Source organism: Streptomyces sp. NBC_00080, from assembly GCF_045041255.1.
Taxonomy (GTDB): domain Bacteria; phylum Actinomycetota; class Actinomycetes; order Streptomycetales; family Streptomycetaceae; genus Streptomyces; species Streptomyces coriariae.
In genome coordinates this window covers 6,977,571-7,034,628 of record NZ_CP108235.1, presented here as the reverse complement: position 1 = coordinate 7,034,628, position 57,058 = coordinate 6,977,571, and the positions used below count along the sequence as shown (strand labels likewise).

The window sequence follows — 57,058 nt, the reverse complement described above, 5'->3', positions numbered from 1 at the left end:
GGCGTACGCGGGCAGCGCGATGCCCCGGCGACGGCAGCCGATCCACGCGCCCACCGCGCCGAGCGCGATCGCGCCCCAGATACCGAGGCCGCCCTCCCAGACCTTGAAGGCGTCCACCCAGTCGCGGCCCTCGCTGAAGTACAGCTCGTAGTCCGTGATCACGTGGTAGAGCCGGCCGCCGACCAGTCCGAAGGGCACCGCCCAGACGGAGATGTCGGCCACCGTGCCGGTCTGTCCGCCGCGGGCGACCCAGCGCCTGTTGCCGAGCCAGACCGCGACGAAGACGCCGATGATGATGCAGAACGCGTAGCCGCGCAGCGGAACGGGGCCGAGATACAGCACCCCGTGCGACGGGCTGGGAATGTAGGCAAGTTCCATGGCAGGGTCGACGCTACCGTGCCGGACCGGGCCGACGACGGGCAGCCCGGCTACGGCTCCATAACGGGCGGGTGTGCAGGCGCCTCACCCCTGGTCACCCTTTGTCGGCTTCCTCCACCATCTGCTTCAGCTTGGCCGGTGTCATCGACTGGTCGGCGTAGATGTTCTTGCCGTTGAACAGCACGGTCGGCGTGCCGCCGAAGTGGCCGTTCTGGAAGGCCTGGTTGGACTTCTCGACCCAGCTGTTGTGCGTGCCGTCCTCGACGCAGGTACGGAACGCGGGCGTGTCGAGGCCGTCGACCTTGGCCGCGAGCCCGATGAGCTTGCTGTTGTCGGCGAAGGCGTCGTCCGTCTCCTCCGGCTGGTTCTCGTACAGCACGTCGTGGTACGCGGGGAACTTCCCGGCGTCCTGCGCGCACGCCGCCGCGTTGGCCGCGTTACGGGAGCCGCTGCCGCCCATGTTGCCGTCGATGAGCGTGGCCAGGTGGTACTCGACCCTGAGCTTCCCGGCGTCCGTCAGCTCGTGGATCGTGGGGCGGTACGCCGTCTCGAAGGCCTTGCAGGCCGGGCAGCGGAAGTCCTCCCACACGGTGAGCGTGGACTTGGCACCGTCCTTGCCGACGGGGATCGCGAGCGCGTCCTCGCCCTGCGCTCCCGAGGGGGCCACGACCGGCCCCGCCTTGTCGCTGCTGTCGTCCTTGCCGGAGTTCGCCGCGACGACCCCGATCACCGCCGCCAGACCCAGGACGCAGACGACGCTCGACGCGACGATCAACGTCCGCCGTCGCCGCTCCGCGGCCTTCTGTTTCTCTCGCTCGTCCGCCAGCCGCTCCCTGGCGGTGCGCTTTCCCGCACGATTCTTCTCGCTCACACCCCCAGAACGAACCGGGGAGGCGCATTGCGCCTCCCCGACCCCAGGTCCACCCGTTCGAGTGACCCGGAGAAATATCCCGCTCTGTTACGTCTGTCCCCGCCTACGCCTGTCGGCGGACGCCCTTCGCCAGCTCGCCCGCGAGCTCGCGGACCGCCTCGACACCGGCCGCGTCGTCCGGCGCGTCCAGCATCCGCTTGACGAAGGCCGAGCCCACGATCACACCGTCGGCGAAGCCGGCGACCTCGGCGGCCTGCTTGGCGTCGGAGACGCCGAGGCCGACGCAGACGGGCAGGCCGGTGCCGGTGGCCCTGGTCCGCTCGACCAGGTCCTGGGCCTGCGCGCCCACCGACTCACGGGTGCCGGTGACCCCCATCAGCGAAGCGGCGTAGACGAATCCGCTGCCCGCCTCGGTGATCTGCGCGAGCCGCGCGGCCTTGCTGCTGGGCGCCACGACGAAGACCGTCGCGAGGCCGTGCTTGTGGGCGTGTTCCCTCCACGGCGCCGACTCCTGGACCGGCAGGTCGGGCAGGATGCAGCCCGCGCCGCCCGCCTCGGCCAGCTCGGCGGTGAAGCGCTCGACGCCGTAGCGGTCGATCGGGTTCCAGTAGGTCATCACGAGGATCGGCTTCCCGGTGGCCTCGAAGGCCTCCCGGACCGTCCGCATCACGTCCGCGATCCGCACCCCGCCGCGCAGGGCGATGTCGTCGGCGGTCTGGATGACCGGGCCGTCGAGGACCGGGTCGCTGTGCGGCAGACCGACCTCGACGATGTCCGCGCCACCGTCGATGACGGCCTTGATCGCCTCGATGCCGCCGTCCACGGTCGGGAACCCGGCCGGGAGGTAGGCGATGAGCGCGGCGCGGCCCTCCGCCTTGGCGTCGGCGAGGGTGTCCGACAGCAGCCCGCTGTTCCCACCGGTGAATTCGGCCCCGCTCACTTGGCGTCCCCCTCGATCTCGGCGGTGTCGGCCGCGTTGGCGGCGACCTCGGCGTCGGTGTCGTACAGGCCGAAGTAACGGGCGGCCGTGTCCATGTCCTTGTCGCCGCGGCCGGACAGGTTGACGACGATCAGCCCGTCCTTGCCGAGCTCCTTGCCGACCTCCAGGGCCCCGGCCAGCGCGTGCGCGCTCTCGATGGCCGGGATGATGCCCTCGGTGCGCGACAGCAGGCGCAGCGCCTGCATGGCCGCGTCGTCGGTGACCGCGCGGTACTCGCCGCGGCCGCTGTCCTTGAGGTAGGAGTGCTCGGGGCCGATGCCCGGGTAGTCCAGGCCCGCCGAGATGGAGTACGGCTCGGTGATCTGGCCCTCGTCGTCCTGCAGGACGTAGGAGCGCGAGCCGTGCAGGATGCCGGGCTCGCCCGCGGTGAGGGTGGCCGCGTGCTCCCCGGTGTCGATGCCGTGGCCGGCCGGCTCGCAGCCGATCAGCCGGACGTCGGCGTCCGGGATGAAGGCGTGGAAGAGGCCGATGGCGTTGGAGCCGCCGCCGACGCAGGCGACCGCCGCGTCGGGGAGGCGTCCGGCGCGCTCCAGGATCTGGCGGCGGGCCTCGACGCCGATGACGCGGTGGAAGTCGCGCACCATCGCCGGGAAGGGGTGCGGTCCGGCGACCGTGCCGAACAGGTAGTGGGTGCGGTCGACGTTGGCGACCCAGTCGCGGAAGGCCTCGTTGATGGCGTCCTTCAGCGTGCGGCTGCCGGACTTCACGGCCACGACCTCGGCGCCCAGCATGCGCATGCGCGCCACGTTGAGGGCCTGGCGCCGGGTGTCGATCTCGCCCATGTAGATGGTGCACTCAAGGCCGAAGAGGGCGCAGGCGGTGGCCGTCGCCACGCCGTGCTGGCCGGCGCCGGTCTCGGCGATCACGCGCGTCTTGCCCATGCGCCGGGTGAGCAGCGCCTGCCCCAGCACGTTGTTGATCTTGTGGGAGCCGGTGTGGTTGAGGTCCTCGCGCTTGAGGAACACCCGGGCGCCGCCGGCGTGTTCGGCGAACCTCGGCACCTCGGTGAGGGAGCTGGGCCGGCCGGTGTAGTGCATGAGCAGGTCGTCGAGCTCGCGGGCGAACTCGGGGTCGTGCTTGGCCTTGTCGTACTCGACGGCGACCTCGTCCACGGCGGCGACGAGGGCCTCCGGGATGAACTTGCCGCCGAACGCGCCGAAGTAGCCCTCGGCGCTGGGGACCTGACCCTCGGGGTCGGGAATGAAGAACTCGCTGGGCATGCGGAAACCTCACGGTGAGTGTGTGGTGGGCACTGTCGCCGTGGGGGGCAGGGATGGTCAGTCGGCTGCGGGACCGTTGTGGCTGGTCGCGCCCGCGCGGCGGTGGCCGCACATCCGAAAGAGCCCCGCGCCCCTGACGGGGCGCTGCCATCGCATGCCGTTCACCTGGCCGGGCTCGTCTCCGATGACGTACCGCACGCGCCGGCCGTGCACCCGCCGGGCGGGCGCGCGGCAGCCACGGGGGCGGCATCCGCGCGCGAGGCGGGCGTACCTGTCCATGGCCGTCGTCGTGGGTGTCATCGGGGCCGATCCTATCGGGAGATCAGCCGCGGCCGTGCCGGAGTGCGGGGTGCTCGCCCGCCGCCACCAGGTCGGCCACCGCCGTCTTCGGGTCGCGGCCCGTCACCAGGGACTCGCCGACCAGGACCGCGTCGGCGCCGGCGTTGGCGTACGCGATGAGGTCGTGCGGGCCCCGGACGCCGGACTCGGCGACGCTGACGACGTGGGCCGGGATCTCGGGCGCGACGCGCTCGAAGGTGCCCCGGTCGACCTCGAGGGTCTTCAGGTTGCGCGCGTTGACGCCGATCACCTTGGCGCCCGCGTCGACCGCGCGCTCCACCTCGTCCTCGTCGTGGACCTCGACGAGCGGGGTGAGGCCGATGGACACGGCGCGCTCGATCAGCGACTCGAGGGCGGGCTGTTCGAGGGCGGCCACGATCAGCAGCGCGAGGTCGGCGCCGTACGCGCGGGCCTCCCACAGCTGGTACGAGGTGACGATGAAGTCCTTGCGCAGTACGGGAATGTCGACCCGCGCGCGGACCGCCTCGAGGTCGGCGAGGGAGCCGCCGAAGCGGCGCTGTTCGGTGAGGACGGAGATGACGGCCGCACCGCCCGCCTCGTAGTCCGCGGCCAGCCCGGCCGGGTCGGCGATCGCGGCCAGCGCGCCCTTGGACGGGCTGGAGCGCTTGACCTCGCAGATCACCTTGACGCCGTCGCCCCGGAGCGCGGCCACCCCGTCCTTGGCGGCGGGGGCCTTCGCCGCGCGCTCCTTGAGCTCGTCGAGGCTGACGCGCGCCTGCCGCTCCGCGAGGTCGGCACGGACTCCGTCGATGATCTCGTCGAGCACACTCACGCGAGCGGCCCCCTTCCAGCGGTTGAGAGACGGTTGACAGTTCCAGCGACCAGTAGAAAAGAGGTGGTCACTGCGATGGTATCCGGAGGAAGGCGAAGGCCTCACATCCGGTTGACGCCGGTCCCACTACCTGGACGTTCGCCGGTTGATCAAGGATGCAGCCAGCCACCGAACGGCAGGTTCCGGACAACCGTGAAGACCAGCACGAACGCGCCCAGCGTCCACAGCAGCACCGAGGTCGGTTCCACGCGCGCGGGGCGTCCGCGCACCGCGCGGACCACCCAGACGGTCCACACCACCGCGAAACCCAGATAGCCGACGACGGCCAGTGCGTTGTCGTGCAGGGCGGCGGCGAGGTCCCCGTGCACGAAGGCGTGCGCGCTGCGCAGTCCGCCGCAGCCCGGGCAGTACAGGCCCGTGACGCGCAGGAGCGGGCAGACCGGGTAGTGGCCGGGCTCGTTGGGGTCGACGGTCCCGACGTACGCGAAGGCCGCGACGACGGCCGCGAGGGTCCCGGCGGGCACCACGAGTCGTCCGAGCAGGGTTGCCTGGGGCGTCGGGGGCGGCCGGGGTGTCACCCGCCGGCTGTCGGCGTTCACGCCTCGTATTGTGCCCCGGCGGGGCAGCACGCGCGCGTGAGGGGCGGCCGGTTGCACCGGCCGCCCCTCACGAGGTCCTGCGGAAGCCCTGCCGAGGTAGTCGGGACTCAGGCCTCGGCGGCCGCCGGCTCGCGGGTGGCCGTGACCTGGTGCACCGGGTGGGCCTCCTTCGGCATGCCGAGGCCCATCGAGCGCATGATGCCGCCGACCACACCGCCGAGGGCCACGATCGCCATGCCGGCCCAGAAGCCGAGCGGCTCGGCCATCACCATGAACGCGCCCGCGACGGTGAACCCGATGAAGACGATGGTGACGCCGGTCCAGGCGGCCGGGGTGTGTCCGTGGCTGCTGCCCGCCATGACTTGCTCCTCATTGCTGTCTCTGTGTCCGTCCGAGCCGGACGCTCGTCGTCCATTGTCCCGTACCGGCGCGCGTCGCGGACGCGGGGGGTGGCCTCCGATCGCGTCTGATTCACCACATCGGGAACCGCGCGACCGGACGTCGACCGGGCTCCTCGCGCGGTCGGGTTCAGGCGGGATCCGCGCCCGTCGGGTCCTCGCCCCGGTCCAGCGCCTTCCACATGTCCTCGGGCCGGTCCGGGTCGACGGGCTTGGCCGCGCGCCGGGGGCGCGGGGTGCCGTCGCGTTCGTAGCGGCCGGACATCGCGGGCCACAGGCGGCCGTAGCGCAGGGCGAGCAGGCCGGCCAGCAGGATCAGGGCGCCGCCCGCGGCCGCGGCGTAGGGCCACGCGGTGTGACTGAAGGAGGCGACGGTCGCCGAGGTGTCGCCGGAGGCGCGGGCGGCCTGCTCGTCGAGCGAGGAGCCGTCGGAGGCGCCGAGCAGGGCGGCGGTCATGATGCCGGCGCCGGAGAGCGCGAGCAGCGCGGAGACCGCGAAGCGGCCGGTCCTGCGGACGGCGAAGACGGCGACGAGCGCGGCGAGGGCCGCTATGGCGAGCGCCGCGGGCACGCCCGTCACGTCGCTGCCCCTGGCGGTCAGCGGGAAGGCACCGCCGGCCACCGTGGCCGTGCCCTCCGACCAGCGCTGCCGGGTGGACAGCAGGGTCACGGCCGAGCCCAGCGCCCCGAACAGCAGGGCGAGCGCGAGGCTTCGGCGGCCGGACCCGGCGGGGGCGGCGGCTTCGGATCGGGGGTGCGGAACAGCAGTCACGTACTCCACTATCGCCTGAACCCCGGGCGAACCGTCACCCGGGGTTCACGTGAGACGCGTCCTATCTTCGAAAGGTGCCCCGGCCGTCTGTCCGGAAGCGCCCTATTTCGCCAGTCGGTTGGCGGTGTGGACGGCGCGCAGGACCGCCGCCGCCTTGTTGCGGCACTCCTGGTCCTCGGCGACCGGGTCGGAGTCGGCGACGATGCCCGCGCCGGCCTGGACGTAGGCCGTGCCGTCGCGCAGGAGGGCCGTACGGATGGCGATGGCGGTGTCGGAGTGGCCGGCGAAGTCCAGGTAGCCGACGCAGCCGCCGTACAGGCCGCGCCGGGACGGCTCCAGTTCGTCGATGATCTGCATGGCGCGCGGCTTGGGGGCGCCGGAGAGGGTGCCGGCGGGGAAGCAGGCGGTGAGGACGTCGAAGGCGGTGCGGCCCGCCGCGACCTTCCCGGTGACGGTCGAGACGATGTGCATCACGTGCGAGTAGCGCTCGACGGACATGAAGTCGACGACCTCGACCGAGCCCGGTTCGCAGACCCGGCCCAGGTCGTTGCGGCCGAGGTCGACGAGCATGAGGTGCTCGGCGCGCTCCTTGGGGTCGGCGAGCAGTTCGTCGGCGAGGGCCTGGTCCTCCTGCGGGGTCGCCCCGCGGTGCCGGGTGCCGGCGATGGGGTGGACCATGGCGTGCCCGTCCTCGACCTTGACGAGGGCTTCCGGGGAGGAGCCCACGACGTCGAAACCGTCGAAACGGAACAGGTACATGTACGGGGACGGGTTCGTCGCCCGCAGCACCCGGTAGACGTCCAGCGCGCTCGCCGTGCACGGCGTCTCGAAGCGCTGGGAGGGGACGACCTGGAAGGCCTCGCCCGCGCGGATGCGCTCCTTGATGTCCTCGACGGCCGCCTGGAAGTCGGGGCCGCCCCACAGGGCGCTGTACTCGGGGAGTTCGGAGGGCGGGAGGACGGCCGGGGGCTGGGCGACCGGGCGGGAGAGGTCGGCCTCCATGGCGTCCAGCCGGGCGACCGCGTCCGTGTAGGCCTCGTCGACGCCCGTGTCGAGGTCGTTGTGGTTGATCGCGTTGGCGATCAGCAGGACCGAGCCCTCCCAGTGGTCCATGACGGCGAGGTCGCTGGTCAGGAGCATGGTCAGCTCGGGCAGCCGCAGGTCGTCGCGGTCGCCGGGGCCGATCTTCTCCAGGCGGCGCACGATGTCGTAGCCGAGGTAGCCGACCATGCCGCCGGTGAAGGGCGGCAGGCCCTCCTCGTGGGGGGTGTGGAGGGTCTCGATGGTGGCGCGCAGGGCGGCGAGCGGGTCGCCGTCCACCGGGACGCCGACGGGCGGGGTGCCGAGCCAGTGGGCCCGGCCGTCGCGCGCGGTGAGCGTCGCGGCGCTGCGGACGCCGACGAAGGAGTACCGGGACCACGAGCGGCCGTTCTCCGCGGACTCCAGGAGGAAGGTTCCGGTGCGCTCGGCGGCGAGCTTGCGGTAGAGCGCGACCGGGGTGTCGCCGTCGGCGAGGAGCTTGCGGGTGACCGGAATGACGCGGCGGTCGGTGGCCAGCTTGCGGAACGTCTCGAGGTCCATGGCGGCTGACCTTACTGATCCGTGGCGGGTACGCCGGAATCGGCGTTCTCGACCAGCACGTCGGCGTCGAAGCAGGTGCGCGCCCCGGTGTGGCAGGCGGCGCCGACCTGGTCGACCTTGACGAGCACCGTGTCGGCGTCGCAGTCGAGGGCCACGGACCTGACCCACTGGAAGTGGCCGGAGGTGTCGCCCTTGACCCAGTACTCCCGGCGGCTGCGCGACCAGTAGGTGCAGCGGCCGGTGGTGAGCGTGCGGTGCAGCGCCTCGTCGTCCATCCAGCCGAGCATGAGCACCTCACCGGTGTCGTACTGCTGGGCGATGGCGGGGACGAGCCCGTCGGGGCTGCGCTTGAGGCGCGCGGCGATCCGCGGGTCGAGGTGACTGGATGGGGAACCGTGGGGCGAAGCCCCTCGATGGGGGCCGGTGGTCGGGCGACGGGCGGGCGGGGGCGTGCTGGTCATGTCTGCCATTGTGCCGCGCGCCACTGACAGTGACGGCCCGTGTCCACTGGGCGGACCTTCCGCGCAGCCGTAGGCTGACGGCATGTCGACTTTCGCCAAGCGTGAACGACTTCTTCTCGCCGACCTGCTGGAAACGGCGGGCCCCGAGGCCCCGACCCTCTGCGAGGGCTGGCAGACCCGGGATCTGGCGGCGCACGTGGTGGTGCGCGAGCGCCGCCCGGACGCCGCCGGGGGCATCTTGATCAAACAGCTCGCGTCCCGCCTGGACAAGGTGATGGAGGAGTTCGCCGCCAAGCCGTACGAGGAGCTGATCCAGCTGATCCGCACGGGTCCGCCGCGCTTCTCGCCCTTCCAGCTCAAGCAGCTCGACGAGGCGTCCAACACGATCGAGTTCTACGTCCACACCGAGGACGTCCGCCGGGCCCGGCCGGACTGGACGCCGCGCGCGCTCGACCCCGTCTTCCAGGACGCCCTGTGGACCCGCCTGGAGCGCACCGCCCGCCTGATGGGCCGCGGCACCCCGACCGGTCTGGTGCTGCGGCGCCCGGACGGCCGTACCGCGGTCGCCAACCGGGGCACGCCGGTCGTGACGGCCACCGGGGAGCCGTCGGAGCTGCTGCTGTTCCTGTACGGCCGACAGAGCGCCGCGGAGGTGCAACTGGAAGGCGAGAAGGAAGCGATCACCAGGCTGCACGGCGGAAAGCAGCTCGGAATCTGAGAGGCCGTACATGATCAAGGTCGCCATGACGAGCGTGTACGTCGACGACGTCGCGAAGGCCCACGCGTTCTACACCGAGGTCCTGGGGTTCGAGACGCGTCTGCACATGGATCTGGGCGAAGGCACGCTGTTCGTCACCGTGGGCGCGGCGGAAGGGGCCCAGCGGGATCTCCAGCTGCTGCTGGAGCCCGGCCAGGGCCCCATCGCGGAGCCGTACCGGGCGGCCCTGCGGGAGGCGGGGCTGCCGTGCATCGTCTTCTCGGTCGACGACCTCGATGCGGAGTACGAGCGGCTGCGGGGGCTGGGTGTGCGTTTCACCCATCCCCCGCAGGACCAGGGCCCGGCCGTCGCGGCCGTCCTGGACGACACGGTGGGCAACTTCGTGCAGCTGACCCAGCCGAAGGGCTGAACTCAGCGCACCGGGTGTCCGGACTCCCGCAGCGCGTCCTTGACCTGGCCGATCCGCAGGTCGCCGAAGTGGAACACCGACGCGGCGAGCACCGCGTCCGCGCCCGCCTCGACGGCCGGCGGGAAGTCGGCCAGCTTGCCGGCTCCGCCGGAGGCGATCACCGGGACCGTCACGTGCTTGCGCACCGCGGCGATCATCTCCAGGTCGTAGCCGTCCTTCGTGCCGTCCGCGTCCATCGAGTTGAGCAGGATCTCGCCCGCGCCCAGCTCGGCCGCGCGGTGCGCCCACTCGATGGCGTCGATTCCGGTGCCCCGGCGGCCACCGTGCGTCGTCACCTCGAAGGTCCCGGCGGGGGTCCGCCGGGCGTCCACCGACAGCACCAGCACCTGGCTGCCGAACCGCTCGGCGATCTCCTTGATCAGTTCCGGGCGGGCGATGGCGGCCGTGTTGACTCCCACCTTGTCGGCGCCGGCCCGCAGCAGCTTGTCGACGTCCTCGGGGGTACGTACCCCGCCGCCCACCGTCAGCGGGATGAACACCTGCTCGGCGGTGCGGCGCACCACGTCGTAGGTCGTCTCGCGGTTGCCCGACGAGGCGGTGATGTCCAGGAACGTCAGCTCGTCGGCGCCCTCGGCGTCGTACACCTTGGCCATCTCGACGGGGTCGCCCGCGTCGCGCAGGTTCTGGAAGTTGACGCCCTTGACGACGCGGCCGTTGTCCACGTCCAGGCAGGGGATGACTCGTACGGCAAGGGTCATGCCGAGGACCCTCCTCGATAGGCCTCCACCTCGACCTCGACGACCAGGCTGGGGTCCACGAGGCCGGAGACGATGAGCATGGAGGCGGCGGGCCGGACGGTCTCGAACAGCTCCTTGTGGGCGCGTCCGACGTCGTCCACGTCCCGCGCGTGGGTGAGGTACATGCGCGTGCGCACGACGTCGTCGCGCCCGAGGCCCAGCTGCTCCAGCGCCGCGAAGGCGACACCGAAGGCGTTGACCGTCTGCTCGTAGGGACCGCCGCCGGCGATCTCGCCGTCCACGATCGAGGTGCACCCGGAGATCAGCACCAGGCCGTTGGGAAGCTCCACCGCGCGGGAGTACCCGAAGGTCTCCTCCCAGGGCGCGCCGGTCGTGATGCGTCGTACCTCGCTCACCGGGCGACCGCCTCCAGGGCCTCTTCCAGGGTGAACGCCTCGGCGTACAGGGCCTTGCCGACGATGGAGCCCTCGACGCCGAGGGGCACCAGCTCGGCGATGGCCCGCAGGTCGTCGAGGGAGGACACGCCGCCCGAGGCCACGACCGGCCGGTCCGTCACGGCGCACACGTTCTTCAGGAGTTCCAGGTTCGGGCCCTGGAGCGTGCCGTCCTTGGCGATGTCGGTGACGACGTAGCGCGCGCAGCCCTCCTTGTCGAGACGCGCCAGCGTCTCGTAGAGGTCGCCGCCGTCGCGGGTCCAGCCGCGGCCGCGCAGGGTCGTGCCCCGGACGTCCAGGCCGACCGCGATCTTGTCGCCGTGCTCGGCGATGACCTTGGCGACCCACTCGGGGGTCTCCAGGGCGGCCGTGCCCAGGTTGACCCGGGTGCAGCCGGTGGCCAGGGCGGCGGCGAGGGTGTCGTCGTCGCGGATGCCGCCGGACAGCTCCACCTTGATGTCCATCGCGCCGGCGACCTCGGCGATCAGCGCGCGGTTGTCGCCGGTGCCGAACGCGGCGTCCAGGTCGACCAGGTGCAGCCACTCGGCGCCCGAGCGCTGCCAGGCGAGGGCGGCCTCGAGCGGGGAGCCGTAGGAGGTCTCGGTGCCCGACTCGCCGTGCACGAGGCGGACGGCCTGGCCGTCGCGGACGTCGACGGCGGGGAGGAGTTCGAGCTTGCTCACAGTGTTCCGATCCAGTTGGTGAGGAGCTGGGCTCCGGCGTCGCCGGACTTCTCGGGGTGGAACTGCGTGGCCCACAGGGCGCCGTTCTCCACGGCGGCCACGAACGGCCTGCCGTGCGTCGACCAGGTCACCTTCGGCGCCCGCAGCAGCGGGTTGTGCACGTCGAGGGACCAGTCCTGCACGGCGTAGGAGTGCACGAAGTAGAAGCGCGCGTCCGCGTCCAGTCCGGCGAACAGCTCGGAGTCGGCCGGGGCGTCGACGGTGTTCCAGCCCATGTGGGGCACGATCTCGGCCTGGAGCGGCTCGACCGCGCCGGGCCACTCGTCGAGGCCCTCGGTCTCCACGCCGTGCTCGATGCCCCGCGCGAACAGGATCTGCATGCCGACGCAGATGCCCATCACGGGGCGCCCGCCGGACAGCCTGCGGCCGATGATCCAGTCGCCGCGGGCCTCCTTCAGGCCGCGCATGCAGGCGGCGAAGGCACCGACGCCCGGCACCAGCAGCCCGTCGGCGTTCATGGCCGTGTCGAAGTCACGCGTGATCTCGACGTCGGCCCCGGTGCGCGCGAGGGCCCGCTCGGCGGAGCGGACGTTGCCGAAGCCGTAGTCGAAGACGACGACCTTCTTCGGGCTCTTCGGGGCGCTGCTCAATTCCACACCTCCAGCCGCACGACGCCGGCGACGAGGCACATCGCGGCGCCGATCGACAGCAGCACGATCAGGCTCTTCGGCATCTGCTGCTTGACGAAGGAGTAGATGCCGCCGACCAGGAAGAGGCCGACGACGATCAGGATGGTCGACAGTCCGCTCATGGTTCTACAGGGCGCCCTTCGTGGAGGGGAGGATGCCGGCCGCGCGCGGGTCGCGCTCGGAGGCGTAGCGCAGGGCCCGGGCCAGCGCCTTGAACTGGCACTCCACGATGTGGTGCGCGTTGCGCCCGTAGGGCACGTGCACGTGCAGCGCGATCTGCGCCTGGGCGACGAAGGACTCCAGGATGTGCCGGGTCATCGTGGTGTCGTACTCGCCGATCATCGGCGCCATCTTCTCGGGCTCGGTGTGCACGAGGTAGGGCCGGCCGGAGAGGTCGACGGTGACCTGGGCGAGGGACTCGTCCAGCGGGACCGTGCAGTTGCCGAAGCGGTAGATGCCCACCTTGTCGCCGAGGGCCTGCTTGAAGGCGGCGCCGAGCGCGAGGGCGGTGTCCTCGATGGTGTGGTGGGAGTCGATGTGCAGGTCGCCGTCGGTCTTCACCGTCAGGTCGAACAGACCGTGCCGGCCGAGCTGGTCGAGCATGTGGTCGTAGAAGCCGACGCCGGTGGCCACGTCGACCTTGCCGGTGCCGTCGAGGTCGATCTCGACGAGGACCGACGTCTCCTTCGTCGTGCGCTCTACACGTCCTACGCGGCTCATGGCCTCTGCTCCTTCTTCACATCACGGACCGCGTCGAGGAACGCGTCGTTCTCTTCGGGGGTTCCGGCGGTGACCCGCAGCCAGCCGGGTACGCCGTTGTCCCGGACCAGGACGCCCCGGTCGAGGATCTGCTGCCAGACCGTGTGGGCGTCTTCGAAGCGCCCGAACTGCACGAAGTTGGCGTCGGACGCCGTGACCTCGTAGCCGATCGCGAGCAGCTCGGTGACCAGCCGGTCGCGCTCCGACTTGAGCTGCTCGACGTACTTCAGCAGCGTGTCGGTGTGCTCCAGGGCGGCCAGCGCGGTCGCCTGGGTGACGGCCGACAGGTGGTACGGCAGCCGGACGAGCTGGACGGCGTCCACGACCGCCGGGTGCGCGGCGAGGTAGCCGAGGCGCAGGCCGGCCGCGCCGAAGGCCTTCGACATGGTGCGCGAGACGACGAGATTCGGCCGACCTTCGAGCAGCGGCAGCAGTGAGTCGCCGTGGCTGAACTCGATGTACGCCTCGTCCACGACCACCATCGACGGCTTGGCGCGCTGCGCGGCCTCGTACAGCGCGAGGACCGTCTCGGCAGGGACCGCGGTGCCGGTGGGGTTGTTGGGGGTGGTGATGAAGACGACGTCGGGCCGGCGCTCGGCGACGGCCTGCTCGGCGGCCGCCAGGTCGATGGTGAAGTCCTCGTTGCGGGGACCCGAGATCCATCCGGTTCCCGTGCCGCGCGCGATGAGCCCGTGCATCGAGTACGACGGCTCGAACCCGATCGCGGTGCGGCCCGGTCCGCCGAAGGTCTGGAGCAGTTGCTGGATGACCTCGTTGGAGCCGTTGGCGGCCCACACGTTCGCCGGGCCGACCTCGTGCCCGGAGGTGTCCGTCAGGTACCGCGCGAGCCGCGTGCGCAGCTCCACGGCGTCCCGGTCCGGGTAGCGGTTGAGGTTGCGGGCCGCCTCGCGCACCCGCTCCGCGATCCGCTCGACGAGCGCCTCGGGCAGCGGGTAGGGGTTCTCGTTGGTGTTCAGCCGTACGGGGACGTCCAACTGGGGCGCGCCGTAGGGGGACTTGCCGCGCAGCTCGTCCCGTACGGGGAGATCGTCGATTCCGAAGCTCACTTGCTCGCCGGTACCTTCCAGTCGAACCGCGCCTTGATCGCCGCGCCGTGCGCGGGCAGGTCCTCCGCCTCCGCCAGCGTCACCACGTGCCGCGCGACCTCGGCCAGCGCGTCCCGCGTGTAGTCGACGATGTGGATGCCCCGCAGGAAGGACTGCACGGACAGCCCGGAGGAGTGGCAGGCGCAGCCGCCCGTCGGCAGCACGTGGTTGGACCCGGCCGCGTAGTCGCCCAGGGACACCGGCGCCCAGGGGCCGACGAAGATCGCACCCGCGTTCTTCACCCGGTCGGCCACGGCGGCCGCGTCGGCCGTCTGGATCTCCAGGTGCTCGGCGCCGTACGCGTCGACCACCCTGAGGCCCTCGTCGACGCCGTCGACCAGCACGATCGCGGACTGCCGGCCGGCGAGCGCCGGGACGATCCGGTCCTCGATGTGCTTGGTGGCCGCGACCTGCGGCTCCAGTTCCTTCGCGACCGCGTCCGCCAGCTCGACGGAGTCGGTGACCAGGACGGCGGCCGCGAGCGGATCGTGCTCGGCCTGGCTGATGAGGTCGGCGGCGATGTGCACCGGGTCGGCGCTGCCGTCGGCGAGGACCGCGATCTCGGTCGGGCCGGCCTCCGCGTCGATGCCGATCTTGCCGGCGAAGTAGCGCTTGGCGGCGGCGACCCAGATGTTGCCGGGGCCGGTGACCATGTTGGCGGGCGGGCAGGACTCGGTGCCGTACGCGAACATCGCGACGGCCGTGGCGCCGCCGGCCGCGTACACCTCGTCGACGCCGAGGAGGGCGCAGGCCGCGAGGATCGTCGGGTGCGGCAGGCCGCCGAACTCGGACTGGGCCGGGGAGGCGAGCGCGATGGATCCGACGCCGGCTTCCTGCGCCGGCACGACGTTCATGACGACGGAGGACGGGTAGACCGACCGGCCGCCGGGCGCGTACAGCCCGACCCGCTCGACCGGCACCCACTTCTCGGTCACCGACCCGCCGGGCACGACCTGCGTCGTGTGCGTCGTACGGCGCTGCTCGCGGTGGACGAGCCGGGCGCGGCGGATGGACTCCTCCAGGGCCGCGCGGACGGCCGGGTCGAGCCGCTCGAGCGCGTCGGCGATCGCCGCTGCCGGTACGCGTACGGATTCCAGCCGCACCCCGTCGAACTTCTCGGCGAAGTCGATCAGCGCCGCGTCGCCCCGATGATGCACGGCCTCGCAGATCGGACGCACCTTCTCGAGGGCGGCCGAGACGTCGAAGTCGGCTCGGGGCAGCAGGTCGCGCAGGGCGGGTCCCTCGGGGAGGGCGTCGCCGCGCAGATCGATTCGGGAGATCACGCCGTCAATTCTCTCAGACCGGGATCGGGCGTCGTCCGCGCGTATCAATGGCTGATACAGAACGTGGCCGGAATCCGGAAGATCGGCTTCGGGTCTAGCGTTCGGGGGTCGCCCACCGGGCATGAACAGCTGTGCGAAAACCGTGAGTGACGAAGGGGGTGACGAGCGTGACCGAGGGGGCGGGCATCCGCGCGGGAGGCGATCCGGGCGATCTGCCGGACGACCTGACCGCCGCCGAGGCCGGCATGTGGCAGGCCTTCCGCAACGGCAGCGTGTACGACCTGAGCAGCGGGGACACGGTCGTCGACGACCCGCACGGCGGGCATCCGTGGGGCGCGTCGCGGACCGTGCGGGCGCGGATCGTCGCCTGCCTGCTGCTGGACGGGCCGCCCGCGCTGGCCGGCCGGGTCGCCTCGCTGAAGCTGGTGGGCGTGCAGATCAGCGGCACCCTGGACCTCGCGGGCGGCACGGTGGTGCCGTACCTGGAGATGAAGCGCTGCCGGTTCGAGCGGGAGGTGCTGCTGCCGGAGGCCCGGTTCACCACCGTGCGGATGGTGGACTGCTCGGTGCCGCGTCTGGAGGCCGCCCGGGTGCACACCGAGGGCGATCTGCACCTCCCCCGCTGCCGCTTCCACAACGGCGTCCGGCTCACCGACGCGCACATCGGCACGGACCTGCTGCTCAACCAGGCGATCGTCTACCGCGACCGCAGCGGCCGCTCGATCGCCGCCGACGGCCTGACGGTCGGCCAGGACCTCCAGGCCGAGCTGCTCGAATCGCACGGCGAGCTGAGCCTGCGCAGCGCCAAGATCGGCGTGTCGCTGAGCCTGCGCGGGGCGCGGCTGGCCAACCCGTACACCCGGCTCGCGCTGAACGCGCCCCAGCTGACGGTGGAGCGTTCGCTGTACCTGACCCCGGCCGGTGTCGGCGGCCAGGCGCTGAGCGGCACGACTCCCGCGCGCGGGACCCGCATCCAGCGCTTCGAGTGCCGGGGCGGGGTGCGGCTGGACGACGGGCGGTTCGGGGACGCGGTGGACCTGGAACGGGCCCGGTTCGTGTTCACGGAGGACCAGGAGCTGTCGCTGCGCCGGGTGCAGACGCCCGAGCTGCGCTTCCTCGGGGAGCGGCCGCCGCGCGGCAAGGTGGTGCTGTCGGGCGCCCGGGTGATCAACCTGGTGGACCGGGCGAGCGCGTGGCCGGGCCCCGGCAGTGTGCACATGGGCGGCTTCGCGTACGAGAACCTGGTGCCGCAGGGCCCGTTCCCGCTGGCCGAACGGCTGCGCTGGGTGGCCGCGGCGACCGCCGAGTACGCCCCGGAGCCGTACGAACGGCTGGCCACCGTGCTGCGGACCGGCGGGGAGGACGAGGACGCCCGCGAGGTACTGCTGGCCAAGCAGCGGCGGCGCCGCGAGACGCTGCCGCCGGCCGCGAAGCTCTGGGGCTACGTCCAGGACTGGACGGTCGCCTACGGGTACCGGCCGGGCCGCGCGGCGGTGTGGATGGCGGTGCTGTGGGCGGCGAGCTCGCTGGCCTTCGCGCACGCCGCGCATCCGCCCGTCCACCGGGACGGGCACCCGCCCTGGAATCCCGCCCTCTTCGCCCTCGACCTGCTGCTGCCGGTCATCGACCTCGGGCAGGTCGGCGAGTGGCAGCTGCGCGGCGGCTGGCAGTGGCTGTCGTCGGCGCTGATCCTGCTCGGCTGGATCCTGGCGACGACGGTCGCGGCGGGGGCCACGCGACTGCTGCGCCGGGGATGACCGGTGGACAGCGGGCTCACGCCCAGTCGCCCACAGTCACCTTTTACCGCTCCTTGACCGTACGGTGTACAACTTTCGTGAAGGTGCCGGAACCCTCTGGCGCAATCTGAACCCGCGGCTTTTCAATGGGCCACACCATGGCTCTGCTGCCCCCGTTCATCCGCGCCTCCCGGGCATCCCGGACGGCACGGAACGCCGCCGCCCCCCACAGCGCCGCCGGGCTCCCCGCCGACGACGAGGTGCTCCTCGACGTGCCCGACGACCGACTCGGTCCCGCCCTGGTCGCCGCAGGACTGGGCGCCTACGCGCCCGCCGCCCGGCTCATGGCCCAGACCCGGGAACGTTCCGAGTGGGAGTACCGGGACCGGTACGCCACCCGGCTGGCGTCCTTCGCGCACTCCCGGTCGGAGTGGTTCGAGGAGTGGAGCGCCGCCGCCCCCCGCGACCCGGACGTACGGCTCGTCGCCGCCCAGCTCGCGGTGCACCGGGCCTGGCGCTCACCGGCCAGGGCCGAGCTGCTGCGCGAGGTGAGCCCGCTGATCACGGCCGCCGCGCAGAGCGACGTCCGCGACCCGGTGCCGTGGCGGATCGCCCTGGACCACGCGCGCGGCACCCGCGCCGGACACAAGTACTTCGGCGAACTGTGGTCGGCCGCGGTCCGCCGCGCCCCGCACCACTACGGCTGCCATGTCGCCGCCAAGCGCTATCTCGCCGAGTCGTGGCACGGCTCCCACCGGGAGTGCTTCGACTTCGCCGACCGTGCCGCGCAGGACGCCCCGGCCGGCTCCCTCGTCCAGGCGCTGCCGACGCGGGCCGCCTTCGCGTACCTGACCGACGGCTGCGGGCCCGAGGTGCCGCGCGAGCGACTGGACGCGGCGGCCGACCGCGCCATCGCGCTCTCCGCCCGTTTCCCGTCCGTCGACCCGTGGCCGGCCGAGATCCGCAATGTGCTGACGTATGTCCTGGTCCGCCTGGACCGCCACGACGACGCCCTCGCGCAACTGCGCCTCATCGGCCCCTACGCCACGTCCTTCCCCTGGGGCCGGCTGTCGGACGACCCGCTCGGCCACTTCCTGGCGGTACGCGAGGAAGTGCGCTCGGGACCGTCCGAGCGGCCCCTCTGGCGTCCAGGGATCGGGCACGGCGGACGAGCCCACTCCACGGACCACTAGGCTTCAGCGTCGTGACCACCGTCCGTCTGCCGCTCTTCCCCCTGAACTCGGCGTTGTTCCCGGGGCTCGTGCTCCCGCTCAACGTCTTCGAGGAGCGCTATCGCGCCATGATGCGCGACCTGTTGAAGACCCCCGAGGACGAATCACGCCGGTTCGCCGTCGTGGCCGTCCGCGACGGCCACGAGGTGGCCCCCAGCTCCCAGGGCCTGCCCGACCAGACCGCGCTGCCCGAGCGCGGCCCCGCGGCCGGCTTCGGCGACGACCCGCTCAAGGCGTTCCACGACGTCGGCTGTGTGGCCGACGCCGCGACGATCCGCGAGCGCGCCGACGGCACCTTCGAGGTGCTGGCGACGGGCACGACCCGCGTGAAGCTGCTGTCGGTGGACTCGTCGGGCCCGTTCCTGACCGCCGAGCTCCGGGAACTGCCCGAGGACCCGGGCGACGAGGCGGGCGCTCTCGCGGAAGGCGTGCTGCGCGCCTTCCGCCAGTACCAGAAGCGCCTGGCGGGCGCCCGCGAGCGCTCGCTGACCACCGGCGCGGATCTCCCGGACGATCCGTCGGTGGTGTCGTACCTGGTGGCGGCCGCGATGATGCTGGACACCCCCACCAAGCAGCGCCTGCTCCAGGCCCCCGACACGGCCTCCCGGCTGCGGGACGAGCTGAAACTGCTGCGCGCGGAGACGGCGATCATCCGCAGCCTGCCCTCGCTGCCCGCGTCGGACCTGACGCGCGGCCCGACCAGTCTCAACTGAAGGCCCGCATGGCGAAGAAGCCGAAGAAGCAGCAGTCCGTCGGCACGCCCGCGACGGTGGCCCTGACGGCGGCGGGCGTGGACTTCACCGTCCACGCCTACGAGCACGACCCGAGCCACCCGTCCTACGGCGAGGAGGCCGCCGAGGCGATGGGCGTCTCCCCCGACCGGGTCTTCAAGACCCTGGTCGCGGACGTGGACGGCGCGCTGACGGTGGCCGTGGTCCCGGTGGCCGGCTCCCTTGACCTGAAGGCCCTGGCGTCGGCGGTGGGCGGAAAACGGGCGGCGATGGCCGACCCGACCCTCGCGGAACGCACCACGGGCTACGTCCGGGGCGGCATCTCCCCCCTGGGCCAGCGCAGGAAGCTCCCCACCGTCCTGGACGCCTCGGCCTCGACCCACCCCACGATCTGCGTGTCGGCGGGCCGCAGGGGCCTGGAGGTAGAACTGTCCCCCACGGACCTGGCCAAGCTCACCGAAGCGGTACAGGCCCCGATCGCCCGCCCCTGACAGCCCGTCCGGCGTTTGAGGACGAGGCCGTCCGGGCGAGAAGGCCCCGCTAGCCCATCGGCGCCCCGTACCCGTCCTTGGGCGCACCCATGTGCGCCGGATACGGATCGGGATCCCGAGGCCCGAACAACGCCGTGAGCCCCAGATGCACCAGCGCCGCGGCGAACGACCACGCCAGCAACGCCCCCTTCGCACCGAGCTTCAGCGGAGCGGAGAACGTGACCCCCTTGCCCGCCGACTGCGCATGGGCGATCACATCGGAGTCGGGCCCCAGCCACACCCCCAGCCGCCACGCCAGCAACGACCCGAGGAATCCCCCGACGGCGAGAGCGATCACCAGCGGCACTCCACCGCGCCGCCGCCACAGGAAGACGGCCGCGGCACTCACGGCCCCGCATGCCAGGGCCAGCAGCGTGAACGTTCCGTCCACGCCGATCGCCTGCTCCCCCTCGGTGTCCTTGAAGTAGACGACCCAGTTGTCGTCCACCAGGTCACCGACGAGCGGCACCTTGGGCGCCAGCCACACCCACAGCAGCCCGAGCAGCGCTCCGGCGAGCGCGACCGCCACCGTGATGACGGCGGCTTCGCGCAGTTCGGTCTTCATGCCGGGCCCGTCCTGTCCGTACGCGACGTCATGGGGCGCGGTGGCCACCCCCGCGTGCCCGCCGGGCGGCGGAGGCCAGGCCGTGTGCGGGGAGGGTTCGTGCGGCGGCGGAGGCGGAGTCAGCGGTGCGGTCACTCTGACATCGTGCCAGGCGCGCCTGTGCCGCGCGTCACCGGACGGCGGCTCGGCGGTACGCCCAGGTGGCGACGGCCAGCGAAACGACGCCGACCCCGGCGCACACGGCGAGGTCGGCAAGGACGAACGCCCAGTCGGGACTCGCCCGGAAGGTCCGGGCGAACGCCTCGACCCCGTACGTCGACGGCAGCAGATCGCGGGCGAAGCGCACCGCCTCCGGCATCCGGTCCGGCGGCAGCACGCCCAGCAGCAGCGCCGCCGACATGCCGAGCTGCCCCAGCACGGTGGCCAGCTCCGGCCGCGGCGCGAGCAGCCCGAAGGCCGCGCCGAGTCCGGACAGGGCGGCGCCGGCCAGCGGGATCACGGCCGCGAGGATCCACAGATGGGTGAGCGGAAGCCCGAACAGCACGCATCCGAAGACCGCGGTCACCAGGGTTCCCGGCACGGTGAAGGACGCGTACGCACCCGCCGCCCCGAGCACCACGGCCGCGGGCGGCACCGGAAGGGTCGCGTAGTGGTCCAGCCCGCCGCTGGACCGCAGCTGTCCGAAGTACTGCGCGAGCAGGTTCAGCGCGACGAACGCGACGACGAGGACCGCGGAGCCCGCCACCACGGCCTCCGCCTCGCGGCCCCCGTCCACCACCCCCCGCATCATGATCAGGATGCCGACCGACTGGAAGGTCGCCACGAACAGCAGCGGGATGCGCGCCACCCGGGCCCGGGACAGCTGGGCCCGGTACACGGCCACCAGCGACGGCCACAGCCGCGCGCGGGGGGCCAGCTCGGCGGCGGCGCGGGGCGCCGTCTCCGTGACGGCCCGGGCGCTTCCCGGCAGAACCTCGGCGGGTACGACACTCACGTGACGTTGCTCCTCTTCCCTACGGTTCCCCTACCGTCCCATACGGGCCTGGAGGCTCGCTCGCTCACCTCGGCGCCCCGCGCTCTCGCCGCCCTCAAGCCCGCACCAGCCCCTGCCGTGCCGCCCCGCCCAGCGCCAGATAGACGTCCTCCAGGCTCGGTGTGGCCAGGGTGAAGTCGTCCAGGGCGGCGAAGGCGGCCCCGCCGGTGACGGTGGCGACGACCGCGCGGGCCTCGTCGGGCGCCAGCCGCAGGGTCCAGCGGCGGCCCGACTCCACGGCCCGCTCGCGCAGCGCGGCGACCTCGGGCACGTCCAGCGGCGCCCGCTCGCGCCACACCAGTTCGACCCGCACCTCGTCGGCGACCTGCTCCTTGAGCCCCGTGGGGGTGTCGCAGGCGATGACCCGGCCCTGGTCGATGACGGCGACCCGGTCGAGGACGGTCTCCGCCTCGATGACGTTGTGGGTGACGAGCAGCACGGTCGTCCCGCGCTCGGCCCGCCGCCGGTCCACGGAGGCCCACACGGCCCGCCGTGCCACCGGATCCATCCCGGTGGTCGGTTCGTCCAGCACGAGCAGGGGGCGCTCCCCCACCAGCACGGCGGCGAAGCAGGCCAGCCGGCGCTGCCCGCCGGACAGCTTGCGCAGCGGCCGTCCGGCGATCGGCGTGAGACCCAGCTCGTCGAGGACGGCGTCCCGCTCCCGGCGCGCCGCGCGTACGTCGAGGCCGCGCAGCCGTCCGGTGGTCTCGGCGGCCAGCGAGACGGTGAGGTCGTCGAGGGCGGTGGACTCCTGCCCGAGGTAGGCGAGGATCCGCGCGGCCCGCTCGGGGTGGCGCACGATGTCGTGCCCGAGGATCTCCACGCTGCCCGAGTCGGGCCGCATCAGCCCGGTCATCTGCCGTACGAGGGTGGTCTTCCCGGCGCCGTTCGGCCCGAGCAGCCCGAAGATCTCACCGCGCCGGATGTCCAGCCGTACGTCGTCGGTGGCCCGGACCTCGGGGGTCGCGGGAGTGCCGCGCCGGCCGCGGACCGCCGGATAGGTCTTGGTCAGCCCGCGCACGGCACACACGACCTCGTCCCTGTGCCGAATGGGCGGTGCCGCGCGCGTACTCACAAGGGACGAGACTACGGGGTCACGGACCGTCGCTCGCCTTCGGGGCGTTCCGGGCGGCCGGTTCAGTCCCCGGCCGGAGCGTGCTCGGCGGCCGTCCGTACGTCGATCTCGCGCCAGAATCCCGCCCGGATGGCGTACCGGTCGTGTTCGTCGATCTGGTCGTCCTTGTGCGCGAGCAGTCCGAAGCGGGCCGCGTACCTCAGCAGCTCGCCGTCGATGCGGTGCGGGATCCGCGGGTACATGCCCGACAGCTTCTGGAGCTGACCCTGCTCGCCGAGGCGCGCCATCCACCGGCGGGCGAAGACCTGCCCCACCTCGAACGGGTCGCCGCCGACGGTGGTGATGTCCTCCTCGCGGTCGGCCCACCGCTGCTCCGCAGTGGTGAGCTGCGCGAGCGTCGGCATCGCGGCGACCTCGGAGGGCTCGGCGGGGGTCCCGGGACGGTCGACCCATCCCTTGTCGGAGGACCAGCGCAGGGTCGCCGTGGTGGGGTGCTGGACGGCCTGGGCGCCGGGTGTGCGCAGGGCGGCCAGATCCTTGGGGGTCGGCACGCCTCCCTTGGGCGCGGGGATGCGCTCCTCGGTGCCGTTCTCGGAGGCGCCGGCCGCGGAGGCGTGCTCGGTCTCCTCGGCGCTCCGCTCGGAGGCGCGGGCGAGGCCGGAGTCGGGCAGCGGCGCGGAGAGGATCGCGGCGATCTCGGGCCGGGGCGCGGGCGGCGAGGCGCAGCTGCCGCCGACCTCCTTGGCGCGTACGGCCTTGGTGATCCAGATGCGGTCCAGGACGCGCCGTTCGTCGGCCTCGGCGACCAGGTCCTCGGACTGGTTGTAGTCGCCGTCGGCGGCCTGGACGGCCCACAGGTGGACGGCGACGCCGTGCTCCTTGGCGGCCATCATGCCGGGCAGCAGATCGCCGTCGCCGGTGACGAGGACGACGTCGGAGCAGGCGCGGTTGCGGGCCAGCTCGGTCAGCTCGGCGTGCATGGCGGCGTCGACGCCCTTCTGGGCCCAGCGGCCGTCGCTGCGGGTCAGCGCGCCCAGCCGGACGGTCACCCGGGGCATCACACGCAGTCTGCGGTGTTCGGGCTGGGGAACGCGGTCGGGGGCGCCGTCGAACCAGTAGATGCGCAGCAGCGGCCGCTCGGTCTCCGACTCGGCCTGTTCACGCAGGCCCTGGACGAGGGCGGAGTGGTCGACGGTGATCCTCGATCGCGAGGGCTCTCCGGCGAGGAGGCTGGCGGCGGCCCCCAGCAGATACCCGGCGTCCACCAGGACGATGCAGCGGTCCACACGACTCACCCTCTTTCCGGGAGGTTTGCATCGGGCTTTCTTCGAGTCTGCCCGACCACGCGGAGGTTAACGGCCGGAACTCGATCTTCGGCGTGGCGTTTCGGGGGCTTGCGCTCCGACAAACCCTGTTACAGACGGTAATTATCCGAAATGCGTTGTAAGTCAGCCTATGTGAGTCTGGTCCCGTCGATGGCCCCCAGATCCCCCCAGGAGGCAGATCACCATGGCCAAGAACAAGAAGCAGGAGCGTAAACAGCCGCAGTCCGAGCGCGGTCAGCAGGCCGCCCAGCAGTCCTCGATGGAGTCGCAGGCCGAGCAGCGCATCGCACAGGTGACGCCGGCCGATGTCGCCCGCAAGGGCAGGCAGAAGCGCTTCGGCCACAACTGACATCCCGGCGAGGGGCCGTTGCGGCTCGCACACACCGAGGGGCGCATCCGGTACCGGATGCGCCCCTCGTAGGTTTCTTCCCCGTCGGTCCCCCGTCTTCTGCCGCGCTCAGCCGGCCAGGCAGGACGGGCCGAGCAGCACCTTCAGATCACCGAACAGCGCGGGGTCGGGCTTGACCCGGTGCCGGTCCAGACGCAGAACGGTCGTCTTGGTCGGGCCTTGGAGCCTGATCCGGACCTCGCTGTCACCCCGGTGGTGGGTGAGGATCTCCCCCAGGCGGTTGATCATCGGCGGGGTGACCCGGGTGGCCGGGATGGTGAGGATCACGGGGGCGTTGGTGCCCGCGTTCGACAGGTCGGGGACCTGGAGCTCCATGGCGACGAGCCGGGGCACGTCCTCCCGCTTGTCGAGGCGGCCCTTGACGAAGACGACGGCGTCCTCGACGAGTTGGGTCGAGACGAGCTGGTAGGTCGCCGGGAAGAACATGCACTCGATGGAGCCCGCGAGGTCCTCGACGGTGGCGATCGCCCAGGCGTTGCCCTGCTTGGTCATCTTCCGCTGGAGCCCGGAGATGATGCCGCCGATGGTGACGACCGCGCCGTCCGCGTGCTCTCCACCGGTGAGTTGGGCGATGCCCGCGTCGGCCTTGTCGGACAGCACGTGCTCCAGGCCGAAGAGCGGGTGGTCGGAGACGTACAGACCGAGCATCTCCCGCTCCTGGGCGAGCAGATACGTCTTCTCCCACTCGTCGGTCGTGAACTCGACGTCGAGTCCGAAGCCGGGCTCGCTCGTCTCCTCCTCGCCCATGCCGCCGAAGAGGTCGAACTGACCCTCGGCCTCCTTGCGCTTGACCGCGACCACGTTGTCGATCATCGGCTCGAAGTGCGCGGTGAGGCCCTTGCGGGTGTGCCCCAGGGTGTCGAACGCGCCCGCCTTGATCAGCGACTCCGTGGTGCGCTTGTTGCACGCGACCGCCTCGACCTTGTCGAGGTAGTCGGGGAAGGAGCCGTACTTGCCCTTGGCCTTGCGGCTCCTGATGATCGACTCCACCACGTTGGTGCCGACGTTGCGCACGGCTTCGAGGCCGAAGAGGATCACGTCGTCGCCCTGTGCTGCGAAGTTGTGCACCGACTCGTTGACGTTCGGCGGGAGCACCTTGATGCCCATGCGGCGGCACTCGTTGAGGTAGACGGCCGACTTGTCCTTGTCGTCCTTGACCGAGGTGAGCAGTCCGGCCATGTACTCGGCGGGGTGGTTCGCCTTCAGGTAGGCGGTCCAGTACGAGACCAGGCCGTACGCGGCGGAGTGCGCCTTGTTGAAGGCGTAGCCGGCGAAGGGGACCAGCACGTCCCACAGGGCCTTGATCGCCTCGTCGCTGTAGCCCTTCTTCTTGGCGCCCTCCTGGAAGAGGACGAAGTTCTTCGCCAGCTCGTCGGGCTTCTTCTTGCCCATCACGCGGCGCAGGATGTCGGCCTCGCCGAGCGAGTACCCGGCGATGATCTGGGCGGCCTTCTGCACCTGCTCCTGGTAGACGATCAGGCCGTAGGTGACCGCCAGGACCTCTTCGAGCGGCTCCTCGAGCTCCTTGTGGATCGGGGTGATCTCCTGGAGCTTGTTCTTGCGGAGCGCGTAGTTGGTGTGCGAGTCCATGCCCATCGGGCCGGGACGGTAGAGCGCCGAGACGGCGGAGATGTCTTCGAAGTTGTCGGGCTTCATCAGGCGCAGCAGCGAGCGCATGGGGCCGCCGTCGAACTGGAAGACGCCGAGGGTCTCGCCGCGCTGGAGGAGTTCGAAGGTCTTCGGGTCGTCCAGCGGCAGGGCCAGCAGGTCGAGGTCGATGCCCTTGTTGGACTTCACCATCTTGACGGCGTCGTCCATGATCGTCAGGTTGCGCAGGCCGAGGAAGTCCATCTTCAGCAGGCCGAGCGACTCGCACTGCGGGTAGTCCCACTGGGTGATGGTCACGCCGTCCGTGTGCCGCACCCAGATGGGGGCGTGGTCGACGATGGGCTCGCTGGACATGATCACGCCGGCCGCGTGCACACCCATCTGCCGGACCAGGCCCTCGACGCCCTTGGCGGTGTCGATGACCTTCTTGACGTCCGGCTCGTTCTCGTACATCGCGCGGATCTCGCCCGCCTCGCTGTACCGCGGGTGCGAGGGGTCGGTGATGCCGTTGAGGTCGATGCCCTTGCCCAGGACGTCGGCGGGCATGGCCTTGGTGAGGCGGTCGCCCATCGCGTACGGGTAGCCCAGCACGCGCGCGGAGTCCTTGATGGCGTTCTTCGCCTTGATCTTGCCGTAGGTGCCGATCATGGCGACCTTGTCGGCGCCGTACTTCTCGGTCACGTACCGGATCACCTCGACGCGCCTGCGCTCGTCGAAGTCGATGTCGACATCGGGCATGGAGACGCGCTCGGGGTTGAGGAACCGCTCGAAGATCAGGCCGTGCGGGATCGGGTCGAGGTCGGTGATGCCCATCGCGTAGGCGACGATCGAGCCGGCCGCGGAGCCACGCCCGGGACCGACCGCGATGCCCTGGTTCTTCGCCCACATGATGAAGTCGGCGACGACGAGGAAGTAGCCCGGGAACCCCATCTGGATGATGACGTCCATCTCGTACTCGACCTGCTTCTGCCGGTCGTCGGGGACGCCGCCCGGGAAGCGGCGGTCCATGCCCCGGCGGACCTCCTCCTTGAACCAGGTGACCTCGGTGAAGCCGTCGGGGATGTCGAACTTCGGCATGAGGTTCTTCGCCTCGAACATGCCGGTGGTGTCGATCTGCTCGGCCACCAGGAGGGTGTTGGCGCAGCCCTCCTGCCAGGCGTCCGAGGAGTCGATGGCGTACATCTCGTCCGTGGACTTCAGGTAGTAGCCGGTGCCGTCGAAGCGGAAGCGGTCCGGGTCCGAGAGGTTCTTGCCGGTCTGGATGCACAGCAGCGCGTCGTGCGCGGTCGCCTCGTGCGCGTACGTGTAGTGCGAGTCGTTGGTGACCAGCGGCGGGATGCCGAGCTTCTTGCCGATCTCCAGGAGGCCGTCACGGACCCGGCTCTCGATCTCGATGCCGTGGTCCATCAGCTCCAGGAAGTACCGGTCCTTGCCGAAGATGTCCTGGTAGTCGGCGGCCGCCTTCAGCGCCTCCTCCTTCTGACCGAGGCGCAACCGGGTCTGGAGCTCGCCGGAGGGACAGCCGGTGGAGGCGATGAGCCCCTCGGACCACTGGGAGATCGTCTCCTTGTCCATCCGGGGCCACTTCTGGAGCCAGCCCTCGGCGTACGCGTCGGAGGAGAGCTTGAAGAGGTTGTGCAGGCCCGTCGCGTTGGCCGCCCAGATCGTCTTGTGGGTGTAGCCACCGGAACCGGAGACGTCGTCGCGCTTCTGGTGCGGCTGGCCCCACTGGATCTTGCGCTTGTTGCGCCGCGACTCGGGGGCGACATACGCCTCGATCCCGATGATCGGAGTGACTCCGGCCTTCTTCGCGGTGTGGAAGAAGTCGTACGCCCCGTGCAGGTTGCCGTGGTCGGACATGGCGATATGGGTCATGCCCATCTCGTTGCACGCGTCGAACATGTCCTTGAGCCGCGCGGCACCGTCCAGCAGCGAGTACTGGGTGTGGACGTGCAGGTGCGTGAACGGCGGCTTTGACACGGCTGCGGCCTCCAAGGGAAACAAACGGCAACGGGTGTCCCACCGGTTACGGACGGATCGGGGGACAGCGTCGAAGTCTATGCCTCGCGACTGACACCCGGGCTCGTTCCCCACGTACCTTCACGGTGGGGCCGCGGGCACTTCCGCCCGGCCCCGCCCGTTGGATGCGACAGAAGCGCTGTCGTACATGTCATGCACCAGGAGGCACCCAGCGATGTCGGTTCCGCAGCTCAACGACGAGCACCGCGGCGAGGAGATCCTCGCCGTCTTCGACACCGCGTTCGGAGAGCTCCTGGCCGCCGACCCGGCCGCGTTCCGGGTGAAGTTCCGGAAGATGGCGGCCTCGGCGTTCGCGTTCTACCGCGGTACCGCGGGCCTCTTCTACCACGACCTCGACGCCGAGAAGCGGGGCGGCCCGTTCCTGGACGAGCGCACCTCGCGCGTGTGGATCCACGGCGACCTGCACGCGGAGAACTTCGGCACGTACATGGACGCGACAGGCCGGCTGATCTTCAACGTCAACGACTTCGACGAGGCGTACGTCGGCCCCTTCACCTGGGACCTGAAGCGCCTGTCCGCCTCCATCGCCCTCATCGGGTACGCGAAGGCGCTCGGTGACGATCAGATCAGCGAGCTGGTGGAGGTGTACGCGGGCGCCTACCGGGAGCGGATCCACGCGCTGGCCACCGGCGCCAAGAGCGACGAGGTGCCGCCCTTCGCCCTGGACACCGCGCAGGGCCCGCTGCTCGACGCGCTGCGCGACGCGCGCTCCCTGACCCGCTTCGGGCTGCTGGACTCGATGACCGAGATCCGTGACTTCGAGCGCCGCTTCGCGCCGGGCGGCGGCTCCATCGAGCTGGACGCGGCCACCCGCTACAAGGTGCTCGCGGCCTTCGACGGCTATCTGGAGACCCTGCCGGAGACCTCCCTGGCCCGCCCGGACTCCTACCGCGTGAAGGACGTCGTCGGCCGCCGGGGCATCGGCATCGGCTCGGCCGGGCTGCCGTCGTACAACATCCTCCTCGAGGGCCACAGCGACGCCCTGGAGAACGACGTGGTGATCTACATCAAGCAGGCCCAGACGCCGGCCGTCTCCCGGCACATCACGGACCCGGCGATCCGCGACTACTTCCAGCACGAGGGCCACCGCACGGTGATCTCCCAGCGCGCCCTCCAGCAGCATGCCGACCCGTGGCTGGGCTGGACCGAGCTGGGCGGCGCCGGGCAGCTGGTCGCCGAGGTCTCGCCCTACGCGGTCGACCTGGACTGGGGCGACATCGACGACCCGGAGGAGATCGCGGGCGTCGTCGCCGACCTGGGCCGGGCCACGGCCACGATGCACGCGGCGGCGGACGACACCTCCGGCGAGTCCCTGGTGCCCTTCTCCACCGAGCGGGCCATCGACGCGGCGATCGCGGCCGACGAGGACGGCTTCGCGCCGCTCCTGGTCGACTTCGCGCACACGTACGGCGCACGCGCGCGTACCGACCACCAGATCTTCGTCGACCTGTTCCGCAACGGCCGGATTCCAGGTCTCTAACGGTCCGCCTTCTCACAGGGACCCTTTAGGGGTCTCCTACAGGAGCACGTGACACACTCTCCTCCGCTATGGACATATCCGGGACCCGCCTCAGAGCCGTACGCGCGGCGCTGTTCACGGCATGCGTCGTGACGCTCAGCACCGCGTCGCACGTGCTGCTGTCCCGGGCCCCGCTGCCGCTCAACACGGTGGCCGCCGTCGCGGCCGCCGTGTTCGCCCTCGCGTACGTCCTCGCGGGCCGCGAGTGCGGCTTCGGGCGGATCGCCGCCCTGCTGATCCCGCTGGAGCTGGCGGCCGACACCGTCTTCACCACCGGCCAGCACGTCTGCTACGGCCGTGCGGGCGGTCCGGTCGCCGGCCCGCTGGCCTCGGTCGGCTGGGACGTGCTGTGCGGCGACGGCACTCCCGTCGGTACCCCGCTGGCCCAGGTCACCGGCACCGACACCGACCGGCTGGGCGGGCTCATGGCCCACCCCGACCCGGCCGCCGCGTGGCTGCTGCTCGGCGCGCACGTCTGCGTCGGCCTGATCGCGGCCGCCTGGCTGCGTCGGGGCGAGCGGGCGCTGGCCCAGCTGCTGCGGGCCGCGACCGCGACGACCTTCCGGCCGCTGCTGCTGGCCGTCGCCGCCGTGGCCGTACGACGCGCCCCGGCGGCCCGCCGCCTGCCGCGGCCCACCCGCCGGTCGACCACCGTCCGCGAGCGGATTCTCGTGCACTCCTTGGGACGGCGTGGACCGCCGTGCTCGCTCGCCGCGGTCTGAACAGACCCGCACGTCTGCGCAGGCCCCGGCAACCGAGCACCACTTCAGTCCCTCAGTACCCACACGAACTTCCGCGTACGACATGTGCGCGTCCCTTTGGAGAACACCATGAGCAAGCGGAACAGCGCTGCGGCGAAGACGGCGGCCCGGGAGCGGCTGCGCATCGAGCGTGAGCGCGAGGCCAAGCGGGTCAAGACCAGGCGGCAGGTCATCGTCGCCCTCTCGGTCGTCGGCGTGCTCGCAGCGGCCGGCGGCATAGGTTACGCCGTCGTCCAGGCGAACAAGCCCGGCTACTGGGAGGACGCGGCGAAGGCCAAGCTGGTCAAGCCGGCCAACACCAGCGGCAAGAACGGCACGACGGTCGTCATGGGCAAGGCGAGCGCCAAGAAGACGCTCGTGATGTACGAGGACCCGCGCTGCCCGGTCTGCGCCCAGTTCGAGCAGACCGTCGGCGCGACGGTGAAGAGCGACTACGACGCCGGCAAGTTCAAGATCGAGTACGTCGGCGCGACCTTCCTCGACCGCAGCCTGACGGGTGAGGGCTCCAAGAACGCGCTCAGCGCCCTGGGTGCCGCGCTCAACGTCAGCCCCGAGGCGTTCCTCGAGTACAAGACCGCGATGTACTCGGCGAAGTACCACCCCGAGGAGACCGAGGACAAGTTCAAGGACGACTCCTACCTGATCAAGGTGGCGGACACGGTCTCGGCGCTGAAGGGCAACGCCAAGTTCCAGAGCGCCGTGAAGAACGGCACCTACGACCGGTGGGCGCTGGAGATGTCCAAGACGTTCGACAAGAGCGGCGTCTCGGGCACCCCGACGCTGAAGATGGACGGCAAGACGCTGACCGGCTCCGACGGGCAGGGCAACGCCCCGATGACGGTGGCCGACTTCACCACGGCGATCGACGCGGCGCTCAAGGGCTGACCCGCTCCTGATCCGACGCTTCGAGGAAGAGCGGGCGAACTTTTGGGAGTTCGCCCGCTCTTTTGTCGTACTGGTCAGTAATCTGATCGTCCGTGACCAGTCGATACAGATCCTCCGAGAGCGCCGACACCCCGTCAGAGCGCCCCAACTCGCTGTCGCCGCGCCGCCGTACGGCGCTCAAGGCCGTGGCGGCCACCGCGGTGCTGGCCGGCCCGCTCGCCGCCGCGCTGCCGGCCCGTGCCGCCGAGGCCCCCGTCTTCCTGCACGGCCTCGCCTCCGGCGATCCGCTGCCCGACGGCGTCCTGCTGTGGACCCGGGTGACGCCCACCCCCGAGGCGATACCCGGCTCCGGACTCGGCCCGGCCACGGAGGTGAGCTGGGTCGTCGCCACGGACAAGGCGCTGACGAACGTGGTCGCCAAGGGCTCCACCAGCGCCTCCGCCGCGACCGACCACACCGTCAAGGCCGACATCCGCGGTCTCGCGCCCGCCACCGACTACTGGTTCCGCTTCTCGGCCGGCGGCACCGACTCCCCGGTGGCGCGCACCCGCACCGCGCCGGCGGCGGACGCCGCCGTGCCGGGCCTGCGCTTCGGCGTGGTCTCCTGCGCCAACTGGGAGGCCGGCTACTTCTCCTCGTACCGTCACCTCGCCGCCCGCGGCGACCTGGACGCCTGGCTGCACCTGGGCGACTACATCTACGAGTACGGCACCGGCGAGTACGGCACGCGCGGAACCGTCGTACGGCAGACGGCGCCCACCCACGAGATCCTCACCCTCGCCGACTACCGCACCCGGCACGGCAAGTACAAGACCGATCCGGACCTTCAGGCCCTGCACGCGAAGGCGCCGGTCGTCGCGATCTGGGACGACCACGAGTTCGCCAACGACACCTGGTCGGGCGGCGCCGAGAACCACACCGAGGGCGCCGAGGGCGCCTGGTCGTCCCGGCAAGCGGCCGCCAAGCAGGCCTACTTCGAGTGGATGCCGGTCCGGCCGGCCATCGCCGGCACCACCTACCGCCGGCTGCGCTTCGGCAAGCTCGCCGATCTGTCCCTGCTGGACCTGCGGTCCTTCCGCTCGCAGCAGGTCGCCGTCGGCAACGGCACCGTGGACGACCCGGACCGCACGCTCACCGGCCGCGCCCAGCTCGACTGGCTGAAGGCCGGGCTGAAGGCGTCCGACACCACCTGGCGGCTGGTCGGCAACTCGGTGATGATCTCGCCCTTCGCCATCGGTTCGCTCTCCGCGGACCTGTTCAAGCCGCTCGCCAAGCTGCTCGGCCTGCCCCAGGAGGGCATCGCCCTCAACACCGACCAGTGGGACGGCTACACCGACGACCGCCGCGAACTCCTGGCCCACCTGCGCTCCCACGCCATCCGCAACACCGTCTTCCTGACCGGTGACATCCACATGGCGTGGGCCAACGACGTGCCGGTGGACGCCGGGACGTACCCGCTGTCGGCCTCGGCCGCCACGGAGTTCGTGGTCACCTCGGTGACCTCCGACAACCTCGACGACATGGTGAAGGTCCCGGAGGGCACGCTCACCGCGATCGCCTCCCCGGTCATCCGGGCCGCCAACCGGCACGTCCACTTCGTCGACACCGACCGGCACGGCTACGGCGTCCTGGACATCACGGCCGAGCGCGCGCAGATGGACTACTACGTCCTGTCCGACCGCACCACCACCACGGCGACCTCAGCCTGGTCCCGCTCGTACCGCACGCGCAGCGGCACGCAGAAGGTGGAGCGGACCTACGACCCGGTCTAGTCCCTTCCGGAGCTCCGGATCCCTCCGGAGCTCCAGGTCCCTCCGGAGCTCCAGGTCCCTCTAGAGCGAGTCGAGGAAGCCGAGCGCCACCCGCCAGGTGGCCTCGGCCGCCTCCTCGTCGTAGTCGGGCAGCTCGGGGTCGGTGTACAGGTGCCCGGCTCCCGCGTACCGGTAGATCTCCACGTCGGCGCCCGCTCTGCCCATCTGCAGATACCAGGCGCTCAGCCAGTCGTCGGTCTCGAACTGGTCCGGCTCCGCGACGTGCAGTTGCACCGCGAGGCCGTCCACCGAGACGTTCGGCGCCAGGTCCGAGGTGCCGTGCAGCAGGAGCAGGCCACGCGCTCCGGCGTCGCCGAGGGCGAGGGTCTGGGCGATCGACGCACCGAGCGAGAACCCTGCGTACACCAGCCCGCGCTCCGAGTAGGGCGCGGCGGCCAGGACGGCTCTCTTCAGCAGCTCGTCCTTGCCGATCTCCTCGTTGTACGCCATGCCCTCCTCGACCGTGTCGAACGTACGGCCCTCGAAGAGGTCCGGCGTCCACACCTCGTGCCCGGCGGCGCGCAGCCGGTCCGCCGCGGCGCGCACCGCGGGCCGCGGACCGTAGGTCGAGTGAAAGAGCATGATGTTCATGTGCCCATGGTGCCAGCCTGCACCGACAACGCCGTGCGTGCGCCTCCTCACAGAAACCGCATGTTCAGGACCCCTCCGACCCGGTTACGTTCGAAGGCATGGAGAACCTGCTCCGCCCCGTGATCGTGGTCGGCGGCTCGGTCGTGCTGACAGTCCTCGTCGGCTGGGCCACCGACCGCCTGCTGTCCAAGGCCGACCTGCGGCACCCCGAGACCCCGCTGTGGGGTCTGCTGCGCCGTGGCCGCATCCCCTATCAGCTCGTGCTGTGCGCGGCGCTGCTGAGAGGGTCATACGACGCCGCGCAGTTGCTGGAGGACCATCGGACCGGCATCGGCCAGTTCCTCACCCTGGTGCTGATCGGCTCGGCGGCCTGGCTGGTGATCAGGATCGCGGCGGCGATCGTCGAGACGTCGTACTCGCGCTACGCGCGCGTGCACCGCGATCCGGCCCGGGTCCGGCGGGTGCGGACCCAGGTGTCGCTGATCATGCGGGTGGTGGCGGCCGTCGTCGGGGTGGTCGCGGCGGCCTCGATGCTGCTGACGTTCCCCGCCATGCGCGCGGCGGGCGCCTCCCTGCTGGCCTCGGCCGGGATCCTCGGCATCGTCGCCGGTGTGGCCGCCCAGTCGACCCTGAGCAACATGTTCGCCGGCTTCCAGATCGCCTTCGGCGACATGGTGCGCATCGGCGACACGGTCGTGGTGGACGGCGAGTGGGGCACGGTCGAGGAGATCACCCTGACCTTCCTGACCGTGCGGACCTGGGACGAGCGCCGGATCACGATGCCGGTCTCGTACTTCACCTCGAAGCCCTTCGAGAACTGGTCGCGCGGCACCCCGCAGATGACCGGCATCGTCTACTGGCACGTCGACCACGCGGCGCCGGTGGAGGCGATGCGCGAGAAGCTGCGCGACATCCTGCGCGAGTGCCCGGCCTGGGACGGCCGCGCCTGCGGGCTCGACGTCACCGACACCACGCCCAACACCATGCAGGTGCGGGCCCTGGTCACGGCGAAGGACGCCGACGACATCTGGACGGTGCGGGTCAGGGTCCGCGAGGAGATGATCCGCTGGCTGTCCAAGGAGCACCCGTACGCGCTCCCGAGGGTCAACACGGCGGACGCGGCGCTGCCCCCGGGCCGCCACCTGCCCGGCCAGTCCCACTCCCCCGACGGTGCGGCCCGGCGCGTCCACGAGCCGCCGCGGACGGCCCGCTGAGCGTCAGTTCCCGCGCTCCGCACCCCCGTTGACCTGGACGACCTGTGAAGTGACGTGACCGGCGCCCGGGGAGGCCAGCCAGTGCAGTGTGGCGGCGATGTCCCCGGGCGTCCCGGCGCGCCCGGTGAAGGTCTCGCCGACGAGCCGCTCGCGCCGCGCGGGCTCGATGGCGTCCCCGAAGAACCCGGTGTCCTCGACGTATCCCGGGGCGACGAGGTTCGCGGTGATGCCCCGGGGCCCCAACTCCCGGGCGAGATCACGCGCGTACGGGTGCAGCGCGGCCTTGGCGCCGCCGTACGCCCCGCTGCCCGACCCCCGGTACGCGGCGATCGAGCTGACGAACAGCACCCGTCCGCCCGGCGAGGCGAGCCGGTCCTTCAGGGCCTCGGTGAGCAGGGCGGCGCTGAGGGTGTTGCTACGGAAGTTGACGGTCCAGTGGTGCGCGACGCGGTCGAGCGGATCCGCACTGTCGCTCGGCGGCTCCAGGTGCCCGGCGCCCCCGGCGCTGTGCACCAGCACGTCCACGGTGGCGAACTCCGCCTCGACGAACCGGGCCACCCCCCGCACCTGCTCCGGCTCACTCAGATCCGCGGCGTAGGTGAGCGCCCCGGCCACCCCGGCCTTCTCCAGCACCTCCGCCCGCCGCCCGAGCAGCAGCACCCGGTCCCCGTCCGCGGCGAAGACCCGCGCCGCGGCGAGCCCGATCCCTGTTCCGCCTCCACTGATCACCACGTTGCGTGCCATGGTCCGAGCGTAACGAGCAGTACCGACAGGGGTCATGGCGGTTTACGCGAATGCCATGAACCGGGCGGCCGCGCAAGGCGGGGCCGCCCGGCCCGGTCGCCTCACCTGAGGCTGCGCACGTCCAGATGCCGCAGCACCCGGTCCACGATCTCCGGATCGGAGCCCGGCTCGCTGCGCGCCGCGACCACCTCGTGCCGGGCCGCGCTCAGCATCTCCCCCTGGATCCGCCGCACCCGCTTCAGCCTGCGCACCCGCTGGTCGTGGCCCTCGCGCCGTTCGTCCTCCCCGACGTCGGGGCTGATCCGCAACCCGATGTCGAAGGCCCGCCGCAGCATCTGCTCGGACAGCTCCTCCGGCAGGTCCTCCTCGGCCTCGATCTCCCGCAGCCGCTGCTTCGCCGCCTTCGCGGCCCGCACCGCGAGCTCCTTCTCGAACTCCTTCTCGCGGTCGCTGTCCGCCTGCACGTCGAGGCGCTTCACCAGCCACGGCAGGGTCAGTCCCTGGAGGACCAGGGTGGCCATGATCACGCCGAACGCGATGAAGATGATCTCGTCCCGGTCGGGGAAGGGCCCGCCGTCGTCGGTCTTCAGCGGCACGGCCAGCGCCAGCGCCACCGAGGCCACCCCGCGCATCCCGGCCCACCACATGACGAGGGTCTCCCGCCAGTTCGTCGGAATGTCCTCGAGGTGGTCCTGTCTGGCGTGCAGCCGCTGCGTCAGCCAGGTCGCCGGGAGCAGCCACAGCAGCCGTACGACGACCACGACGACCACGATCACCCCGGCCCAGCCCAGCATCTCCCCCCACCGCCCGGACGCCGTCCGGATCGCGTTGTGCAGCTCCAGGCCGATCAGCCCGAACGCGACGCCCGTGACGAGGGTGTCGATGATGTCCCAGAAGGTGTGGCCGGCCAGCCGGGTCAGCACGTCGTCCGGGTCGGTGGCGTACTCGGCGAGGAACATGGCCGTGGTCAGGACGGCAAGCACCCCGGACCCGTGGAACTCCTCCGCCAGCACGTACGAGGCGTACGGCACCAGGAGCGTCAGCCCGATCTGCAACGTCGTGTCCCCGAGGACGTCCAGCAGCCTGTTCGCGCCCCAGCCGAGCGCGACACCCACCGCCACCGCCACCACCGCGGACAGCACCAGGTCGAGACCGGCCTGCCACGGCGAGAACGACCCGCTCACGGCCGCGGCGATCGCGACGTGGTAGAGCACGATGGCCGTCACGTCGTTGAACAGCCCCTCGCCCTCCAGGATGGACACCAGCCGGCGGGGCAGCCCGAGCTGCCCGGCCACCGCGGTGGCGGCCACCGGATCGGGCGGCGCGACCAGCGCGCCCAGCGCCACGGCCGCGGCGATCGGCAGACCCGGCACGATCGTGTGGGCCACGGCCGCCACGCACACCGTCGTGATGAACACCAGCGCGACGGCCAGCAGGAAGATCGGCCGCACGTTCGCCGCGAACTGCCGCCATGAGGTCCGCCGCACCGCCGCGTACAGCAGGGGCGGCAGCAGGAGGGGCAGGATCAGATCCGGCGGGATCTCCACGTTGGGCACGAAGTCGAGCACCGCGAGGACGATCCCGAGCAGGGTCATGAGCACCGGCGCGGGCAATCCGAACCGGTCCCCGACCGGGACGCTCACCACGGCCCCGAGCAACAGGACGAACAACAGGGCCAGCTGGTCCACGGTCAGCGCTCCGGGTCTAGACGATCAAGAACATCCAGACCTCCAGCGTCGCACGACCACCGTTCGCTACAGAGAACGCCGCATGGACCGGTGCGGAATCCCCGCCTCCATGTCCTGCGGCCCGTACGCCGCGTACCCCAGCCGCTCGTAGAACCCCAGCGCCTGGGTCTGTGCGTGCAGGTCCACGGCCGCGAGCCCCCGCGCGCGTGCCGCCTCCTCGATGGCCCGCACCAGCGCCACCCCGACACCCAGCCCGCGCGCCTCGCGTGTCACGGCGAGCCGCCCCAGGGAGCCCACCGACAGGTCGCCGCCGGTCCGGTCGGCGACCGCCTCGCCGTACAGCAGCCGCCCGGTGCCGAGCGGCAGCCCGTCCACCCGGACCGCCAGCACATGGACGGCGTCGGCGTCGTGCGCGTCGTACTCCAGGTCCTCGGGCACGCCCTGCTCGCCGACGAAGACCTCCTTGCGCACCGCGAAGCACGCCTCCCGGTCGGCAGGGTCCTCGGCGACCCGCACCGTGTACCCCTGCGGGCCGCTCATCCGTAGGTCTCCTCGCGGACCTGCTCCAGTGCCTTGGCCAGGTCCTCGGGGTAGTCACTGGCGAACTCCGCCCACTGCCCGTCCCCGGGGTGCTCGAAGCCCAGCCGCACCGCGTGCAGCCACTGCCGGGTCAGGCCGAGCCGCTTGGACAGCGTGGGGTCGGCGCCGTACGTCAGGTCGCCGACGCAGGGGTGGCGGTGGGCGGCCATGTGGACGCGGATCTGGTGCGTACGGCCCGTCTCCAGCTTCACGTCCAGCAGGGAGGCCGCGCGGAAGGCCTCGATCAGGTCGTAGTGCGTGACGGACGGCTTGCCCTCGGCCGTGACCGCCCACTTGTAGTCGTGGTGCGGGTGTCGGCCGATGGGCGCGTCGATCGTGCCACTGGTGGGGTCGGGGTGGCCCTGGACGAGCGTGTGGTAGCGCTTGTCGACCGTGCGCTCCTTGAACTGGCGCTTCAGCGACGTGTACGCCCGCTCCGACTTGGCGACCACCATCAGCCCCGAGGTGCCGACGTCCAGCCGGTGCACGATGCCCTGGCGCTCGGCGGCACCGGACGTGGAGATGCGGTACCCGGCGGCGGCGAGCCCGCCGATGACGGTCGTCCCGCTCCAGCCGGGCGACGGGTGCGCGGCCACGCCGACCGGCTTGACGATCACGACCACGTCGTCGTCGTCGTGCACGATCTCCATGCCCTCGACCGGCTCGGCGACGATCTGCACCGGCGCCGGGGCCTGGGGCATCTCGACCTCCAGCCAGGCCCCGCCGATCACCCGCTCGGATTTGCCGACCACCGAGCCGTCGACCGTGACCTTCCCCGCCGCAGCCAGCTCGGCGGCCTTCGTACGGGAGAAGCCGAACATGCGGGAGATGGCGGCGTCTACGCGCTCGCCCTCCAGGCCGTCCGGCACGGGCAGGGTGCGGGTCTCGGGAATCGTGCTCACCCGTCGAGTATGCCGGACGGCTCCGGTACCGCCGTACGGCCCTGTGGACAACCGCCGGGCGGTCAGTCCTTGTGGACGGTCCCGTCCGGGTCCAGGCCCTTGAAGGACAGCAGCACGATCAGGATGCCGCCGCAGACGATCGCCGAGTCCGCGAGGTTGAAGACCGCGAAGTGCTTCGGGGCGATGAAGTCCACGACCGCGCCCTCGAAAACGCCCGGCGCGCGGAAGATCCGGTCGGTGAGGTTGCCCAGCGCGCCACCCAGCAGCAGTCCCAGGGCGATCGCCCAGGGCAGGCTGTAGAGCTTGCGGGCGAGCCGGGCGATCACCACGATCACGGCCGTCGCGATCACCGTGAAGATGATGGTGAACGCCTCACCGAAGCCGAAGGCCGCGCCCGCGTTGCGGATGGCCTCGAACTTCAGCCAGTCCCCGATGATCTCGATCGGCGCGTGGTGCTCCAGCTTGGCGACCACGAGCATCTTGCTCACCAGGTCGATCACGTACGCGACCGTGGCGACGGTGAAGAGCACGGCGATCCGGCGCTTGCCCCTGGGCCGCGCCTCGGTGCTCTCCTGCCCGTCCGGGCCGGACGACTGCTCCGGCTCGGATCCCGCCTCTGGGATGTCCGGCGTACCGATGACGCGCTCCGCCTCTGCCACGTGAGTCCCTCAACCTAGGTACCTGACTGAGGACGAGGGTACGGCACACCCCCCGACCGCCAGGTGATCAGTACCGGCGCTCCTGCTTCTGCTTGCACTCGACGCACAGTGTGGCCCTCGGGAAGGCCTGCATCCGGGCCTTGCCGATGGCCTGGCCGCAGTTCTCGCACAGGCCGTACGTGCCGGCGTCCAGCCGCTCCAGGGCGTGCTCGGTCTGGATCAGCATCTCGCGCGCGTTGGCGGCCAGCGCCAGTTCGTGTTCACGCGTGATGTTCTTCGTCCCGGTGTCCGCCTGGTCGTCACCCGCGCCGTCCCCCGAGTCCCGCATCAGCCCCGTCAGGGCCGCCTCGGACGAGGCGAGCTCCGCCCGCAGCCGCCCCTGCTCGGACTCGAGCTCCGCACGGGCCTCCTCGACCTCCTGCGGCGTCCACGGCTCCTCGCCGGGGCGCACCGCGAGCTCGCCGGGCTCCACCGCCGCGAAGCGCGCCTTGGGAACAGCGGTCTTCGCCGCAGTGGCCGTACCCGGAGTCTTCTTCGCAACCACAGTCGTGGCTCCCGTCTGCTCCGCGGCCGAGGCCGCGCCCACCTTCTTGGCCGTGCTCTTCCTGCCCGCACTCGTCCCGGTCACGCCTTCGGCGCCGGCGATCTTCTCGACCGCCGCCTTCTCGGCGGTGACCTTCTTGGTGGCCGCCTTCCTGGCAGCCGGCTTCTTCGCGGTCGTCGTCTCCGCCGCGGCCGCCTTCTTGGCCGCGGTCTTCCTGGCGGCCGTCTTCTTGGCGGCAGGCTTCCCGGTGACCGTCTTCTTGGCGGCAGGCTTCCCAGTGACCGCCTTCGTGGCGACCACCGCGTCCGTGGCCGTCTTCTTCACCGCCCTCTTCGCGGCGCTCTTCTTCGCGGCGGGCGCCTTCCCGGCAGGTCCGTCCCTCTCGACCGGCTCCGCCGCCCCTGCCTCCGCCGCTTCCTCCTCCTCGGGTCTTCGAGCCACCGCCTTCTTGGCAGCCGACTTCCTTGCCGCGGCCTTCTTCGGTGCTCCGGCCGTCGCGGACCGCACCGACTTCACGGCCCCGGACTCCTTGGCCGCGCCGCCGGAGGCGCCGGAGGCACTCGTGGAGCTGCCGGACGCCGACTGCTGTACGGCGGTCTTCTTCGCCACCATGGCCGCGGCCCCTTCACATATTGTGATCTTGCACGCGAATCGTGCTGGGACGATAAATCGACTTGGAGCCCGCGGCAACGGGGCGCACCGCTCGATTCGCCCGCCTCGCGGCAAGCCTGCATCCGTTGTGCCCAGCTCCCCGCCCGGTAATCCGCCGAGCCGGACATCCCGGAATCCGAACGCGCATACCATCACACAGCCACCATTCGGGTGATTCCGGACCGGGTCGTCGGCCGGGTCCCGCGCCCCCGAAAACCCGTCGGCCGCTGTCGTCGGGGAGCCGTACACTGGGCGGAGCGAAAAGTGTGGATGGGGACGAGTAGCGGCGTACGCAGCCCAGAGCGACCCGGGGACGGTGGAAGCCCGGGGGCGAGCGCGTCGTGAAGATCACCCCGGAGCCGCCGGAAGAAAGCCGCAGCCGAAAGGCGAGGGCCAGTAGAACCGGCATCGCGACCCCAATGAGGGGGCTCACCGGCGCACGGAGCGCACCGGAGGGCCAAGGAGGGTGGTACCGCGGGAGCGCGCCGCACACGGCGTAGACAGGCAAGTCGGCTCTCGTCCCTCCGACGGAAGGAAGTATGTCCGCCGGAGGAAGCTCGTTGAATACGCAGCCGCAGTACCGCCAGGTGCCCGCCCAGGTCGACCTGCCCGCCCTCGAGCACGCGGTGCTCGACTTCTGGCGCGAGCAGAAGATCTTCGCCAAGAGCCTGGAGCAGTCCGAGGGCCGCCCCGAGTGGGTGTTCTACGAGGGCCCGCCCACCGCCAACGGAATGCCGGGCGCCCACCACATCGAGGCGCGCGTCTTCAAGGACGTCTTCCCCCGCTTCCGCACCATGCGCGGCTACCACGTGGCCCGCAAGGCCGGCTGGGACTGCCACGGCCTCCCGGTGGAGCTGGCGGTCGAGAAGGAGCTCGGCTTCTCCGGCAAGCAGGACATCGAGGCGTACGGCATCGCCGCCTTCAACGACAAGTGCCGCGAGTCCGTGCTCCGCCACACCGACGCGTTCTCCGAGCTGACGACCCGCATGGGCTACTGGGTCGACCTCGACGACGCCTACGTCACGATGGACCCCGAGTACATCGAGTCGGTCTGGTGGTCGCTGAAGGAGATCTTCAACAAGGGCCTGCTGGTCCAGGACCACCGCGTCGCCCCCTGGTGCCCGCGCTGCGGCACGGGTCTGTCCGACCACGAGCTGGCCCAGGGCTACGAGACGGTCGTCGACCCCTCCGTGTACGTCCGTTTCCCGCTCACCTCCGGTCCGCTCGCCGGCGAAGCCGCCCTCCTCGTGTGGACGACGACCCCCTGGACACTGGTCTCCAACACGGCCGTGGCCGCGCACCCCGAGGTCCCCTACGTCGTGGCGACCAACGGCGAGGAGAAGCTGGTCGTCGCCGAGCCGCTGGTCGCCAAGGCGCTCGGCGAGGGCTGGGAGACCACCGGCCAGACCTTCACCGGCGCCGAAATGGAGCGCTGGACCTATCAACGTCCGTTCGAGCTCGTGGAGTTCCCGGAACCCGCCCACTACGTGGTGAACGCCGAGTACGTCACCACCGAGGACGGCACCGGTCTGGTCCACCAGTCCCCCGCCTTCGGTGAGGACGACCTCAAGGTCTGCCGCTCCTACGGCCTGCCCGTCGTCAACCCGGTACGCCCGGACGGCACCTTCGAGGAGTCCGTCCCGATGGTCGGCGGCGTCTTCTTCAAGAAGGCGGACGAAAAGCTCACCGAGGACCTCCAGCAGCGCGGCCTCCTCTTCAAGCACATCCCGTACGAGCACAGCTACCCGCACTGCTGGCGCTGCCACACCGCGCTCCTCTACTACGCGCAGCCGTCCTGGTACATCCGCACCACGGCCGTCAAGGATCGCCTCCTCCAGGAGAACGAGAAGACCAACTGGTTCCCGGACACGGTCAAGCACGGCCGGTACGGCGACTGGCTGAACAACAACATCGACTGGGCGCTCTCCCGCAACCGCTACTGGGGCACCCCGCTGCCGATCTGGCGCTGCGAGGACGACCACCTCACCGTCGCCGGCTCCCGCGCGGAGCTCACCGAGCTGACCGGCACCGACCAGTCCGAGCTGGACCCGCACCGCCCGTACATCGACGCGGTCACCTTCGCCTGCCCGCACGACGGCTGCGGACGGACGGCCACGCGCGTGCCGGAGGTCATCGACGCCTGGTACGACTCGGGTTCGATGCCGTTCGCGCAGTGGGGCTACCCGTACAAGAACAAGGACCTCTTCGAATCCCGCTACCCGGCGCAGTTCATCAGCGAGGCCATCGACCAGACCCGCGGCTGGTTCTACACGCTGATGGCCGTCGGCACGCTGGTCTTCGACAAGTCGTCGTACGAGAACGTCGTCTGCCTGGGCCACATCCTCGCCGAGGACGGCCGCAAGATGTCCAAGCACCTGGGCAACATCCTCCAGCCGATCCCGCTGATGGACCAGCACGGCGCCGACGCGGTCCGCTGGTTCATGGCGGCCGGCGGCTCCCCCTGGGCTGCCCGCCGCGTAGGCCACAACACGATCCAGGAGGTCGTCCGCAAGACGCTCCTGACGTACTGGAACACGGTCGCCTTCCAGGCCCTGTACGCCCGTACGTCCGGCTGGGCGCCGAGCGAGGCCGACCCGGCCCCGGCCGACCGCCCGGTCCTGGACCGCTGGCTGCTCTCCGAACTCCACGCGCTCACCGACCAGGTGACGCAGTCTCTGGAGGCGTACGACACCCAGCGCGCCGGCAAGCTGCTCTCCGCGTTCGTCGACGACCTGTCCAACTGGTACGTCCGCCGCAGCCGTCGCCGCTTCTGGCAGGGCGACAAGGCCGCGCTGCGCACCCTGCACGAGGTCGTCGAGACGGTCACCAAGCTGATGGCCCCGCTGACCCCGTTCATCACCGAGCGGGTCTGGCAGGACCTCGTCGTGCCGGTCGTCCCGGGCGCCCCGGACTCCGTCCACCTGGCCGCCTGGCCGGAGGCCGACCTCGCCGCGATCGACCCGGAGCTGTCGAAGCAGATGGTCCTGGTCCGCCGCCTGGTGGAGCTGGGCCGCGCCACCCGCGCGGAGTCGGGCGTGAAGACCCGCCAGCCCCTGAAGCGCGCCCTGATCGCCGCGAGCGGCTTCGACGCCCTCGACCGCGAGTTGCACGGGCAGATCACGGAGGAGCTCAACGTCGAGTCGCTGGCGTCCCTCTCCGAGGTCGGCGGCAGCCTGGTCGACACGACCGCCAAGGCCAACTTCCGCGCCCTGGGCAAGCGGTTCGGCAAGCGCGTCCAGGACGTGGCCAAGGCCGTCGCGAACGCCGACGCCGCCGCGCTCTCCCTCGCCCTGCGCGAGGGCACGGCCTCGGTGGAGGTCGACGGCGAGACGATCGCCCTGGCCCCCGACGAGGTCATTATCACGGAGACCCCGCGCGAGGGCTGGTCGGTCGCCTCCGACTCCGGCGCGACGGTCGCCCTCGACCTGGAGATCACCGAGGAGCTGCGCCGCGCGGGTCTGGCCCGGGACGCGATCCGGCTGATCCAGGAGGCCCGCAAGAACAGCGGCCTCGACGTCGCCGACCGCATCGCGCTGCGCTGGACCGCGACCGACGCGGCGACCGCCGACGCCCTGTCCGGCCACGCCGGCCTCATCGCCGACGAGGTCCTCGCCACGGACTTCGCCCAGGGTGAGGCGGACGACACCTACGGCGCCCCGTTCACGGACGACGCCCTGACGCTGACGTTCCGTCTGCGCAAGGCGTAAGGCACCTCCGCGAGGGCCCGGTTCCCCCGAGGGGGGCCGGGCCCTCCGCACGTCCGGCGTGTGGGGCCGGGCCCTCCGCACGGGGACAATCACACGCATGATCGTCCTCAACACGCGTAAAAAGGGCGGGACCCCGGATGGTGATCCGGGGTCCCGCCCTTTGAACGCTGCCGACGCCTAAGGCGTACTACAGGCCGTCAGTTGTCGTCCTCGTCGATGAGGAAACCACGCATCGGCGAGGGAGCCTGGCCCATCGGCGACGGGCCCTGCGGCCGCACCGGAGCCATCGGCTGGGTCATCGCCGGGGACATCTGCTGCTGCCCGCCGTAGGACGGGGCGGCCGGGCTGGGAGCACCCATGCCCGGGTTGCCGCCGTAGGACGGAGCACCGGCGCCGGCCGGAGCCATGGAAGGCGCCGGGGACGGCGGCAGCGATGCCGTGGCCGGAGTGCGCGGCGGTGCGAGGGAGTCGTCGGCCTGGGTCTCCAGCTGACGCAGCTGGGACTCGAGGTAGGACTTCAGACGCGTGCGGTACTCGCGCTCGAAGCCACGCAGGTCCTCGACCTTGCGCTCCAGCGTGGCGCGGGCGGACTCCAGGGAGCCCATCGCGACGCGGTGCTTCTCCTGCGCGTCCCGCTCCAGGGCGTCGGCCTTGGCACGGGCGTCCCGCTCGAGACCCTCGGCACGCGAACGCGCCTCACCCACGATCTTGTTGGCCTCGGAACGGGCCTCGGCGATCGCCTGGTCGGCGGTCTGCTGGGCCAGCGACAGGACACGGGCGGCGCTGTCGCCACCGGGACCCTGACCGGGGCCGCCCATCGGACCACCCATGGGACCGCCCATCGGGCCACCCATCTGCTGCTGCATGGGGTTCTGGCCCATCGGACCCTGACCCATCGGACCCTGGCCCATGGGGCCCTGGCCCATCTGCTGCTGCATGGGGTTCTGACCCATCGGACCCTGGCCCATCGGACCCTGGCCCTGCGGACCACCCTGACCGCCGTTGGGACCGGCGGGCAGCTGCGGCGCACCGCTCGGCAGCTGGGGCGGGCCACCCATGGGGCCACCCATCTGCTGCTGCGGCGGGCCCGATATGCCGGCGGGCACCGGGGCGCCCGGGCCTCGCATGCCCTGCTGCGGCATCCCCTGCGGAGGCATCCCCTGCTGGGGCATGCCCTGCTGCTGCATACCGCCCTGCTGCATACCGCCTTGCTGCATGCCACCTTGCTGGGGCATGCCACCCTGCTGCTGGTCCTGTTCGGGCGGCTTGCGCATGTTCTGCTGGTTCTGGGCAGCAGCGCGCGTGGCCGCGGCCAGTTTGGCCCGCAGGTCCTCGTTCTCACGAAGCAGGCGGGTCAGTTCGGCTTCGACCTCGTCGAGGAAGGCATCGACCTCGTCCTCGTCATAGCCTTCTCGGAGGCGGACGGTCGTGAACTGCTTGTTCCGCACGTCCTCGGGGGTCAACGGCATCTCTTCACCTCAACGTAGTCTTCGGCATCGGCAAGACGGTAGTTCACATCGCTCACAGCCGACTCACGATCGAGATCAGGATGTAGACGATGATCATCAGTACGAAGAAGGACAGGTCGAGCGCCACGCCCCCGAGACGCAACGGCGGGATGACCCGCCGCAGAAGCTTGAGCGGTGGATCGGTGACAGTGTAGGTGGCCTCCAGAACGACCACCATCGCCTTGCCGGGCTGCCATGAGCGGGCGAACTGGAAGACGTAGTCCATGACCAACCGGAAGATGAGCACGATGAGGAAGACCATCAGCGCGATGTAGACGACATCCAGGACCACGCTCATGTTCGGTGCTTCCCTCTCCCCTGTTCCGTGCTTCTCTGTACTGCCGTTTCCGGTCGAGCGTCTCAGCTCTGGTTGAAGAACCCGCCCTCTGCGATGCGGGCCTTGTCCTCCGCCGTGACATCGACGTTAGCAGGCGACAACAGGAACACCTTCTGCGTCACCCGCTCGATGCTGCCGTGAAGACCAAACACCAAACCGGCCGCAAAGTCGACAAGTCGCTTCGCGTCTGTGTCATCCATCTCAGTCAGATTCATGATCACCGGGGTGCCCTCACGGAAGTGTTCCCCGATGGTACGGGCCTCGTTGTAGGTCCGGGGGTGAAGCGTGGTGATCCGGTACGGCTCTCGTTCCGACACGACCTTGGGCATGATCACCGGTGCGTTCTTCTCCAGGGACTGACGTTCTTGTGTGATGGATGCCACGGGCGCGATGCGCGCCGGACGCCCGGATTCCGCGCCTAGCGAAGCGGAACGAGCCACCGGCTCACGCGGCGCCGGCGGCTGCACGATTCGCACCTCTTCGTCCCTTTGGGACTGATGCGCACCATGTGACTGGTGGGACGGCTCGTGTCGCCGGTGGTCCCGCTCGGGCTCCGGGTCGAGCTCGGGTTCGAAGTCGTCGTCGGGGTCGAATCCCCGGCCGTCGTACCCATCGTCCTCCACGAGGCCGAGGTAGACCGCCATCTTGCGCATCGCGCCGGCCATTCTCTGAGTCCTCCGCTCTGTGGTGGATCGACTTTCAACTGCCAAGTCCCGCGATCCACGTGGCCCTTGTGTCCGCCCTTCGGCGGTAATGACCATATTTTCTGCTGTGGTCCGACTTCCTGGCGACGTTACCCGAGCCTGGGGCGGACTCCGAGTACCGCAGTGCCGACGCGTACATGTGTCGCTCCGGCCGCCACGGCATCCTCGAGGTCCGCACTCATCCCTGCCGACACCATGTTCGCAGCCGGATGGGCTCGGCGCAGGTCAGTCGACAAATCCATCAACCGCCCGAAGGCCTCGCGTTGGCGCCCGGCGTACTCCCCGGTCAGAGGTGCGACGGTCATCAGTCCGTCAAGTCGCAGCCCCGGCGATCCGGCGACCAGAGCGGCCAACTCCTCGACGCCGCCCGGGGCCACACCGCCCCGCTCACCCCGTTCGCTCGCCCCGGCGTCGAGCGCCACCTGCAGCAGACAGCCCACCTCGCGCCCGGCCCGCACGGCCTCCTTCGACAGGGCCGTCACCAGCCGGGCCCGGTCGACGGACTGCACCACGTCCGCGTAACCGACCACGGAGCGCACCTTGTTGGTCTGCAACTGGCCGACGAAGTGCCACCGCAGCGGCAGCTCGGCACACTCGGCCGCCTTGGGCGCCGCGTCCTGGTCCTTGTTCTCGGCGACATGGCGCACACCGAGTTCCGACAGGAGCCGCACATCGCTCGCCGGGTAGGTCTTGGTGACCACGATCAGGGTCACCTCCTCCCGCGCGCGGCCCGCGGCCGCGCAGGCGGCGGCGATCCGATCCTCCACCTTCGCCAGGTTTGCGGTGAGTTCGTACTTACGGTCCGTCATGTCCCATCAGTCCAACCAGACATATCCCGCGAGTCGCCCCGTGGAGCGGTCGCGGCGATACGAGAAGTGGTCGTTCGACTCCCGTGTGCACACCGGCGACCGCTCCCGGTCGTGCACCCCGAGCCGGTCGAGCTGCGCGTGCACCCCGGCGATCACGTCGACGGCGGGAGTGCCCCAGCTCGTCTCGGCGCTCGCCGCCGGCTCGACGGCGGCCACCTCGGCGCGCATCGCCTCCGGCACCTCGTAGCACCGCCCGCACACGGAGGGTCCTGTGCGGGCGACGATCCGGGCGGGGACGGCGCCGAGCGACTCCATCGCGTCGATCGCCGCCGGCACGATCCCCTTGACCATGCCGGGCCGCCCGGCGTGGGCGGCCGCGACCACCCCGGCGACGGGGTCGGCGAGCAGGACGGGCACACAGTCCGCCGTCAGCACGGCGAGGGCGAGCCCACGGGTCGCGGTCACCAGACCGTCGACCGGCGGGGTGAGCCCGGTGGTCCACGGTCCGTCGACCTCGGCGACGTCGTTGCCGTGCACCTGGTTCATCCAGACGACCAGGCCGGGGTCCAGACCCAGCGACTTGGCGGCCAGTTCACGATTGACGCGTACGGCGTCGGGGTCGTCGCCGACCGCTCCGCCGAGGTTGAGCTCCTCATACGGAGCGGCGCTCACCCCGCCCCACCGGTCGGTGAAGGCGAAGTGCGCGCCGCTCACGCTCTCGCGCTGTCCTATCACTTCAGGAAGTCCGGCACGTCCAGCTCCTCGGCCGCGCTGTCCGAGTAGGACCGCGACGGCGGCACCGGCGGCGAGACCGGCAGGTCGGCCACCGGCTCGGGCGCCGGCTGCGCCTCCTCCTTGGGTGTCACGCTGCCGAGCGAACCGAAGGACGGCCGGCTCTCGGGCTGCCGCACCGGAGTGGGCTCCTCGCGCCGCGCCGAGGACGAGGACGAGGACGAGCCCATGACGGTCTCCCGGCGGGCCGGGGGCTGGCCCCCGTCGAAGCCGGCCGCGATGACGGTGACCCGCACCTCGTCGCCGAGGGCGTCGTCGATGACCGCACCGAAGATGATGTTGGCCTCGGGGTGCGCGGCCTCGCTGACCAGCTGGGCGGCCTCGTTGATCTCGAACAGGCCGAGGTCGGAGCCGCCGGAGATGGAGAGCAGGACGCCCCGGGCGCCGTCGATCGAGGCCTCCAGGAGCGGCGAGGAGATCGCCATCTCGGCGGCGGCCACCGCGCGGTCGTCGCCACGGGCCGAGCCGATGCCCATGAGGGCCGAACCGGCCTCGGACATGACCGACTTCACGTCGGCGAAGTCGAGGTTGATCAGACCGGGGGTGGTGATGAGATCGGTGATGCCCTGGACACCGGAGAGCAGGACCTGGTCGGCCGACTTGAAGGCGTCGAGGACCGAGACCTGGCGGTCCGAGATGGAGAGCAGTCGGTCGTTGGGGATGACGATGAGGGTGTCGACCTCTTCGCGGAGTTCGGCGATGCCGTCCTCCGCCTGGTTGGCGCGGCGCCGGCCCTCGAAGGTGAAGGGGCGGGTGACCACGCCGATGGTGAGGGCGCCGAGGTTGCGTGCGATGTTGGCCACGACGGGTGCGCCGCCGGTGCCGGTGCCGCCCCCCTCTCCGGCCGTCACGAAGACCATGTCGGCCCCCTTGAGGACCTCCTCGATCTCCTCGCGGTGGTCCTCGGCGGCCTTGCGGCCCACGGCCGGGTTGGCGCCGGCGCCGAGTCCGCGCGTGAGTTCACGGCCGACGTCGAGCTTGACGTCGGCGTCGCTCATCAACAGCGCCTGCGCGTCGGTGTTGATGGCGATGAACTCGACGCCCTTGAGACCGACCTCGATCATCCGGTTGATGGCATTGACACCACCGCCGCCGACACCGATGACTTTGATGACTGCGAGGTAGTTCTGCGGTGCTGCCACGTCGAAGGCCTCTCGCCTCGAGTTACGTGTCGTCGCCTCGCAGGTGATGCGATCCGACGACTGATGCCGAATGGGCCGGTCCGTTTCGCCGACCCGAACCCTAACGCTGAAGTTTAGGGTTACCAGTGTGTCTGTTCCTTGGAGTCTTCTGAACAGGACACTAAGTCGACAAGTGGCGCCCGTTCAACGAACACGCCGAACCTCCCGTTTTTCTTTTCACCCTATGTGATCAGGCGTGTCACTGCCCAACCAGGGTGCTGGCCTGCGCAGACGTGCGTCAACTCCCCGCTGACGCAGGGGCGGTGGGAGCGCTGACATCGAAGTGCCGGGCGTCCGGGGCGGCTTTCATGAGAGCGGTGAGTGTACGACCCTTCGCCGCGGCCTTCTCGGCACTTCCCCACGCGACCGTGCGGCCACCGATCAACTCCAGGGAGATGTCGTCGTAGGAACGGACCTTGACGACCCGGGTGGCCCGCGCGACGCCGGCGGGCAGGGAACCGGCCGCCTTCACCGCCTCCCGCACCAGCCGGGCCTCGCCGAAGCGGCGCAGGCTCGCGGCGGCCGAACGCGACGAGGAAACGGCCATTTCCAGCATCGGGACGCCTTTGGGAGCCTCGGAAACCGTGGCGAAACGGACGCCTTCGTCGTCCACTTCCACGAAGTTCGACCCCTTTTGCACGAGGAGAACCGGCGTACGCTCCGTCACTTTCAGGCCGATTCCATGGGGCCATGAACGCACCACGTCGACCGAGTGAATTCGGGGCAATTCCGTACGCAGCCGGGCCTCGATCGCGTCGATGTCGACCGAGACCAACGGCGATCCGACCGGTACGGCGGCGGCTTCGCGCACCTGCGGCGGCGTCAGCACCTTCGTGCCGGACACGGAGACCCGCTCCACGCGCAGCCACTGCGAGCCGTACAGCACCCAGCCGGTGCCCGCGCCGAGGAGCACGACGGCCAGCGCGAGAATGATGATCGTACGAAGTCGGCGCGGCCCCAACCACCGAACGAGGGGCGGGCCGGACGACTCCTGCTGGCGTGCACCGCGCTCGGCGGTGGCGGATCCGGCCACGCACACTCCCTTTCCTGGCCCGGTTCACCTCCGGGGCGCCGCGGCCGGTGTCGAGAGCCCGGCCGTGCTCAGCCCTTCGGGCCTCCGCGGACTCGACCCCTCGACACCGACACCGACGCGCCCCTTCGGCTCACTCGCCGACGCGTTTCCTAACGGCGTGCACGACTGGCGGCGATCGCCTCGTACACCATGCCGACGAGCAGCTCGTCGGCGTCCCGGCGGCCGAACTCGCTGGCGGCGCGGGACATCTCGTACAGCCGGTGCGGGTCGGCGAGGACGGGCAGGACGGTCTCCCGGACCCACTCGGGGGTCAGTTCCGCGTCGTCGACCAGCAGCCCGCCGCCCGCCTTGACCACCGGCTGGGCGTTCAGCCGCTGTTCGCCGTTGCCGATGGGCAGCGGGACGTAGGCGGCCGGAAGCCCGACGGCGGAGAGTTCGGCGACGGTCATCGCGCCCGCGCGGCAGAGCATCATGTCGGCGGCGGCGTACGCGAGGTCCATCCGGTCCACGTACGGTACCGGGATGTAGGGGGGCATCCCCGGCATCTGCTGCACCTGCGGCAGTTCGTTCTTCGGGCCGACCGCGTGCAGGATCTGGATACCGGCCTGCTGGAGCCAGGGCGCGACCTGCTGGACGACCTCGTTGAGGCGGCGGGCGCCCTGCGAACCGCCGGAGACCAGCAGGGTGGGCAGGTTGGGGTCGAGCCCGAACATGTGCCGGGCCTCGGGGCGCATCGCCGCGCGGTCCAGGGTGGCGATGGAGCGGCGCAGCGGGATGCCGATGTAGCGGGCGTCCCGCAGCTTGCTGTCGGGCGTGGAGACGGCGACCCGGGCCGCGTAGCGCGAGCCGATCTTGTTGGCCAGGCCGGGGCGGGCGTTCGCCTCGTGCACGACGATCGGGACGCCGAGCCGCTTGGCGGCCAGATAGCCGGGCAGGGCCACGTACCCGCCGAAGCCGACGACCGCGTCCGCCTTGGTGCGCTCCAGGATCTGCTCGGCTGCCTTGATCGTGCCGCGCAGCCGGCCCGGGACGGTGATCAGTTCGGGGGTGGGCTTGCGCGGCAGCGGGACGGCGGGGATCAGCGCGAGGTCGTAGCCCCGCTGCGGAACGAGCGTGGTCTCCAGACCGCGCTCCGTGCCCAGTGCCGTGATCCCCACAGTGGGGTCCTGCCTGCGCAGGGCGTCCGCGAGGGCGAGCGCGGGCTCGATGTGGCCGGCGGTCCCCCCACCAGCGAGTACGACATGCACCGAAATTCACCGCTCTCCGGACGGACGCGCCGCCGAGGCACGCCGTCTCATCGTGTTCCATCTCCGGGGGCTCCGGTCGAAAGCGGAGCCCCCAGTCCCCCGCTTTCTACCAAAGCGGGGGTGCCGCATCGCAAGCGCCGCCCGCGCACCGGGCTCGTCGCGTGCGAAAGCGATCAGCAGCCCGATGGCGAACATGGTCGGCAGCAGGGCGGAACCCCCGTAGGAGAACAGCGGGAGCGGGACGCCGGCGATCGGCAGCAGGCCGAGCACCGCACCGATGTTGATCACCGCCTGAGCGGTGATCCAGGTGGTCACGCCTCCCGCGGCATACCTCACGAAGGGGTCCTCCGTGCGTCCGGCCACGCGGATACCCGCATAGCCTAGAGCCGCGAACAGGGCGAGTACCGACAGCGTCCCCGCGAGACCCAGTTCCTCGCCGGTGACGGCGAAGATGAAGTCGGTGTGGGCTTCGGGCAGTTGGCCCCATTTCTCCACACTCGCACCGAGCCCCGAGCCGAAGATCCCGCCGGAGGCCAGGGCATAGATCCCGTGCACGGCCTGCCAGCAGGCGTCGCCGGGGCCCGGGTCGGTCGCGCCGATGCACTGCAGGCGGGCCATCCGGTTCGGGCTGGTCTTGATAAGGATCACACCGAGGGTCGCCGCGATCGACAGCACCCCGACGAAGAGCCGCGTGGGCGCCCCCGCCAGCCACAGGAGCCCGAACAGGATCGCCGTCAGGATGATCGCCGTGCCCATGTCGCCGCCGAGCATGATCAGCCCGAGCAGCATGAACGCGACCGGCACCAGCGGCACCAGCATGTGTTTCCACTGCGCGAGCAGCTTCTTGTCCTGTTTGCGGGCGAGCAGATCGGCGCCCCAGAGCACCAGCGCGAGCTTGCCGAACTCGCTGGGCTGGATCTGGAAGGAGCCGCCGAGCGAGATCCAGTTCTGGTTGCCGTTGACCGACATCCCTATCCCCGGCACCTGCACCAGCGCCATCATGAACACGGCGCCCGCGAGGATCGGGTAGGCGAGCCCCCGGTGCAGTTTCACCGGCATCCGGGAGGCGACCAGCAGCAGCGCGGCCCCGATGGAGGCGGCCAGGAACTGTTTGCGGAAGAAGAACGATCCCGGCAACGACATCTGGAGCGCGGTGATCTGGGACGCCGAGTAGACCATGACAAGGCCCAGGACGGTGATCAGCAGGCTGCCGCCGAAGATCAGGTAGTACGCGGTCAGCGGCCGGTCCCAGGCCTTCTGCGCACGCGTGTGGAGCCGTCGTACGGGGTTGTCGCGGAGCGGGCGGGAGGCTGTCGCGGGTCTGCGGACGGTCCGCTGGACAGGCGGACGCCCGGTACGGCTACCGGGCATCCGCTGCTCCTCGGTGCGCGGCGCAGCCGCTGTACCCGGCTGCCGCGCCGTACGTCGGCCGTGACGGTCCCACGCGTCCCTCCCAAGGTCGCCCGGCAGGCGGCCGGGTCAGGTTCCGAGTTCGCCAACCGCCTGGGCGAACATGTCACCGCGCTGGTTGTAGTTGACGAACATGTCCATGGAGGCGCAGGCCGGGGCGAGGAGCACCGTGTCGCCTTCGACGGCGAGGCGCCGAGCCTCCTGGACAGCCGCGAGCATCGCCCCAGTGTCCGTCCGCTCGAGGTCGACGACGGGTACTTCCGGGGCGTGTCGCGCCAGGGCTTCACGGATCAGGGCGCGATCGGCGCCGATGAGCACCGCCGCGCGAAGCCGCTTCACCGACTTGGCGACCAGCTCGTCGAAGGTGGCGCCCTTCGCCAGTCCGCCCGCGATCCAGACGATCGACTCGTAGGCCGCCAACGAGGCTTCCGCCGCGTGCGTGTTGGTCGCCTTGGAGTCGTCGATGTACGCGACGCCGCCCACGTCCGCCACGTGGGCGATGCGGTGGGCGTCCGGCGTGAAGGCCCGCAGGCCGTCCCGTACGGCCTTGGGGGGCACCCCGAAGGCGCGCGCGAGGGCCGCGGCGGCAAGGGCGTTGGCGATGTTGTGCGGGGCGGGCGGACGGACGTCGGAGACCTCGGCGAGCTCCTGGGCGTTCTGCTGCCGGTTCTCGACGAAGGCGCGGTCGACCAGGATGCCTTCCACGACGCCGAGTTGGGACGGCGCGGGGGCGCCGAGGGTGAAGCCGACCGCCCGGCAGCCCTCCTCCACGTCCGCCTCCCGTACCAGGTCCTCGGTGGCCTTGTCGGCGACGTTGTAGACGCAGGCGACCTGATTGCCCTCGTAGACACGGCCCTTGTCCTTGGCGTACGCCTCCATGGAGCCGTGCCAGTCGAGGTGGTCGGGGGCGAGGTTCAGTACGGTCGCCGAGTGGGCGCGCAGCGAGGGTGCCCAGTGCAGCTGGTAGCTGGACAGCTCCACGGCGAGGACGTCGTACGGCTCCTCGCCGAGGACGGCGTCCAGCAGGGAGACACCGATGTTGCCGACGGCCGCCGTGCGCAGGCCGGCCGCCTTCAGGATGGACGCCAGCATCTGGGTGGTGGTCGTCTTGCCGTTGGTGCCGGTGACGCACAGCCAGGGGGCGGCCTTGCGGCCGTCCAGTTCCCGGAGCCGCCAGGCGAGTTCGACATCGCCCCAGACCGGTACCCCGGCCTCGTGGGCCGCCGTGAACAGCGGCTTGTCGGGCTTCCAGCCGGGTGCGGTGACGATGAGTTCGGTGCCCTCCGGCAGGGTCGCCCCGTCACCGAGGCGCACGGTGACGCCCAGTGCCTGAAGCTCGGCGGCCTGCTCACGCGCGCGTGCGTCGTCTCCGTCGTTGACGACGGTGACCTTCGCGCCGAGCCCGTGCAGCACCTTGGCCGCCGGGATGCCGGAGACGCCGAGCCCGGCGACGGTGACGTTCTTCCCCTGCCAGTCGGTCACTTGTCCGCTGCCCATCCCGCGTAGAAGATGCCCAGTCCGACGATCACACAGATGCCCTGGATGATCCAGAAACGGACCACCACCAGGACTTCGGACCAGCCCTTGAGTTCGAAGTGGTGCTGAAGCGGCGCCATCCGGAAGACCCGCTTGCCGGTGAGCTTGAAGGAGCCGACCTGGATGACCACCGACATCGTGATCAGCACGAACAGGCCGCCCAGGAGGGCGATCAGCAGCTCGGTGCGGGAGCAGATCGCGAGGCCCGCGAGCACACCGCCGAGCGCCAGCGAACCGGTGTCGCCCATGAAGATCTTGGCGGGCGAGGTGTTCCACCACAGGAAGCCGAGGCAGGCGCCCATCAGTGCGGACGCGATGACCGCGAGGTCCAGCGGATCGCGTACCTCGTAACAGGCGCTGGGGTTGGTCAGGGTCTCGCCGTTGGCGCAGGACTCCTGGAACTGCCAGACACCGATGAAGGTGTAGGCGCCGAAGACGAGGACGGAGGCGCCGGTGGCGAGGCCGTCCAGACCGTCCGTCAGGTTCACGCCGTTGGACATCGCGAGGATCATGAACAGCGCCCAGACCACGAACAGCACCGGGCCGATCGTCCAGCCGAAGTCCGTGATGAACGACAGCTTCGTGGAGGCCGGGGTGTTGCCGCGCGAGTCGGAGAACTGCAGCGAGAGCACCGCGAAGGCGATGCCGACGATCAGCTGGCCGGCCATCTTCGCCTTGGCCCGCAGACCCAGCGAACGCCGCTTGACGATCTTGATGTAGTCGTCGAGGAAGCCGACCAGACCCATGCCCGTCATCAGGCCGAGCACCAGCAGACCCGAGTAGGTCGGGGGCTTGCCGGTGATCACCTTGGACAGGAAGTACGCGGCGATCGTCGCGAAGATGAAGGCGATACCGCCCATCGTCGGCGTACCGCGCTTGCTGGCGTGCTCGCGCGGGCCGTCGTCGCGGATGTACTGGCCGTAGCCCTTGCGCGCCAGCAGCTTGATCAGCAGCGGCGTACCGACCAGCGTCAGGAAGAGGCCGATCACACCCGCGAACAGGATCTGATTCATCATCGGGCGGCGACCTCACCCTCGGTGCCGGTCGCGAGCAACGCCTGCGCGACGCTCTCGAGGCCGACCGAACGGGACGCCTTCACGAGTACGACGTCCCCCGGGCGCAACTCGCTGCGCAACAGGTCGACCGCCGCCTGTGCGTCGGACACGTGCACCGACTCCTCACCCCACGAACCCTCGTTATATGCGCCCAGTTGCAGCCAGGCGGCTTCCCTGCCCCCGACCGCGACGAGCTTGCCGACATTGAGCCGGACGGCGAGCCGTCCGACCGCGTCGTGCTCGGCGAGCGCCTCGTCCCCGAGCTCGGCCATCTTGCCGAGCACCGCCCACGTCCGGCCCCCCTTGCCCATGGCCGCGAGCGCGCGCAGAGCGGCTCGCATGGACTCGGGGTTCGCGTTGTAGGCGTCGTTGACGATCGTCACGCCGTCCGGGCGCTCGGTGACCTCCATCCGCCAGCGGGAGAGGGAGCCCGCCTCGGAGAGCGCGGTGGCGATCTCTTCCGCGGACATGCCCAGCTCATGGGCGACGGCGGCCGCTGCGAGCGCGTTCGACACGTGGTGCTCACCGTACAGGCGCATGGTCACGTCGCTGCACCCGGAGGGTGTGTGAAGGCTGAACGAGGGCTGTCCGCTGTCCGTGAGTCGCACGTTCTCGGCCCGTACGTCCGCTTCGCCGGACTCTCCGAAAAAGACCACCTTCGCCTTCGTACGGGAGGCCATGGCCCGTACCAACGGGTCGTCGGCGTTGAGGATCGCGGCGCCGCCCTCATCGGCAGTCGGCAGGCTCTCGACGAGCTCGCCCTTTGCCTGTGCGATCTGTTCGCGGCCGCCGAACTCGCCGATGTGCGCGGTGCCGACGTTGAGGACGAGGCCGATCTTCGGGGGCGTCAGATCGGCGAGGTAGCGGATGTGACCGATCCCGCGGGCGCCCATCTCGAGCACGAGGAACTTCGTCTCCTCGGTCGCGGACAGGGCGGTCAGGGGCAGCCCGATCTCGTTGTTGAGCGAGCCCGGTGTGAAGACGGTGGGCGCCTTGCGCCGCAGGACCTGAGCGATGAGGTCCTTGGTGCTGGTCTTGCCGGCCGAGCCGGTGAGCGCGACGAGGGTCGCGCCGAGCTTTTGCACGACGTGCCGGGCGAGGGCGCCCAGCGCCGTCTGGACGTCGTCCACGACGATCGCGGGGACACCGACGGGACGCGAGGCCAGTACGGCCGCCGCGCCCGCCTCGACGACCTGGGCCGCGTAGTCGTGGCCGTCCACGCGTTCGCCGACGAAGGCGACGAAGAGGCTGCCGGGCACCACCTCACGGGAGTCCCGGACGACCGGTCCGGTGACTTCCGCGGACGGATCCGGTATGTCGTGGGTCTGCCCGCCGACGACTGCTGCGATCTCGGCGAGGGAGAGGGCGATCACAAGTTCATCCCTGGGTCTGCTGGATAGCTTCGCGAAGCACCTGGCGGTCGTCGAACGGACGGACCACCCCGGCGATGTCCTGGCCCTGCTCGTGGCCCTTGCCCGCGATCAGCACGGTGTCCCCGGCGTGCGCGCGGCCGACGACCGCGGCGATCGCGGCGGCCCGGTCCTCGAACAGCAGGACCTCACCGCGCTCGTGCGCGGGCACGGACGCCGCGCCCTGGAGCATCGACGCGAGGATCGCGAGGGGGTCCTCGGAGCGGGGGTTGTCGGAGGTCAGTAC

Annotated in this window: 57 protein-coding genes (2 of these 57 only partly in view); 13 read left to right on the top strand and 44 right to left on the bottom strand. The window is 71.0% G+C overall.

The window, feature by feature from the left end; all coding sequences use genetic code 11:
* From lgt to hisI, 11 genes are all read right to left on the bottom strand, one after another.
* On the bottom strand, positions 1-378 hold the 5' end (the start) of the coding sequence (gene lgt, locus OHU34_RS31305; RefSeq protein ID WP_405769466.1) for a prolipoprotein diacylglyceryl transferase. It extends 843 nt beyond the left edge of the window; the window shows 378 of its 1,221 coding nt (coding positions 1-378); its start codon is at positions 376-378; its stop codon lies off the left edge, out of view.
* A 94-nt stretch (positions 379-472) separates the two neighbouring features.
* The gene (locus OHU34_RS31300; protein WP_142263750.1) at positions 473-1,249 is read right to left on the bottom strand and encodes a thioredoxin domain-containing protein; all 777 of its coding nucleotides are present in this window, start codon (positions 1,247-1,249) and stop codon (positions 473-475) included.
* A 103-nt stretch (positions 1,250-1,352) separates the two neighbouring features.
* Positions 1,353-2,189: a tryptophan synthase subunit alpha gene (gene trpA, locus OHU34_RS31295; RefSeq protein WP_200839653.1), complete on the bottom strand. Its 837-nt coding sequence runs from the start codon at positions 2,187-2,189 to the stop codon at positions 1,353-1,355.
* A complete protein-coding gene (trpB, locus tag OHU34_RS31290; RefSeq protein WP_142263751.1) occupies positions 2,186-3,469 on the bottom strand; it encodes a tryptophan synthase subunit beta in 1,284 nt (427 codons plus the stop codon). The genes trpA and trpB overlap by 4 nt, the downstream gene beginning before the upstream one ends.
* A gap of 57 nt (positions 3,470-3,526) precedes the next feature.
* Complete coding sequence (trpM, locus tag OHU34_RS31285) at positions 3,527-3,769, bottom strand: tryptophan biosynthesis modulator TrpM (protein ID WP_142263752.1); 243 nt, start codon at positions 3,767-3,769, stop codon at positions 3,527-3,529.
* Between the two features lie 22 nt (positions 3,770-3,791).
* Complete coding sequence (trpC, locus tag OHU34_RS31280; protein WP_028806852.1) at positions 3,792-4,601, bottom strand: indole-3-glycerol phosphate synthase TrpC; 810 nt, start codon at positions 4,599-4,601, stop codon at positions 3,792-3,794.
* 149 nt (positions 4,602-4,750) lie between these two features.
* Positions 4,751-5,209 (bottom strand): DUF2752 domain-containing protein, encoded by a 459-nt coding sequence (locus OHU34_RS31275; protein WP_405772433.1) that lies wholly within the window; start codon positions 5,207-5,209, stop codon positions 4,751-4,753.
* A gap of 98 nt (positions 5,210-5,307) precedes the next feature.
* Positions 5,308-5,559 carry an HGxxPAAW family protein gene (locus tag OHU34_RS31270; RefSeq protein WP_020129886.1) on the bottom strand — a complete coding sequence of 84 codons (252 nt, stop codon included), beginning with the start codon at positions 5,557-5,559 and terminating at the stop codon, positions 5,308-5,310.
* Between the two features lie 169 nt (positions 5,560-5,728).
* The gene (locus OHU34_RS31265) at positions 5,729-6,379 is read right to left on the bottom strand and encodes a TIGR02234 family membrane protein (protein WP_020129887.1); all 651 of its coding nucleotides are present in this window, start codon (positions 6,377-6,379) and stop codon (positions 5,729-5,731) included.
* A gap of 93 nt (positions 6,380-6,472) precedes the next feature.
* Entirely contained in the window at positions 6,473-7,951 is a 1,479-nt protein-coding gene (locus tag OHU34_RS31260; RefSeq protein WP_405769461.1) for an anthranilate synthase component I, read from the bottom strand.
* Between the two features lie 11 nt (positions 7,952-7,962).
* Complete coding sequence (hisI, locus tag OHU34_RS31255) at positions 7,963-8,412, bottom strand: phosphoribosyl-AMP cyclohydrolase (protein WP_405769458.1); 450 nt, start codon at positions 8,410-8,412, stop codon at positions 7,963-7,965.
* A gap of 82 nt (positions 8,413-8,494) precedes the next feature.
* Here hisI and OHU34_RS31250 point away from each other — a divergent pair, with 82 nt between their 5' ends.
* Positions 8,495-9,130 (top strand): TIGR03085 family metal-binding protein, encoded by a 636-nt coding sequence (locus OHU34_RS31250; protein ID WP_054242900.1) that lies wholly within the window; start codon positions 8,495-8,497, stop codon positions 9,128-9,130.
* 10 nt (positions 9,131-9,140) lie between these two features.
* Complete coding sequence (locus OHU34_RS31245) at positions 9,141-9,539, top strand: VOC family protein (protein WP_142263755.1); 399 nt, start codon at positions 9,141-9,143, stop codon at positions 9,537-9,539.
* A 2-nt stretch (positions 9,540-9,541) separates the two neighbouring features.
* On the opposite strand, the gene hisF is transcribed toward OHU34_RS31245, so the two are convergent.
* From hisF to hisD, 8 genes are read right to left on the bottom strand one after another with little or no spacing between them, the layout of a single operon-like run.
* On the bottom strand, positions 9,542-10,297 hold the full coding sequence (gene hisF / locus OHU34_RS31240; protein WP_142263756.1) for an imidazole glycerol phosphate synthase subunit HisF: 756 nt from the start codon (positions 10,295-10,297) through the stop codon (positions 9,542-9,544).
* Entirely contained in the window at positions 10,294-10,692 is a 399-nt protein-coding gene (locus OHU34_RS31235; RefSeq protein ID WP_054242897.1) for a RidA family protein, read from the bottom strand. Before OHU34_RS31235 ends, hisF begins: the two co-directional genes overlap by 4 nt.
* Entirely contained in the window at positions 10,689-11,414 is a 726-nt protein-coding gene (gene priA / locus OHU34_RS31230; RefSeq protein ID WP_142263757.1) for a bifunctional 1-(5-phosphoribosyl)-5-((5-phosphoribosylamino)methylideneamino)imidazole-4-carboxamide isomerase/phosphoribosylanthranilate isomerase PriA, read from the bottom strand. The genes OHU34_RS31235 and priA overlap by 4 nt, the downstream gene beginning before the upstream one ends.
* Positions 11,411-12,064: an imidazole glycerol phosphate synthase subunit HisH gene (hisH, locus tag OHU34_RS31225; RefSeq protein WP_372481772.1), complete on the bottom strand. Its 654-nt coding sequence runs from the start codon at positions 12,062-12,064 to the stop codon at positions 11,411-11,413. The genes priA and hisH overlap by 4 nt, the downstream gene beginning before the upstream one ends.
* Positions 12,061-12,225 (bottom strand): hypothetical protein, encoded by a 165-nt coding sequence (locus OHU34_RS31220; RefSeq protein ID WP_020129896.1) that lies wholly within the window; start codon positions 12,223-12,225, stop codon positions 12,061-12,063. The genes hisH and OHU34_RS31220 overlap by 4 nt, the downstream gene beginning before the upstream one ends.
* A 4-nt stretch (positions 12,226-12,229) precedes the next feature.
* The gene (hisB, locus tag OHU34_RS31215) at positions 12,230-12,823 is read right to left on the bottom strand and encodes an imidazoleglycerol-phosphate dehydratase HisB (protein WP_020129897.1); all 594 of its coding nucleotides are present in this window, start codon (positions 12,821-12,823) and stop codon (positions 12,230-12,232) included.
* Positions 12,820-13,929, bottom strand: a complete 1,110-nt coding sequence (locus tag OHU34_RS31210) for a histidinol-phosphate transaminase (RefSeq protein ID WP_142263759.1) — start codon at positions 13,927-13,929, stop codon at positions 12,820-12,822. Before OHU34_RS31210 ends, hisB begins: the two co-directional genes overlap by 4 nt.
* Positions 13,926-15,251, bottom strand: coding sequence for a histidinol dehydrogenase (hisD, locus tag OHU34_RS31205; protein WP_142263760.1), 1,326 nt, complete (start codon positions 15,249-15,251; stop codon positions 13,926-13,928). Before hisD ends, OHU34_RS31210 begins: the two co-directional genes overlap by 4 nt.
* Before the next feature lie 167 nt (positions 15,252-15,418).
* On the opposite strand from hisD, the gene OHU34_RS31200 reads away from it, so the two are divergent.
* The 4 genes from OHU34_RS31200 (at position 15,419) to ybaK (ending at position 19,441) form a co-directional block, all read left to right on the top strand.
* Positions 15,419-17,008: an oxidoreductase gene (locus tag OHU34_RS31200; protein ID WP_142263761.1), complete on the top strand. Its 1,590-nt coding sequence runs from the start codon at positions 15,419-15,421 to the stop codon at positions 17,006-17,008.
* Between the two features lie 125 nt (positions 17,009-17,133).
* Positions 17,134-18,180 carry a hypothetical protein gene (locus OHU34_RS31195; protein ID WP_230196205.1) on the top strand — a complete coding sequence of 349 codons (1,047 nt, stop codon included), beginning with the start codon at positions 17,134-17,136 and terminating at the stop codon, positions 18,178-18,180.
* A gap of 11 nt (positions 18,181-18,191) precedes the next feature.
* Positions 18,192-18,932, top strand: a complete 741-nt coding sequence (locus tag OHU34_RS31190) for an LON peptidase substrate-binding domain-containing protein (RefSeq protein ID WP_230196204.1) — start codon at positions 18,192-18,194, stop codon at positions 18,930-18,932.
* A gap of 8 nt (positions 18,933-18,940) precedes the next feature.
* Positions 18,941-19,441 carry a Cys-tRNA(Pro) deacylase gene (gene ybaK / locus OHU34_RS31185; protein ID WP_142263764.1) on the top strand — a complete coding sequence of 167 codons (501 nt, stop codon included), beginning with the start codon at positions 18,941-18,943 and terminating at the stop codon, positions 19,439-19,441.
* A 49-nt stretch (positions 19,442-19,490) separates the two neighbouring features.
* Here the strand turns inward: ybaK and OHU34_RS31180 are convergent, their stop codons facing one another.
* From OHU34_RS31180 to OHU34_RS31165, 4 genes are all read right to left on the bottom strand, one after another.
* A complete protein-coding gene (locus OHU34_RS31180; protein ID WP_142263765.1) occupies positions 19,491-20,180 on the bottom strand; it encodes a DUF2567 domain-containing protein in 690 nt (229 codons plus the stop codon).
* 34 nt (positions 20,181-20,214) lie between these two features.
* Positions 20,215-21,039 carry an ABC transporter permease gene (locus tag OHU34_RS31175; RefSeq protein WP_142263766.1) on the bottom strand — a complete coding sequence of 275 codons (825 nt, stop codon included), beginning with the start codon at positions 21,037-21,039 and terminating at the stop codon, positions 20,215-20,217.
* Between the two features lie 94 nt (positions 21,040-21,133).
* Complete coding sequence (locus tag OHU34_RS31170) at positions 21,134-22,108, bottom strand: ABC transporter ATP-binding protein (RefSeq protein WP_057599528.1); 975 nt, start codon at positions 22,106-22,108, stop codon at positions 21,134-21,136.
* 107 nt (positions 22,109-22,215) lie between these two features.
* Complete coding sequence (locus tag OHU34_RS31165) at positions 22,216-23,439, bottom strand: NYN domain-containing protein (RefSeq protein ID WP_054242887.1); 1,224 nt, start codon at positions 23,437-23,439, stop codon at positions 22,216-22,218.
* A gap of 223 nt (positions 23,440-23,662) precedes the next feature.
* On the opposite strand from OHU34_RS31165, the gene OHU34_RS31160 reads away from it, so the two are divergent.
* Positions 23,663-23,827 carry a hypothetical protein gene (locus tag OHU34_RS31160; protein WP_020129908.1) on the top strand — a complete coding sequence of 55 codons (165 nt, stop codon included), beginning with the start codon at positions 23,663-23,665 and terminating at the stop codon, positions 23,825-23,827.
* Between the two features lie 108 nt (positions 23,828-23,935).
* Here the strand turns inward: OHU34_RS31160 and dnaE are convergent, their stop codons facing one another.
* Positions 23,936-27,475 (bottom strand): DNA polymerase III subunit alpha, encoded by a 3,540-nt coding sequence (gene dnaE / locus OHU34_RS31155; RefSeq protein WP_142263767.1) that lies wholly within the window; start codon positions 27,473-27,475, stop codon positions 23,936-23,938.
* A gap of 214 nt (positions 27,476-27,689) precedes the next feature.
* Between dnaE and OHU34_RS31150 the strand changes: the two genes are divergently transcribed.
* The 4 genes from OHU34_RS31150 to OHU34_RS31135 all read left to right on the top strand — a co-directional run bounded on the left by OHU34_RS31150 (position 27,690) and on the right by OHU34_RS31135 (position 32,472).
* The gene (locus OHU34_RS31150; protein ID WP_405769446.1) at positions 27,690-29,015 is read left to right on the top strand and encodes a DUF2252 domain-containing protein; all 1,326 of its coding nucleotides are present in this window, start codon (positions 27,690-27,692) and stop codon (positions 29,013-29,015) included.
* A gap of 68 nt (positions 29,016-29,083) precedes the next feature.
* Positions 29,084-29,776, top strand: coding sequence for a hypothetical protein (locus OHU34_RS31145; protein ID WP_405769444.1), 693 nt, complete (start codon positions 29,084-29,086; stop codon positions 29,774-29,776).
* Between the two features lie 108 nt (positions 29,777-29,884).
* Positions 29,885-30,700, top strand: a complete 816-nt coding sequence (locus tag OHU34_RS31140) for a DsbA family protein (RefSeq protein ID WP_405769442.1) — start codon at positions 29,885-29,887, stop codon at positions 30,698-30,700.
* Between the two features lie 92 nt (positions 30,701-30,792).
* Positions 30,793-32,472: an alkaline phosphatase gene (locus OHU34_RS31135; protein WP_142263769.1), complete on the top strand. Its 1,680-nt coding sequence runs from the start codon at positions 30,793-30,795 to the stop codon at positions 32,470-32,472.
* Between the two features lie 60 nt (positions 32,473-32,532).
* Here OHU34_RS31135 and OHU34_RS31130 read toward each other — a convergent pair whose 3' ends face one another.
* Positions 32,533-33,102: a dienelactone hydrolase family protein gene (locus OHU34_RS31130; RefSeq protein ID WP_142263770.1), complete on the bottom strand. Its 570-nt coding sequence runs from the start codon at positions 33,100-33,102 to the stop codon at positions 32,533-32,535.
* A gap of 98 nt (positions 33,103-33,200) precedes the next feature.
* Between OHU34_RS31130 and OHU34_RS31125 the strand changes: the two genes are divergently transcribed.
* On the top strand, positions 33,201-34,316 hold the full coding sequence (locus tag OHU34_RS31125) for a mechanosensitive ion channel family protein (protein WP_230196201.1): 1,116 nt from the start codon (positions 33,201-33,203) through the stop codon (positions 34,314-34,316).
* 3 nt (positions 34,317-34,319) lie between these two features.
* Here OHU34_RS31125 and OHU34_RS31120 read toward each other — a convergent pair whose 3' ends face one another.
* The 6 genes from OHU34_RS31120 to OHU34_RS31095 all read right to left on the bottom strand — a co-directional run bounded on the left by OHU34_RS31120 (position 34,320) and on the right by OHU34_RS31095 (position 40,044).
* A complete protein-coding gene (locus OHU34_RS31120; protein ID WP_142263772.1) occupies positions 34,320-35,060 on the bottom strand; it encodes an SDR family NAD(P)-dependent oxidoreductase in 741 nt (246 codons plus the stop codon).
* A 101-nt stretch (positions 35,061-35,161) separates the two neighbouring features.
* On the bottom strand, positions 35,162-36,748 hold the full coding sequence (locus OHU34_RS31115) for a Na+/H+ antiporter (protein ID WP_142263773.1): 1,587 nt from the start codon (positions 36,746-36,748) through the stop codon (positions 35,162-35,164).
* A gap of 66 nt (positions 36,749-36,814) precedes the next feature.
* Positions 36,815-37,288 carry a GNAT family N-acetyltransferase gene (locus OHU34_RS31110; RefSeq protein WP_142263774.1) on the bottom strand — a complete coding sequence of 158 codons (474 nt, stop codon included), beginning with the start codon at positions 37,286-37,288 and terminating at the stop codon, positions 36,815-36,817.
* Positions 37,285-38,229: an RluA family pseudouridine synthase gene (locus OHU34_RS31105; protein ID WP_020129920.1), complete on the bottom strand. Its 945-nt coding sequence runs from the start codon at positions 38,227-38,229 to the stop codon at positions 37,285-37,287. The genes OHU34_RS31110 and OHU34_RS31105 overlap by 4 nt, the downstream gene beginning before the upstream one ends.
* 62 nt (positions 38,230-38,291) lie before the next feature.
* Positions 38,292-38,888: a signal peptidase II gene (gene lspA / locus OHU34_RS31100; RefSeq protein ID WP_142263775.1), complete on the bottom strand. Its 597-nt coding sequence runs from the start codon at positions 38,886-38,888 to the stop codon at positions 38,292-38,294.
* Between the two features lie 67 nt (positions 38,889-38,955).
* Entirely contained in the window at positions 38,956-40,044 is a 1,089-nt protein-coding gene (locus tag OHU34_RS31095; RefSeq protein ID WP_142263776.1) for a TraR/DksA family transcriptional regulator, read from the bottom strand.
* 599 nt (positions 40,045-40,643) lie between these two features.
* Between OHU34_RS31095 and ileS the strand changes: the two genes are divergently transcribed.
* Entirely contained in the window at positions 40,644-43,790 is a 3,147-nt protein-coding gene (ileS, locus tag OHU34_RS31090) for an isoleucine--tRNA ligase (RefSeq protein ID WP_405769435.1), read from the top strand.
* A 197-nt stretch (positions 43,791-43,987) separates the two neighbouring features.
* Here ileS and OHU34_RS31085 read toward each other — a convergent pair whose 3' ends face one another.
* The 13 genes from OHU34_RS31085 to OHU34_RS31025 form a co-directional block, all read right to left on the bottom strand.
* Positions 43,988-45,259, bottom strand: a complete 1,272-nt coding sequence (locus OHU34_RS31085; protein ID WP_020129924.1) for a DivIVA domain-containing protein — start codon at positions 45,257-45,259, stop codon at positions 43,988-43,990.
* A gap of 52 nt (positions 45,260-45,311) precedes the next feature.
* Complete coding sequence (locus OHU34_RS31080) at positions 45,312-45,596, bottom strand: YggT family protein (protein WP_020129925.1); 285 nt, start codon at positions 45,594-45,596, stop codon at positions 45,312-45,314.
* A gap of 62 nt (positions 45,597-45,658) precedes the next feature.
* Complete coding sequence (locus tag OHU34_RS31075) at positions 45,659-46,300, bottom strand: cell division protein SepF (RefSeq protein ID WP_020129926.1); 642 nt, start codon at positions 46,298-46,300, stop codon at positions 45,659-45,661.
* 128 nt (positions 46,301-46,428) lie between these two features.
* Positions 46,429-47,148 carry a YggS family pyridoxal phosphate-dependent enzyme gene (locus OHU34_RS31070; protein WP_142263778.1) on the bottom strand — a complete coding sequence of 240 codons (720 nt, stop codon included), beginning with the start codon at positions 47,146-47,148 and terminating at the stop codon, positions 46,429-46,431.
* 6 nt (positions 47,149-47,154) lie between these two features.
* Positions 47,155-47,883 (bottom strand): peptidoglycan editing factor PgeF, encoded by a 729-nt coding sequence (pgeF, locus tag OHU34_RS31065; RefSeq protein WP_142263779.1) that lies wholly within the window; start codon positions 47,881-47,883, stop codon positions 47,155-47,157.
* On the bottom strand, positions 47,880-49,082 hold the full coding sequence (gene ftsZ / locus OHU34_RS31060; protein WP_142263780.1) for a cell division protein FtsZ: 1,203 nt from the start codon (positions 49,080-49,082) through the stop codon (positions 47,880-47,882). Before ftsZ ends, pgeF begins: the two co-directional genes overlap by 4 nt.
* Positions 49,083-49,359: 277 nt before the next feature.
* Positions 49,360-50,154: a cell division protein FtsQ/DivIB gene (locus tag OHU34_RS31055; protein ID WP_405769430.1), complete on the bottom strand. Its 795-nt coding sequence runs from the start codon at positions 50,152-50,154 to the stop codon at positions 49,360-49,362.
* A gap of 149 nt (positions 50,155-50,303) precedes the next feature.
* Entirely contained in the window at positions 50,304-51,401 is a 1,098-nt protein-coding gene (gene murG / locus OHU34_RS31050) for an undecaprenyldiphospho-muramoylpentapeptide beta-N-acetylglucosaminyltransferase (RefSeq protein WP_028806861.1), read from the bottom strand.
* Between the two features lie 6 nt (positions 51,402-51,407).
* Positions 51,408-52,772 carry a putative lipid II flippase FtsW gene (ftsW, locus tag OHU34_RS31045; protein WP_142263782.1) on the bottom strand — a complete coding sequence of 455 codons (1,365 nt, stop codon included), beginning with the start codon at positions 52,770-52,772 and terminating at the stop codon, positions 51,408-51,410.
* Between the two features lie 108 nt (positions 52,773-52,880).
* Positions 52,881-54,308, bottom strand: a complete 1,428-nt coding sequence (murD, locus tag OHU34_RS31040) for a UDP-N-acetylmuramoyl-L-alanine--D-glutamate ligase (RefSeq protein WP_405769427.1) — start codon at positions 54,306-54,308, stop codon at positions 52,881-52,883.
* Positions 54,290-55,363: a phospho-N-acetylmuramoyl-pentapeptide-transferase gene (gene mraY, locus OHU34_RS31035; protein ID WP_020129934.1), complete on the bottom strand. Its 1,074-nt coding sequence runs from the start codon at positions 55,361-55,363 to the stop codon at positions 54,290-54,292. Before mraY ends, murD begins: the two co-directional genes overlap by 19 nt.
* On the bottom strand, positions 55,360-56,775 hold the full coding sequence (gene murF / locus OHU34_RS31030) for a UDP-N-acetylmuramoyl-tripeptide--D-alanyl-D-alanine ligase (protein ID WP_142263784.1): 1,416 nt from the start codon (positions 56,773-56,775) through the stop codon (positions 55,360-55,362). The genes mraY and murF overlap by 4 nt, the downstream gene beginning before the upstream one ends.
* 4 nt (positions 56,776-56,779) lie before the next feature.
* Positions 56,780-57,058 carry the final stretch of a UDP-N-acetylmuramoyl-L-alanyl-D-glutamate--2,6-diaminopimelate ligase gene (locus OHU34_RS31025; protein WP_372481771.1) on the bottom strand. The gene runs 1,398 nt beyond the window's last position, so only the last 279 of its 1,677 coding nucleotides appear in the window; the start codon falls outside the window, past its right edge; it ends in the stop codon at positions 56,780-56,782.

Bases quoted from the DNA above. Each gene is read 5' to 3' on its own strand.
- OHU34_RS31270 (WP_020129886.1), bottom strand. From the start codon at position 5,559: ATGGCGGGCAGCAGCCACGGACACACCCCGGCCGCCTGGACCGGCGTC.
- OHU34_RS31095 (WP_142263776.1), bottom strand. From the start codon at position 40,044: ATGGTGGCGAAGAAGACCGCCGTACAGCAGTCGGCGTCCGGCAGCTCC.
- OHU34_RS31150 (WP_405769446.1), top strand. From the start codon at position 27,690: ATGTCGGTTCCGCAGCTCAACGACGAGCACCGCGGCGAGGAGATCCTC.
- hisI (WP_405769458.1), bottom strand. From the start codon at position 8,412: ATGACCAGCACGCCCCCGCCCGCCCGTCGCCCGACCACCGGCCCCCAT.
- OHU34_RS31245 (WP_142263755.1), top strand. From the start codon at position 9,141: ATGATCAAGGTCGCCATGACGAGCGTGTACGTCGACGACGTCGCGAAG.
- OHU34_RS31220 (WP_020129896.1), bottom strand. From the start codon at position 12,225: ATGAGCGGACTGTCGACCATCCTGATCGTCGTCGGCCTCTTCCTGGTC.
- trpM (WP_142263752.1), bottom strand. From the start codon at position 3,769: ATGACACCCACGACGACGGCCATGGACAGGTACGCCCGCCTCGCGCGC.
- OHU34_RS31125 (WP_230196201.1), top strand. From the start codon at position 33,201: ATGGAGAACCTGCTCCGCCCCGTGATCGTGGTCGGCGGCTCGGTCGTG.
- OHU34_RS31130 (WP_142263770.1), bottom strand. From the start codon at position 33,102: ATGAACATCATGCTCTTTCACTCGACCTACGGTCCGCGGCCCGCGGTG.
- mraY (WP_020129934.1), bottom strand. From the start codon at position 55,363: ATGATGAATCAGATCCTGTTCGCGGGTGTGATCGGCCTCTTCCTGACG.
- OHU34_RS31070 (WP_142263778.1), bottom strand. From the start codon at position 47,148: ATGACGGACCGTAAGTACGAACTCACCGCAAACCTGGCGAAGGTGGAG.
- OHU34_RS31120 (WP_142263772.1), bottom strand. From the start codon at position 35,060: ATGGCACGCAACGTGGTGATCAGTGGAGGCGGAACAGGGATCGGGCTC.
- OHU34_RS31160 (WP_020129908.1), top strand. From the start codon at position 23,663: ATGGCCAAGAACAAGAAGCAGGAGCGTAAACAGCCGCAGTCCGAGCGC.
- OHU34_RS31140 (WP_405769442.1), top strand. From the start codon at position 29,885: ATGAGCAAGCGGAACAGCGCTGCGGCGAAGACGGCGGCCCGGGAGCGG.
- OHU34_RS31085 (WP_020129924.1), bottom strand. From the start codon at position 45,259: ATGCCGTTGACCCCCGAGGACGTGCGGAACAAGCAGTTCACGACCGTC.
- OHU34_RS31195 (WP_230196205.1), top strand. From the start codon at position 17,134: ATGGGCCACACCATGGCTCTGCTGCCCCCGTTCATCCGCGCCTCCCGG.
- OHU34_RS31075 (WP_020129926.1), bottom strand. From the start codon at position 46,300: ATGGCCGGCGCGATGCGCAAGATGGCGGTCTACCTCGGCCTCGTGGAG.
- hisF (WP_142263756.1), bottom strand. From the start codon at position 10,297: ATGACCCTTGCCGTACGAGTCATCCCCTGCCTGGACGTGGACAACGGC.
- OHU34_RS31250 (WP_054242900.1), top strand. From the start codon at position 8,495: ATGTCGACTTTCGCCAAGCGTGAACGACTTCTTCTCGCCGACCTGCTG.
- OHU34_RS31260 (WP_405769461.1), bottom strand. From the start codon at position 7,951: ATGGACCTCGAGACGTTCCGCAAGCTGGCCACCGACCGCCGCGTCATT.
- ftsW (WP_142263782.1), bottom strand. From the start codon at position 52,772: ATGCCCGGTAGCCGTACCGGGCGTCCGCCTGTCCAGCGGACCGTCCGC.
- murD (WP_405769427.1), bottom strand. From the start codon at position 54,308: ATGGGCAGCGGACAAGTGACCGACTGGCAGGGGAAGAACGTCACCGTC.
- ybaK (WP_142263764.1), top strand. From the start codon at position 18,941: ATGGCGAAGAAGCCGAAGAAGCAGCAGTCCGTCGGCACGCCCGCGACG.
- trpB (WP_142263751.1), bottom strand. From the start codon at position 3,469: ATGCCCAGCGAGTTCTTCATTCCCGACCCCGAGGGTCAGGTCCCCAGC.
- hisB (WP_020129897.1), bottom strand. From the start codon at position 12,823: ATGAGCCGCGTAGGACGTGTAGAGCGCACGACGAAGGAGACGTCGGTC.
- OHU34_RS31080 (WP_020129925.1), bottom strand. From the start codon at position 45,596: ATGAGCGTGGTCCTGGATGTCGTCTACATCGCGCTGATGGTCTTCCTC.
- OHU34_RS31145 (WP_405769444.1), top strand. From the start codon at position 29,084: ATGGACATATCCGGGACCCGCCTCAGAGCCGTACGCGCGGCGCTGTTC.
- OHU34_RS31110 (WP_142263774.1), bottom strand. From the start codon at position 37,288: ATGAGCGGCCCGCAGGGGTACACGGTGCGGGTCGCCGAGGACCCTGCC.